This is a genomic window from Pseudohalocynthiibacter aestuariivivens (genome assembly GCF_018457175.1).
GTDB lineage: Bacteria > Pseudomonadota > Alphaproteobacteria > Rhodobacterales > Rhodobacteraceae > Pseudohalocynthiibacter > Pseudohalocynthiibacter aestuariivivens.
This window is the reverse complement of record NZ_JAGFNU010000006.1, coordinates 111101-166665: the sequence shown is the minus strand read 5'-3', so window position 1 is coordinate 166665 and position 55565 is coordinate 111101. Positions and strand designations below refer to the sequence as shown.

The window sequence follows — 55565 nt, the reverse complement described above, 5'->3', positions numbered from 1 at the left end:
ACTGACTGGGGCAATCCTGCCAAAAGGCGTTGATACGGTGGTGCTGCAGGAAGATGTAACAGTTGTCGGGTCAAACATTACTTTTGAAGGCTCTGTTAAAGCGGGGTCAAATACGCGTAAAGCCGGAGAGGATGTGAAGCAAGGTGACGTTGCAATTATGGCTGGTCATGTTCTGCGGCCGCCCGATCTGGCCCTTTTGTCAGCACTTGGCATTGACGGTGTATCGGTTTTTGAAACCCTGCGCGTTGGGGTAATATCGACAGGGGATGAATTGGTACCTCCGGGGAGCACTGAAGATGTTGCCTCTACCTATGATGCTAATCGACCGATGCTGTTATCACTGGCCGCGCGCTGGGGGTATCAGCCGGTAGATTTGGGTCATGTTGGTGACAATCGCGCGCTACTACGCGACGCACTTGATGCCGCAGCGCAAAAATGTGACGTGATCCTAACCTCCGGTGGGGCTTCTGCAGGGGACGAAGACCACATGTCGGCGTTGCTAATGGAAGCAGGTGGATTGCAGATGTGGCGTATCGCAATGAAACCGGGGCGGCCACTGGCGCTGGGCCTTTGGCAAGGTGTTCCGGTATTTGGGTTGCCCGGAAATCCGGTTGCGGCATTTGTATGTGCTTTGATTTTTGCCCGTCCGGCCTGCGCCGTGCTTTCGGGTGCTGCGTGGCAAGATCCTGTCGGTTTTGACGTTCCGGCCAGCTTTGAAAAGAAGAAAAAAGCGGGGCGGCGAGAATACTTACGCGCAAGGATAACAGACACAGGTCAGGCCGAGGTGTTTGCATCAGAAGGCTCAGGCCGGATTTCAGGTCTGACATGGGCCGACGGATTGGTGGAACTGGAAGATGGCGCACGCCATGTAAAACCCGGTGATCTGGTGCGGTTTATCCCATACGGGGCATTTGGACTGTAGCGGTCAGCGTATGTGCGATGTTGAACGCGATTGTCCCGTTGCCTATATCCAAGAATTCTAAAGACGCAGTTAGGGCTTAGTCAAACGTTCCTGTGACGCGGCCAAGCAACATGAAAGCCCGTGCTGTACGTGTGTTGGACAAGGCGGCAATGTCTTCATCAGACGCGTTGCCTTCGAATTCAACAAAGGTTTTGTCGAACTCGCGCAGAAAGTGGTGCACAGCATCGCGAAAAATCGGATCCTGGCGCATCCGTCCAGCAGTTAGAGCGAGGCTGGAACGGTCACGTACCCCACCCAGGGCCGCTACGGGCCGCCCGCGCTCGCCCCTGGCGAAGCTGCGCCAAATTTCCGGGCGTGCACGGTCTGGCCTTAGATCATCCATGTAGATACCATCCTGACTGAGCAGGGTCAGTACATCCTGAGAGGCCTGAACAAGCTTTGCTGTCTGGCGATCACGCAATGCGCGCCGCAAAGCATCAAACCCTTCATGGTCTTCCGGGGTCTCGGGAAAATGCAGCGCACGAATGAAGTCAGGAATCGAAATCGGTGGATCAAGTGCTTCAGCGGGCGTACCCAGCGCAAGCGACGATTGGCCTTCGGAACCAGAAGCTTCGGCAGTTGCCGCGATTGCAGGTTTCTTTGCAGAGCCTTTGCTCGCGTCACGCTCCCTGCTCGATGTGAACGTGACCAGCGCGCTTTCCGTCATTTTCTGGGCTGCAGCGATTTCATCAAGCTTCTTTTCGAAAGAGGGCTTTACCCCCATCCCGGCCGACTGGAACTGTTCGACATAGGTATGTCGCATTGCGTCAATAGCAGCTTGCAGGCGTTCGCTTTCGTTTCTCATGACACGCGCACTGCGCGCTGCGATCGCGCCAATCCAAATCACAGCAATCGGCAAAAAGATCGACATCAGGGTCATCACAAACTTTAAAGAGTCAAAACCCGAAGCGTCATTTCCGTCGCCCGAGAACACGTAAAACCCGGTGACAGCCGCAATCCACAGCGCGCTTAAGACAATAGCAATCAACTCAGCCGAAGTGATACCATCCTCGCCGGCTGAATTGAAAATACCGAGATTTATCGGTTTATCTTTTTTTGGCTCTGCCATTGGTTGGCCCTGACTCCGCGTCAGACGAAAAGGATGTTCAATACTTCATAGCTGCGTTCCCCACCGGGGGTTCTTACCTCTACACTGTCACCTTCCTCTTTCCCAATCAATGCACGGGCAAGCGGAGATTTGATGTTGAGCTTGCCGTTCTCAATATCGGCTTCTGGTTCGCCAACGATCTGGTAAGTCTTTTCAATATCATTGTCCTCATCAACCAGCGTAACGGTTGCGCCAAATTTGATTGCACCGCTCAAGGTCTTCGGGTCGATAACTTCAGCAAGCGAAATAACAGCTTCAAGCTCTTTTACGCGGCCTTCGATAAAGCTCTGCTTCTCACGGGCAGCATGATACTCGGCGTTCTCGGAAAGATCGCCGTGTTCTCGTGCTTCAGCGATAGCTTTAATGACAGCGGGGCGTTCCACTGTTTTCAGGTTTTTCAATTCTTCATCAAGCGCAGTGAACCCTGCGCGTGTCATAGGTATTTTTTCCATAAGTGCCCTGAAATGCTTGTTGGGGAATAGGCAACACAGTGCTGTTAATTCAATCCCTCAGCGGAAAGTCAATAGGATGAGAGTTCAATTCTAGCTAGACAACGGTAAATCACAAACAAAAAGCCAGATCCAAATGAGAATTTTCTTTCGGTTCATTTTGGCTGGCACTGCGCGATTGACGGCTATTTTTCCGTAGCACTGGTGTTTGCATATTGGGTTTTCCTGCGGCGGCGTGCCGGAACAAACCCTTCCCTTCAAACCAGTGTGACCGGGTGAAACGATATGACGTTGGGTTGCGTCGTTAAAAACTTACCTTTCCGTGTGAAATATTGTTTCGTCGACGATTGACGCGTTTCCCTGCCGAAGATATCGAGGTGCGGAGTTTTATTCAGGTAGGATGAGTGCGCGCTTGCGCTGCAGAAGGAAGAAAACATGGCCGAGATTGAACGCGAGTCGATGGAATATGACGTTGTGATCGTCGGGGCTGGCCCTGCGGGCCTGTCGGCAGCGATCCGTTTGAAACAGCTTGATGCTGATCTTCAGGTTGTGGTGTTGGAAAAAGGCTCTGAAGTGGGGGCGCATATTCTGTCTGGTGCGGTGCTCGACCCGTCAGGCATTGATGCACTTATTCCCGACTGGAAGAAAAAGGGCGCGCCGATAACAGTGCCTGTGAAAAAGGATAATTTTTACCTCCTTGGCGAAGCTGGCCAGGTTCGTATTCCGAATTTCCCAATGCCACCGCTGATGAACAACCACGGCAATTACATCGTTTCAATGGGTAACGTCTGTCGCTGGATGGCGGAACAAGCTGAAGAGATGGGAGTGGAGATTTTCCCGGGCATGGCGTGTTCCGAGTTGGTATACGGTGAAAACGGCGAAGTCAAAGGTGTGGTTGCCGGCGAATTTGGCAAAGAAGCCGATGGCTCCCATGGTGCGAACTATGAACCGGGAATGGAACTTTACGGCAAATATGTCTTCCTGTCAGAGGGTGTTCGCGGCTCACTTTCAAAAGAGGTGATCGTCAAATACGACCTAAGTAAGAACTCCGACGTTCAGAAGTTCGGCATCGGAATGAAAGAGATTTGGGAAATCGACCCTGCGAAACATAAGGAAGGTACTGTAACTCATACTATGGGTTGGCCGCTTGGCAGCAATGCTGGCGGGGGTTCGTTCATTTATCATCTCGACAACAATCAGGTCTATGTCGGGTTTGTTGTACACCTGAACTATAAGAACCCCTACATTTTCCCATACATGGAATTTCAGCGCTTCAAACATCACCCGATGGTTGCTGAGCTTTTGAAAGGCGGCAAACGCGTTGCCTATGGTGCGCGTGCGATTTCTGAGGGGGGCTGGCAGTCGGTTCCAAAAACATGTTTCCCGGGTGGTGCTCTTTTGGGGTGTTCTGCGGGGTTAGTGAACGTGCCGCGCATCAAGGGCAACCACAATGCAATGCTGTCTGGAAAAGCTGCGGCTGAGGCGGCCTATGCCGCAATCAGCGATGGGCGTTCCGGTGATGAACTCACAGCTTATGAAGCCGATCTGAAATCAGGCCCGGTTGCCAAAGATCTCAAGCGCGTTCGCAACGTGAAACCGCTTTGGTCGAAACTGGGGCTCACAGCGTCGCTGGTTTTGGGTGGCTTTGATATGTGGGTTGCCAATATTACCGGTCTCAACCCTCTGGGTTCGATGAAGCACGGCAAGAACGACGCGCAGGCAACCGAAGAAGCCGCAAAGCACAAGCCAATCGACTATCCCAAACCAGATGGGACTCTGTCGTTTGACCGGCTGACCAATGTCAGCTTTTCAATGACCAACCACGAAGAAAGCCAGCCTGCACACTTGCACCTCGCAGACGCATCAATCCCAATCGCTATTAATCTCGCAAAATATGCAGAGCCTGCGCAGCGGTACTGCCCAGCTGGTGTTTATGAGGTTGTCGAGGAAGAAGGTAAAGAGCCGCGCTTCCTGATCAACTTTCAGAACTGCGTTCATTGCAAGACATGCGACATCAAAGACCCAAGTCAAAATATAACATGGGTGACGCCGCAAGGCGGGGACGGACCGAACTACCCGAATATGTAAATAAACCCGGAAAAAACCTTTGTTAGCGGGGTGGTCAATTGGCCGCCCCGCATTGCTTATACGCGATAGAATGACTACCTTTTCGGCGAGGTATAAATTCGAGGCACCCCTTCATATGATCAGGCATCTAAAAATACTTGCAGTTTCAACGCTCGCGCTCGCCCCTTCCGGGCCGGTATTTTCCGAAGGATTGGCCGGGGCTTATCTGGCCGCAAGGCAAGCAAGCATCGAATCGGATTATGAAGCGGCAGCCCGCTATTTCACAATGGCGCTTGCGCAAGACCCCTCAAACCCGGTTCTTTTGGACAGCGCTGTTGCGACGTATTTGGGGCTTGGCGAGCTTGAGTCCGCTTTGCCTATTGCCAGAAAAATGCGGGCCGACGGGTTGGAAAGTCAGGCTGGGTTTATGGTGCTGATCGCCAATAATATTGCCGCTGGTGATTTTGACGCTGTTTTAAACGACTACAAGGACGGTCACAGAATTGGCCCCTTGGTCGATGGTCTGGTTCAGTCATGGGCTTTGGTTGGAAAAGGTCAGATGACAGAGGCCCTGACGGGTTTTGATGACGTAACGCAAATTCGCGGTACTCGCGCTTTTGGCCTTTACCACAAGGCATTGGCGCTTGCACTGGTCGGAGACTATGAAGGCGCTGACAAAATTTTGTCTGGCGAAGCAAATGGACCGCTCCGCGCAACGCGCAGTGGCGTGATTGCGCATATCGAAATCCTGAGCCAGTTAGAGCGCAACAGCGATGCATTAGAACTTTTGGATCTCATATTTGAAGGCAATACAGAGCCCGGGATCGCCGAGATGCGTGCAGCACTTGAAACGGGTGAAACATTGCCATTTACGCAAGTTTCCAGCGCACAGGACGGGATTACTGAAGTATTCTTTACAGTCGCCAGCGTCCTTAGTAGCGAAGCGTCACCAGCCTATACATTGCTTTATTCGCGCATTGCTGGGTTTTTAAGCCCTGATCATGAAGAGGCGCTTTTGCTGACTGCCAGTATACTGGAAAGACTTGAACGCTATGAACTGGCAACGGAGGTCTACGATCAGGTCCCTCGTGACAGCTTTGTCTATCACATAGCTGAGCTTGGCCGTTCAGAGGCGCTTCGCAATTCTGGCAAGCCCGACGCGGCGATCGAAGTGCTGATGCAGTTGGCTGAAAGCCATAATAAATTGCCAATCGTTCACTCGACCCTCGGCGATACGTTGCGCGGGTTGCAGCGTTATGCTGAAGCGACAGAAGCGTATGATCGTGCAATCGCTCTGTTTGAGGAACCGGAAAGAGATCAGTGGATCGCGTTTTATTCGCGTGGAATAACGCGTGAACGCGAAAACCGATGGGATGAATCGGAAGCGGATTTCAGGAAAGCATTAGAACTTAATCCTGGCCAACCACATGTTCTGAACTATCTTGGATATTCTTTAGTCGAACAACAAATCAAGCTGGATGAGGCACTTGCGATGATCGAAGAAGCGGTGGCCGCGCGCCCTGACGACGGTTACATCGTCGATTCATTGGCCTGGGCATTGTTTCGGCTAGGGCGCTACGAGGAAGCGATTGTTCATATGGAGCGCGCTGCGGAACTGGCGCCGGTTGATCCAATCGTTAGCGATCATCTGGGTGATGTCCTATGGGCCGTCGGCAGAACCCGCGAGTCAGAATTCCAATGGCGCCGGGCTATGTCGTTCGATCCTGAAGAAAAAGATGCTGCACGTATATTGCGCAAGCTTGAAATTGGGCTAGACGCAGTATTGCTGGAAGAGGGATCGGAAGCGCTGTTTGTTGCAAATGGCGATTAGGGAATTTGCCCCCGCTAAGATCAATCTGACGCTTCATGTTACCGGGCAGCAGAGTGATGGTTACCACCTGATTGATAGCCTGGTCGCGTTCGCCGATATCGGTGATTGGGTCGCTGTCGATAAAGCGCCTGAGATGCATTTTACTGTTAGAGGGCCGCGCGCCATGGGTGTTCCGACTGATGACAGCAACCTAGTTTTACGCGCAGCAGATTTGATGCTTTCAGGTCAGAGTGCATCGATCACGCTGGAAAAACATTTGCCTGCAGCATCGGGTATTGGTGGAGGTTCGGCGGATGCCGCGGCCATGCTGCGCGCGATTCACAAGCTTTACAAACAACCCTTGCCATCTGCTCCGGACATTCTTTCGCTTGGTGCGGATGTACCGATTTGTCTTGAAAGTAAAACTGCTCGGATGCAGGGGATCGGTGAAGTTCTGACGCCCATACCCGCGCTTCCGCCTGTCTGGGTTGTATTGGTCAATCCAGGCGTGGAAATTTCGACTCCGCGGTCGTTTAAGGCCTTGGCCTCAAAAGAAAACCCATCGATGCCCGAAATTATTCCTGTGTTCAAAAACCTGGGCGAAATGACGGCCTGGCTCTTGGACCAGCGCAATGACCTTCAGCCCGGCGCAATCGCTATGGAGCCTGTGATCGGCGATGTTCTGGCGGCTCTGGCCACGACTAAAAAGCTTGTTCTGACACGCATGTCAGGTTCTGGTGCAACGTGTTTTGGGCTGTACGCAACAGAGGAAGACGCCTCGATAGCCACGCGATCCATTTCAGTCAGGCATCCTGAATGGTGGGTCGCCACCGGAACGTTAGGATCCGGCGTCAATTAACCCGTTCAACAACGTAGTCAGCGATGTCTGTCAGCATATGACGGATTGGCGCGTCCGGTAGTACGCAAAGCGCATCCTTGGCTTTTGCGGCCCATGACAAAGCCTCGATCCGCGTCTCTTCCATGGCATTGTGCTTTTTAAGCAGGACCAGCGCATGGTCTAGATCACCGCCGCCCTGCGCACCCTTTTCAATTGCCCGGACCCAAAAAGCGTGTTCTTCTTCATTGGCTTTTGCGACGGCTTTAATGACAGGTAGCGTGAGTTTTCGTTCGCGAAAATCATCGCCAACGTTCTTGCCAGTCGCGCCCGAACCCCAATAGTCGAGCAGATCATCAACGATTTGAAAGCTTATTCCGAGCGCATCACCATAAGTGGACAGCGCAGCAACCTGAGCCTCGGGTGCATTGGCGATAACACCGCCAACTTTTGTGGCAGCAGAAAACAACGCAGCGGTTTTACCACGCACAACCTGCATATAAATATCTTCCGTCGTCGCAAGATCCTGTGCGGCGGTAAGTTGCAATACTTCACCTTCGGCGATAGTGGCCGATGCATTTGCCAGAATATCAAGAACCTTCAGTGAGCCGGTTTCAACCATCAACTGAAACGAGCGTGAAAACAGGTAGTCTCCAACCAAAACGCTGGATTTATTATCCCACAGAAGGTTTGCCGTGGGTCGCCCGCGCCGTTGACCTGATTCATCGACAACGTCATCGTGCAGCAAGGTCGCCGTGTGGATAAACTCCACAGTGGCAGCAAGATGCACATGGTACGGGCCATCGTAATTGCATAGTCGGGCTGCGGCTAGTGTCAGCATCGGGCGTAACCTTTTACCCCCGGCCTCAACAAGATGTGCTGTTACCTGAGGGATACGCGGCGCGTGCTTTGACGCCATACGCTCGCGAATAAGCACGTTAACTGCAGCTAAATCATCGGCCAGATGTTCGCTCAGGCGTTCATGTGGTTTTATGCTTTCTTCAACCAGCCCCATCACATCCCCGTCACATAGCTCGACGAATCGTACGCCATGCCCTTATCTCATCATTATGAAAGAGCTTCTCAGAACAAACGACCCGACGATTATTGCATATGCCAAAGCGCTCCTTCAAGGCGAGGGTATAGACTGCTTTGAAATGGACGTAAATATGAGCGTGCTGGAAGGATCAATTGGAATCTTTCCACGAAGGTTGATGGTACGTCAATCCGATCTGTTCATTGCGCGATCCGTTATGAGTGACAATGAAATACCGCTTGGGTCCTGAAAAGATGAGATTTGATCCCAATACGCTAACGTCCGACCATTTCTTAGGAGGGGCGTTGGACATACTGCAACCAGCAAAGGGGTATCGCGCGGGTGTTGATCCGGTTTTGCTTGCCGCTTCGGTTCCAGCAATTCCCGGGCAGTCGGTTCTTGAACTTGGGTGTGGCGCAGGTGTTGCAAGTCTTTGTTTAGGACACAGGGTCAAAGGGTTATCCCTGAGTGGGATTGAATTACAGCCCGAATATAGTGAACTGGCCGTACAAAATGCCGCGCGCAACAATCTGGAAATGGCTGTTTATAATGGCGATTTGCGGGTGCTGCCCAAAGAACTGCTTAACCAAAGCTTTGATCATATCATCGCCAACCCCCCTTATTTTGATCGCGCACATGGTACAGCCGCACCAGATGCGGGGCGTGATATCGCCTTGGCGGGTGCAACGTTAATGAAAGATTGGGTTCAGGCGGCTGCCAAAAGACTTAAACCCAAAGGCTACGCAACTTTTATACAAGATATTCGCCGCCTTCCTGAGTTACTTGAGGCAGTGAGCGCAAGGCTTGGAAGTATCGAAATACTGCCGCTTGCAGCGCGTTTAGGGCGCGACTCGCATTTATTCTTGTTGCGTGCGCGCAAGGGTGGTCGCGCCGCTTTTCGGCTTTATTCTCCGCGTGTTATGCATCAGGGGGTAGCGCATGCTGGTGATCGGGAAAGCTACACGGATCAGATTCGGTCAGTGTTGCGCGACGGTGTGGCTCTCAAGTTTGGTGGGCGCTAGGGTTACTAAGGTATTTCGCATTTTACCGGGAAAAAATCCGCCGCATGCTGCGGTGAAGCGTGACACGACTCAAAATCTGTGTTCGACTGTATGTGATGGTAAATCTTATATGACGGAGGACAAGAATGACAATGAGTTCACATGTACAGGAACTCCGCAAGAAGCATCAAACATTATCTGAGGAAGTAGAGGCCGCGCAACGCAGCCCGGGCGCTGATGAATTTCAGATCGCTAAAATGAAAAAACGAAAACTCAAATTAAAAGAAGAAATTACACGTTTAACCGACGCCTAGTTGGAATCGGAGGCTGCAGCGCTGGCGCGTGCCGCCAGAGCTGCGCCACCAGCAATCAGGGCTGCAGCCAGCAAAAGAGGCCAGTTGGCCGTTGCGACCCCGGCAAGAATCAACGCAATTGTAGACAAAAGTGGTGCTGCGTAAGAGGCAACACCCAGAAGCTGGATGTCACCTTGTTTTACGCCAATATCCCAAACATAAAACGCAAGGCCGACAGGCCCCAGCCCCAGTGCGATACAAGATAACCAGCCGATTGCTGACGTGGGCCATTGCGTTTCTTCCATGAAAAGATGCGCGCCAAAGGCAAGCACAGCTGTTAGCGCGCAAAAAACGGCAACGCTTGCGGTAGGTGTGTCGCCTAAGCGTCGCGACAAAACGGAATAGCTTGCCCATGTCAATGCACAGAGAAATGCCAGCGCATAGCCTGGTAACGCGCTGGTCTGAAAGCCTACGCCACCTTTTGCAACGATGAGCGCTGCACCTGCAAAGCCGATTAGCCCGCCTATCACATGCCCTTTACGCAGATGTTCGCCCGGCAATAAACCAGACATCAGAACGATGAGCAGGGGCCACAAATAGGCAATCAAACCAGCTTCAGCAGCCGGTGCGATGCGTAAAGCCGTGAAATAAAAAAAGTGATAACCAAACAGCCCAAACGTGCCGAAGGCATAAACCTTCCACGAAACATGTCTGAGTTGTTTCAGACCGCCGGTCCGTGCCGCCCAAATCAAACCGATCCCGGCACCGATCGCAAAGCATATGGCGCTAAGCTGCAACGGTGGAACCGGTGCAGATCCAACGGTGAAAAGTGCAAGCAAAGCCCACAGTAGGACTGCGACAAAACCGATGCCTGTTGCTTTACTGCGGGTCATCCAGATAGCTCATCAGCGTTGATGAAATCGTGTCTGTCGCGGAAAGTTTTCATTACACTAATTTCCGAATGAAGCTATTGTTTGAACGCAGCAATATTTAGGCGTGTCTCTGTGCCACTTAGGCACACGAATCTGTATTTGTAGGGTAAGTCAATTGCAATCTTAAATGGGGCGGCGAGCTGCCCATCTCGCAGGGCTTTTTCCGCAAGCGAATAGTGCCCCAATACAACACCGCTGCCGGAGATCGCAGCATCATGTGCGTGATCTGCGTGGGAGAGTCGAGGACCAACCTTTGGCGATGTTCCTATGTCTGCGGCTTTGGCAAAGCTCATATGCCGTGCAGCAGCCTCAAAGGCACGAAGGGCAGTAAACGATCCTGCATACAGTTAAGTAAAACTAAACCGAAGCGACTAAAAGCCTTGTTTGTAAATAGCCTTCAGAACGTCGATCTGAATTCCAGTTCAGTTTTTCAAATGTAGATAGGTAATAAAATGATTGAAGGCACAACATCAAGAAAGACACGAAATGCATTTGAAGCAGCGCATCAAGCACGCGCAGATGCGCTAAAGGCCATATTGTCAGGATTGTTTCGCCGAACCAGCAAGCGCCGTTCCGGAGCGGCAGTCTAACCAAGTTTGGCTGCGGTGTTACAAAAAAGGCCACCCCAAAGGGTGGCCTTTTGATATTGAATTAGGCTTTCTTAAACGAAGAACTGAGCCCCGTTCGCAGAAATTGTGGAACCATTGATGAATTCCGACTCGTCAGATGCGAGGAATGTCACGCATCGTGCGATTTCTGCAGGCTCGCCAAGGCGACCTGCAGGAATTTGAGAAATGATAGACTCGCGAACCTTTTCAGGAACTGCCATAACCATTTCGGTTGCGATGTAGCCTGGGCAAACCGCGTTCGCCGTGATGCCAAAACGCGCGCCTTCTTGGGCCAGTGATTTGGTGATACCAAGATCGCCAGCCTTGGAGGCAGCGTAGTTCACCTGTGCGAACTGGCCTTTCTGACCGTTGATCGAACTAATTGTGATGATACGTCCAAACTTACGTTCGCGCATGCCCGGCCAGATCGGGTGAGTCATATTGAAAACACCTGACAGGTTGGTGTCGATGACCTGATGCCATTGCTCAGGTGTCATTTTGTGAAATGGTGCGTCGCGGGTAATGCCGGCGTTATTGACCAGAATATCAACTGGACCAAGATCGGCTTCAACCTTCGCAATACCTTCCACGCATGAATCGTAGTCTGCGACCGACCATTTATAAGTTGGAATTCCGGTTTCTTCAGTAAATTTGGATGCGGCTTCATCGTTGCCTGCGTAGTTTGCGGCGACGGTGTATCCTGCGTTCTTTAAAGCAACAGAAATCGCCGCTCCAATACCGCGCGACCCTCCGGTGACAAGTGCAACTCTGGCCATAATTCCTCCGACTAGTGTGTAATCAAGTTACAAATTTGTGACAGGGTGCGCAATTTTATTGCGCACCCATCACGTTGTTTAGTCGCGTTCAACGCAGAGAGCAACACCCATACCGCCACCAATACAAAGTGTCGCAAGGCCACGCTTCGCATCACGGCGCTGCATTTCAAAAAGCAAGGTGTTTAGAATCCGGCAACCAGAGGCACCAATGGGGTGACCAATGGCGATTGCACCACCGTTCACGTTAACAATCGAAGGATCCCAGCCCATGTCATTGTTCACAGCACAGGCTTGCGCTGCGAAGGCTTCATTGGCTTCGACGAGGTCGAGATCACCAACAGACCAGCCAGCTTTTTCCAATGCCTTGCGCGATGCATAGATCGGGCCAGCGCCCATAACAGACGGGTCGAGGCCGACTGTTGCATAGGACGCAATACGGGCGAGGGGCTGAATACCGCGTTTTTCAGCATTCGCTGCGCTCATCAGCAACGTCGCGGCGGCACCATCATTCAAACCTGATGCGTTGGCTGCAGTGACGGAGCCATCCTTGGTAAAGGCAGGGCGCAATTTTTGCATTGCTTCCATTGTCGCGCCATGGCGAATGTATTCGTCAGCATCGACAACGATGTCACCTTTGCGTGTTTTGACGGTGAATGCGGTGATTTCATCGGCAAATTTGCCGGCCTTTTGTGCGGTTTCGGCTTTGTTTTGGCTGGCCACTGCAAATTCGTCCTGCGTGTCGCGGCTGATCTGCCATTGGTTGGCAACGTTCTCGGCTGTTTGGCCCATGTGGTAGCCATTGAACGCGTCCCAAAGACCGTCACGGATCATCGAGTCGATGTATTTCACGTCGCCCATTTTGTGGCCCGCACGAAGATGCGCAACATGCGGTGACAAAGTCATGCTTTCCTGACCACCTGCAGCAACGATTTCCGCGTCGCCCAGTTGGATATGCTGGGCACCAAGTGCAACCGCACGAAGACCAGACCCACAGACCTGATTAATGCTCCACGCTGCAGATTCGATTGGAAGACCTGCATTGATATGTGCCTGGCGCGCAGGGTTCTGACCCTGACCTGCTGTCAGAACTTGCCCCAAAATGGTTTCTGATACTTCGGCTTTTTCGATGCCTGCCCGCTCAACCACAGCTTCAAGAACGGCTGCACCAAGATCATGTGCTGGAGTATTGGCAAAAGAACCGCCAAAGCTGCCAACAGCAGTACGGGCGGCGGAGGCAATAACAACGTTGGTCATGTAAGATTTCCTCTTTCGGTTTTGGAATTGGGCAAGGACGGCACACAACGCTTGGTCGTGCATTCGAAGCCCAGCTAGCTTATTCCCGCAGAGTCTTAGGGGGTCTGCCCTGAAAGAGCAACGGACAGGGTGTCTCACACTTTCGCGAATATCATTCTCGCGCTCAAGCGCGCTTCAATTCAGGGCCGGAAGGCCGCTTTACAAAGGGTGCGCCAAAGTAATAGCCCTGCAGGCAATCAATACCCATTTCGGTTAAAAAGATCGCATCCTCTACGTTTTCTACGGCTTCTGCGACTGTAAACATATCAAAGTGTTGGGCAATTGACATCAAGGCGCGTGTTAGAACCTGATTATCGGCTTCCTTGCTGATGCCACGGACGAACTGACCGTCGATTTTGATGACATCGAAATAGAAATCTTTGAGGTAGCGAAATGCAGTATACCCTGCGCCAAAATCATCAAGCGCAAATGCGATCCCCTTTTTTTGAAGGTCCGCCATAAAGCTTGTTACAAGTTCGGGCATCAACATCGCGGAAGATTCGGTGATCTCGAGAATCAGCCGTTCGCCAATTGTTGGTTCGAGCGCGAGACCATGGTTCAGGGTCTGCATCCACCGTTGATACCCTATGGAGCGCGCTGACATGTTGATCGACAATCGCAAGCCAGCGTCATTTGCAAGGGTATTTAAACCCAGCTCAAGCGCCAGGCAGTCTATAATCCGACCCATTTCATTGTTTTCAATAACGTCGATAAAATCGCGCGCTGGTATGATGCGCCCATTCCCATCCATTATTCTGATAAGCCCTTCATAGAAGGCGATCTGATTGGGATTTCGGGCCTGAACGATAGGCTGAAAGGCCAGCATCACCTGTTTTCTGTTCAAAGCATCGCGCACCATTTTAAGGGTGTCACGATCGCGGCTTTCAATGGCGACAGACAGTGGGCTGGAAATGCTGTCGGCAATTTCGACGCCGAGCGTCGAGAGGTCAGATAGCATTGGTTTTCTCCATCATTGGGCGAAAATACTTTGCTTTCTCCAACCCTAACAACAGATGAACAATCGTATTTTATTCGAAATTGAGCTAACCATGATTCAATTTGTTAAACTGCTGTGGTGACTGCAAAAAATGAATGAAGCTTGTAGCTGGGTCGGTGACTCTGAAATTTATAGGACCTACCACGACACAGAATGGGGTGTGCCAGAGTATGACAGCCGCGCCCTTTGGGAAAAACTGATTCTTGATGGTTTCCAGGCAGGATTGAGCTGGATCACCATTCTGAAAAAGCGTGAAAATTTTAGGGCAGCTTTTAAAGGTTTCGACCCCAATGTGATCGCAAAATGGGGAGAGGATGATGTGCTCCGCTTGTTAGCGGATTCTGGGATTGTGCGTCACCGTGGAAAAATAGAAGCGACTATCGGCAATGCGCGTGCCTGGCAGGTTATTGAGGCGCGGGAAGGGTTTGATCAGTTTCTTTGGCGCTATGTCGGCGGTGCACCATTGCAAAACCAATTTAAAACCCAAGCGGAAGTGCCAACCGAAACAGCGCTTTCCAGGCAAGTTTCCAAAGATCTGAAGGCAGCGGGTTTTCGGTTTTGTGGACCCACAATTGTCTATGCCTTCATGGAGGCTGTCGGCATGGTGAATGATCACCTTATTGGATGCCCTTGCCACGAAAAGATCGCAGATTTCCACCGCCAGACTGTCGAATGGCGTACCAGTGCGCGTTACTTTGTGCCGTAGAGGGCCCGAGCATCGGCGTAAGACAAGAGCTTGCGGTTGTTTTCATCCCACAACTGAAGTTTTACGCAAGCAAGGCTTTGAACCAATGTCATGCGCTGTGTTTCTGCCAGAATGGGATAGTCACGCAGAACCTCGGTCAGCCGATAAAAGGGGATGCGGCTGTACAGGTGATGCACATGGTGGACACCAATATTCGCGGTCAGCCAGCGCAGTACAACGGGAAGATCATAGTGTGAACTTCCATGAAGCGCGGCATCGTGTAGCTGCCAGTCTTCGTCGTCATCCCATTGGGTCTCTTCAAACTGGTGCTGCACATAAAACAGCCAGACCCCCATCGTTGCGGCGATGACAACTGTTGGTAAGTAGACCAGAAGCAAAGGCATGAAACCGCCAAAATAAATTGCCAGCCCCAACATAACTGCAATTGCAGCGTTGGTGCACATGGCGCTCGTCCAGTATTTTTGTCCCGCTTTCATCAGGCCAAAAGGCAAGCGATTCTGAAGGAAAAACAGATAAATCGGCCCAAGTCCGAACAGCACGATCGGATGACGATAAATGCGGTAGTGCAACTGACCCAGTTTTGACATGCTCTGGAATTCACGCACTGTCATCGTATGCACATCGCCGATGCCACGCTTATCAAGATTGCCAGAACTTGAATGATGAACCGAATGGGTGCGTCGCCACACATCATAAGGGGTTAAGGTAAGCACCCCAAGAACGCGGCCAACCCAGTCATTTGCATACCGGTTTTTGAAGAATGCGCTATGCCCGCAGTCATGCTGGATCGCAAAAAGCCGCACCAAAAACGCGCCATTCAATGCCGCGATTCCAAGGGCGAGCCAGTAACTGACCGAGAGAGCCCACCAAGCAACTGCCCAGAGTAGCACAAATGGTACAACGCTGACGGCAAGCTCAAAGATGCTGCGCACTTTACTTGGGTTGCGGTATTTCGCGAGAATTTGAATCCAGTCGCGTGCATTTTCCACGGTGCTGGGGGTTTGGTCGTCAATTGAAACGTTGTTCATACTGCTTTGGATCTCACTGGCCTTTTGTAATGTCGGATAAACTACCGGGGCGAATTAGCAAGTAAATTAGACCGATTTCGCTAAATTGGCGTGTTTCTAGGCGCAGAAGCCTGGCGAATGGTTGCTTTCAAAGTGTCAGCATGGCGAATGTATGCGTGCATTAAACGGCCATTATTCTTCCACAAGAAGAGCAGCGAATATCGCTTTGGCACTGTCACTGTCCCATTCAGCGTCACCAATCAAACGGGCAATCTCCTGACCTTCGGGGTTTAGAATCATTGTCACAGGCAGGCTGAGCACTGCCAGATCAGCGGCCAGTTCACGGCTTGGGTCTAGCAAGATTGGCAGTTCTGCGATGTTTTCTTGCTCAAAGAAACGCTTAATTGCCGGCATTGGGTTGCGGGAGGTTGCGACCGGCACAACCTCAAACTTGTCACTGCCCATTTCGGCCTGAAGCCGGTCTAGCGATGGCATTTCTTTGCGGCAGGGGGTGCACCATGTCGCCCAGAAGTTAAGCACGACGTATTTGCCCTGATAGTCGGCAAGCGTATGTTTGCCTCCGTCCGGGTCGAAAAATGCTACATTTGATCCGTCACGCGGCACTTCGTGAAAGTTCAGTTTCTGCATCAACCCTTCGCGCAACGCTTCCAGTTCTGCTATGTCAGTGGCCGCTGCAGTCGTTGCAGTAAGCGCAAGCCCGGCGTATAGGACCATTGAACGTAAATACCGCATTTTCCCTCCAGGGGTTCTGACATGACCAACACAAGTTCTAACGCGATGTGGGGCGGCCGTTTTGCTGCCGGACCCGACGCGATCATGGAAGCGATAAACGCCTCTATCGGGTTTGACAAACGAATGGCTGCCCAGGATATCGCAGGCTCTTGCGCCCACGCTGCCATGTTGGCTGCACAGGGTATCATTACAGATAGTGATGAACAGGCGATACGGGAAGGCCTGCTCACAGTCTTGTCAGAAATTGAGCGTGGCGATTTTACGTTTTCGACGGCGCTTGAAGATATCCACATGAATGTGGAATCCCGTCTGAAAGACCTGATCGGAGAGCCGGCTGGGCGATTGCACACCGGGCGCAGCCGGAATGATCAGGTCGCCGTCGATTTCAGGCTTTGGGTGCGTGATCAGGTTGATGCAGTGATCGAGGGCTTAACCGCGCTTTGCAAGGCGCTGCTTGATCAGGCTGAAGCAGGGGCGGATTGGGTGATGCCCGGCTTTACCCATCTGCAAGTTGCGCAGCCGGTGACCTGGGGCCACCATATGATGGCTTACGTCGAAATGTTTGGCCGCGATATGTCGCGGTTCCGGGATGCGCGGGTTCGTATGAATGAAAGCCCATTGGGTGCGGCCGCGCTGGCCGGCACATCCTTTCCGATTGACCGGCACATGACGGCAGAGGCGCTGGGCTTTGACCGCCCGGCTGCGAACTCGCTTGATGCAGTGGCTGATCGGGATTTTGCGCTCGAATTCCTTTCATCATCAACAATCTGCGCTATGCACCTGAGCCGCTTTGCAGAGGAACTTGTTATCTGGTCGTCTTCCCAGTTCAGATTTGTTGCGCTGAGCGACCGGTTCTCGACCGGCTCATCAATCATGCCGCAGAAAAAGAACCCCGACGCGGCAGAGCTGATCCGCGCCAAGATTGGCCGGATCATGGGGGCTATGGTTGGTCTGTTCACTGTTATGAAGGGGCTGCCGCTGACCTATTCAAAGGACATGCAAGAAGACAAAGAACAAGTATTCGATGCGGCTGACAATCTGATGCTGGCCCTTGCGGCAATGACGGGAATGGTCAGCGATATGACCGCCAACCGCGAGGCGCTGGAAATTGCCGCTGCCAGCGGGTTCTCGACTGCGACGGATCTTGCTGATTGGTTGGTGCGCGCACTGAACATGCCGTTCCGAGATGCGCATCATGTAACTGGAACGCTCGTCGCTTTGGCAGAAAGCAGAGGATGTGACCTGCCGAACCTGACACTTGACGATATGCGATCCGTTCATGACGCGATTACAAAGGACGTGTTCGAAGTGCTTGGTGTGCAGAATTCCGTGGCGAGCCGAGTTAGCTATGGGGGTACGGCACCTGATCAGGTTCGTGTGCAGGTCAAACGCTGGAAGGAGATTTTGGGATGATCCGGGGTATTCTTGTTGCTGCGCTATTGGCCCTTGCTGCCTGCGGCGTTGATGGCCCACCTGTGCCACCAACACAAAATGCGGTTGCCTACTGATGTGTAGACAACGGCCGATCAATCTGACCCGCACTGTCAATGGCGCAATTGTTCCGATGTGTTTCTTTGTCATCTGCCGCTTGCCGTTTTACCTGTTTTTACGCACAAGGCCGATCGTCTGATGGATCACTTTCTTTACCGTGACGGCGTACTTTACGCAGAAGATGTTCGTGTAGCTGACATAGCTACGCAGGTTGGAACCCCTTTTTATTGCTATTCGACGGCGACACTGGCTCGTCACTACAAGCTGTTTGATGACGCGCTTGAGGGGACGGATCATCTTGTTTGCTTCGCGATGAAATCGAACTCCAATCAGGCGGTGATAAAGGTGCTTGGAGATCTCGGCGCCGGGATGGATGTAGTGTCGGGGGGTGAATATCTGCGCGCACGCGCTGCGGGAATCCCTGGCTCGCGGATCGTGTTTTCCGGTGTTGGAAAAACGCGTGAAGAAATGAAAATGGCGCTGGAAGGCGGCATTCGACAATTTAATGTCGAGAGCGAACCAGAAATGTTCGCGCTGAACGAGGTTGCCCTCTCTTTGGGTGTCATTGCGCCTATTGCGGTTCGGGTGAATCCGGACGTCGATGCAAAAACACATGCAAAAATTGCGACTGGTAAATCGGAGAACAAGTTCGGCATTCCAATTTCGCGCGCTGTGCAGGTCTATGCAATGGCCGCCGGAATGCAGGGACTCGATGCCATTGGCATCGACGTTCATATCGGCAGTCAGTTGACCGAGCTTGAGCCTTTTGAGACAGCATATCAAAAGGTTGCGGAACTGACCAAAACCTTGCGCGCCGAAGGCCATGATATCCGGCGTCTTGATCTGGGTGGCGGGCTTGGGATTCCCTACGAGCGTTCCAATTCGGCCCCCCCGTTGCCGGTTGAGTATGGTGCCTTGATCAAACGGACACTGGGTGATTTGGGATGTGAGATCGAAATTGAACCCGGCAGGTTGATTTCCGGTAATGCGGGTATTTTGGTCAGCAAAGTGATTTATCTGAAAGAGGGTGAAGACCGGAAGTTTCTAATACTTGACGCCGCAATGAATGATTTGATCCGCCCGTCCATGTATGATGCATACCACGATATCATCCCGGTGGCTGAACCGGTTCCGGGTTTGGAAACAACACGTTATGACATTGTTGGCCCGGTTTGTGAATCTGGGGATACCTTTGCAAAAGGGCGTCACCTTCCTCCGATAACAGAGGGTGACCTTGTCGCATTCCGGTCTGCTGGCGCATATGGCGCTGTCATGTCTTCTGAGTACAACAGCCGTCCCTTGATTCCTGAGGTTCTGGTGAAAGGTGATCAATTCGCGGTTATACGCGCACGTCCGAGCTTTGAAGAAATGATAAATCGCGATAACATCCCCGCATGGCTTTGACGCGCATATCGCGCATCTGCCGCTGAAAGGGATGATGAGCCAGTTTAAAATCTCGCCGACGAAGGCAACACTGAACAAATTGCGCTGGCCATTGCGGCTCACGCGTTTGGGTATGGTCGCGGAGCGTGTTACGCGCGCTTTCTGGCCTGTCTGGACGGTGTGTCTGGCTGTCTTGGCCGCCTTGATGCTTGGCCTGCACGACAGATTGTCGAGCGAAGTTTTCTGGGGCATAGCTGTGGTTTCCGGTCTTGCTATGATTTGGTTTGTTTGGAGCGGCATACGCCAGTTTTACTGGCCTTCGGCAATCGAAGCATCAGCAAGGTTAGATGCGACATTACCCGGGCAACCTTTGGCGGCTTTGGCAGACCATCAGGCAATCGGCGCAAACGATGAAGCGTCGCGTGCAGTATGGAAGGCCCATCTGTCGCGAATGCGCGAGGCAACACGGGCGGCGCACGCCGTTCAGCCAGACCTGCGCGTTTCCCGCAATGACCCGTTCGGCCTGCGATACATGGCGGTTCTCGCTTTTATCGTTGCCGTCAGCTTCGGGTCTATCTGGCGTATTGCGAGCGTTACAGAACTCGCGGTCGGGGGTCAGGCATTGGCAACTGGCCCAAGTTGGGAAGGCTGGGTCGAGCCACCGACATATACCGGCAAACCAAGCCTCTATTTGAATGACATCGCAGAGGGGCCGCTTTTGCTGCCAAAGGGCAGCTTGATAACTGTGCACCTTTATGGCGAAGTGGGGTCGCTCGCCGTGTCGGAAACGGTTTCCGGTCGTAACGAAGTACAATCCGACAACACTGAACTGGCAGAGGTTTTCACAGTTGAAACTGGTGGTACGTTATCAGTTGAAGGGTCGGGCGGGCGCAGTTGGCAAGTAAGCGTGATCGCGGATAAGCCACCTTCCATTGAGTTTGATGGTGACATGGATGTCGCCGCCAGTGGCGAAATGCGGCAGCCCTTTGCTGTAACTGACGACTATGGTGTTGTTGGGGGTCAGGCAGAAATAACGCTCGATCTCGGGGCTGTTGATCGTCGCTATGGTTTGGCTATTGATCCGGACCCGCGCGAGGCGATCGTTCTTGATCTGCCGATGACCATATCAGGTGATCGTGGTGAATTTAGTGAAACACTGGTCGAAAACCTGTCTTTGCATCCGTGGTCAGGTCTACCGGTCAGGATTGTGCTGCGCGCAGAAGATGCACTGGGACAAAACGGAAAGTCCGAGCCACTGGAAATTGCCCTTCCGGGGCGGCGGTTTTTTGACCCGCTCGCGCGTTCGGTGATTGAAGGACGGCGCGATCTTCTTTGGGCAACTGAAAACGCCCCGCGTGTTGCGCAGGTTTTGCGCGCGGTGACCCACCGACCAGAAGATTTCGTCCGCTCCACGTCAGCCTATCTGATGCTTCGGGTTGCGATCAGACGTCTTGAGGCTGGGGTTGATGCAGGCTTGTCAGATGAATCGAAAGAGGAAATCGCGACTGCGCTTTGGGATATTGCTGTTCTTCTGGAAGATGGAAATCTTTCAGACGCATTGGAAAGAATGCATCGCGCGCAGGACCGGCTAAGCCAGGCAATGCGTGAAGGTGCAAGCGACGCGGAGATTGCCGGACTCATGCAGGAACTGCGCGAGGCGACACAGGATTACCTGCGCCAGTTGGCGCAAAACCCACGTGAAGGTGGTGATCAGCAACAGGCCGACAGCCGGAACATGCAGCAACTGACCGAGCAGGACCTTCAGGATATGATGGACCGCATTCAGGAATTGATGGAACAGGGCCGCATGGAGGAGGCGCAGGAACTGCTCGATCAACTGGCCGAAATGATGGAGAACATGCAAGTGACCGAAGGTGCGCCAAACGGCGAACCTGGCGGTGAAGGCGAGCAGGCCATGCAAGGGCTGGAAGAAACTCTGCGCGGTCAGCAGGGCCTTTCGGATGATGCTTTCCGTGATCTTCAGGAACAGTTTAATCCCGGCGCACAGGCAGGGCAAAGCGACGAGAACGAAGGTCGCAATGGCGGAGAAGGCCGTGGCCAAAGCCATGAGGGTCAAGGGGGGCAGGGCTCTGGTGACGGCGAGTTGCAGGGAGATGGCCAAAGCGGTGGGCAAGAACGAAGCCTTGCGGAACGCCAGCGCGAATTGCGCGAGTCGCTGCGCCAGCAACAAAACGGGCTGCCCGGTGCTGGTACGCCTGAAGGAGACGCCGCAAGAGGTGCACTTGATCAAGCAGGACGCGCGATGGATGGAGCAGAAGAAGCACTGCGTAACAATGATCTTGCCGAAGCACTCGACAATCAGGCCGAAGCGATGGAAGCCCTGCGTGAAGGCATGCGACAGCTAGGCGAGGCTTTGGCACAGCAGAACAGTGAAAATCAGGGTCAGCAGGGGCAAGTCTCTGGTGAAGGTCAAGCGCGCGATCCACTGGGGCGTAATGCTGGCGCGCGCGGCAATCCCGGAACGAACGAAGGTATGTTGCAAGGCGCGGATGTTTATAGGCGCGCAAGAGAATTGTTGAACGAGTTGCGCGACCGGGCGGCAGATCAGACGCGCCCGAAACCAGAGATAGAATATCTCAAACGTTTGCTGGACAGATTTTGAGTTTCTATTGAATGCGCCCGGAGATTCAGGCGGGACACATTTCTTGAACCGGTATCAAACTTACCAACAAAACGATGTTTTTATTCTGTCGCGCCGGAAATGAGCGTTACAGCGCGGCCAAGCGCATTGTCCATCCAAAGACGCAGACCGTTCACCCAGTCAACATAGGCGATCAAAGCAGGTTTTGCCTGAGGAACAGCTTCTGCAATTTGCGGCGCGACGGCATAAAGACCAATTCCAAGAGCAAACAAAGCCAGGATGAGTCCGAAACCAAGCCTGAAACCTTTGCTGCGCTGGTGAACTTCTATTTCTTCTTCAGTTTCACCGTCTTCATCACGTTCAGATGCCGATCGCAGAGTCGAATTTATTTCTTCGATATCTGGAAGTAAATCGCTACGGTTGCCCGGTTCCTCTGGTTCGGGTTCTTCACCCCGCAGGCGCGCAGTGCGTTCTTTTATCGCTGCGGCTTGCAACTCAGTCGTGTCATTGCTTTCTTGCAGCCCCAGATCGGGCTGAGTTTCTATCGTTGCGCTACCTTCGGCCCGCCGATTGCGTGTTTCCAGGTCGGCTTCTTCGCGCAGAACATCCAAAACCGCTTCGTCTAAAGTCCGCCGGTGAATCTCCTCGGGTGTTTCTTCGCCTTCCGCTGTCTCGTCGTCGTCACTGGTTTTATCCGGGGTTTCTTCGGTTTCCTGCGACTCTTCCAGTTTGTCATCTTCCGCTGCGTGAACATCCTCACTCTCAACGTCAGAGTGTGCCTCTTCCGTCTCCGACGTTTCCACGTGATCCTGATCTGTCAGTTCATCGTCTGCGTCTAGATCGACATTTGAGTTGTTCTGAAACCACGTTTGGCCGCAGTTGGAACATTGTACGTCACGCCCTTCTTCGGGGATAACGCTATCGTCCACCTCGTATTGCGCATCGCAATTCGGACAAATTAGCCGCATATTTCTCGGTCCCTACTACGGTTTTATCGCTTCAATTTGTCTAATGATAAACGTATTAACAGGGCGACGGCAAAGATCAAAGCGTTTGAGCCACCATGATATTGCATCATTTCGTAAACTTGGCAAAAACTGTGTCAAAGATATAACGGATTGGGCCGAGGAGCACAGAGTGATTGAGCTACACAATGTCGCCTACAGCTATGGCGGGGGCGAACTTTTTAACGATATCTCGCTCAAATTGGCACCCGGATCGTTTCATTTTCTTACGGGGCCATCCGGTGTCGGCAAGTCTACGTTCCTGAAACTTTGCTATATGGAGCTTGCGGCGACATCCGGTCAGGTCCGGGTTTTCGGGGCAGACGCAAGCCAAATGACCCGTGATGATATTGCGCGGAACCGGCGCCGTATCGGTGTCGTCCATCAGGATTGTAAGTTTCTTGACCACTTACCGCTTGCTGCCAACGTCGCACTGCCCCTGACGGTTGCAGGGCGTGACGCGTCGGCGGAAGCAGCGAACCTGACAGAATTGTTGAACTGGGTTGGGCTTAGCCAACACACAGATGCACTGCCACCGCAGCTATCGGGTGGAGAACGCCAGCGCGCCGCACTGGCACGCGCCGTGATCATGTCGCCAGATGTTATTCTGGCGGACGAACCAACCGGTAATGTTGACTGGGAAATGTCGCAACGCTTGCTTTCGCTTCTCGTGGAACTGAATCGCATGGGCAAAACGATCATGGTTGCAACGCATGACCTCGCGCTTATCCGCGCTGCCAAGGCGCAGGTTGGCGCCCGCGTACTGCGCATCCAGAACCAGAGCGTTCAGTTGGCGGGGGCAGATCTGTGAACCAAGCAATTGTTGCCCTAAGAGCGTTGTTTGTTGGTGATGTACACGCTGATCGCGTGGTGCCGCCGACCGGGTACACTGCCTGGCTGACCTTGTTTGTTTCAGGTGCGATGGCCTTCCTCGCCGTGTTTTCGCTTGCGCTTTCGCTTGCAACAGGACGATTGGCGGATCGGTGGTCATCAGAACTGGCTCGCAGTTCAACCTTGCGAATTTCCGCACCTTCTGGGCAGATGGCAGCGCAGACGCAAGCCGCGCTTGAAGTTCTGCGCACGACACCCGGTGTTGCCAGCGCCCGGGCTTTGGATGAAGCGGAGCAACGCGCGCTGCTGGAACCCTGGTTTGGGCCCGACTTGCCTGTCGATAGCCTGCCGATTCCGCAGTTGATTGAGGTAATTGAAGACAGTGATGGTTTTGATGCAGAGGGGCTACGTCAACGATTGGCAGGCGAAGCGCCGGGTGCAGTATTGGACGACCACACGCGTTGGCGCACGCCTCTTGTCAAAGCGGCAGACAGGTTGCGGCTTCTTGGTGTGATTTCGATCATTCTAATTGCTGCAACCACAGCTGCTATGATTACACTTGCCGCGAATGCAGCGCTTGCGGCGAATCTTCAGGTTATTCGTGTGCTTCGTCTGGTCGGGGCAAGAGATGTCTATATTGCGCGTGCTTTTGTTCGCCGCTTTACCCTCAGGGCGCTTGTTGGCGCGGGTGTTGGCACTGTTTTGGCGATGATTGCCGTGGCGATCTTACCTGATGCACAAGCTGCTGGCGGTTTTTTAACCGGGCTTGGCTTTCAGGGCGTGCATTGGCTATTGCCGCTCTTGATCCCGCCACTTGCTGCAATTGTCTCGTTCTGGGCGACAAGAACGGCTGCACTTAGAACGTTGGGGGGAATGACCTGATGCGTCACGCTATTCAATGGGTTCGTTCACTTATTTTCATTATTCAGATGTACATCGCGCTTGGGATTGTTGGCTTTGGTTTCATGCCACTTGCTGCGGTGAACCGGAAATGGGCGTTTCGTGCAATTCATATCTATTGCAACTACGTGCGCTGGAGCGCGTCCTGGATTGTCGGTCTCAAATCTGAAATCCGCGGTGAGGTGCCAACAGACGGCGTCATTGTCGCATCCAAGCACCAGTCCTTTTTCGACATTCTGCTGATCTCCAGTGTGGTGCCGCGGTTGCGTTTTATCATGAAAAAAGAACTGCGCTGGGTACCGGTGATTGGCCAATACGCATATTGGACCGATACGATTCCGGTTGACAGGGGCAAACGCGGAAAGGCCATCAAGCAGATGGTTGCTGACGTGAACAAGGGCACAAAAGAACCAAGCCAGTTGGTGATTTTCCCACAAGGAACCCGTGTCGCGGCTGGGGTCAAGAAGCCGTACAAGGTTGGAACGGCGGTTCTTTATGATCAAACGGGTCAAGAGGTCGTGCCAGCGGCTACAAATGTAGGGATGTTCTGGAAGCGACACGGTATTATGCGTTACCCGGGCGTCGCAGTGCTTGAATTCTTACCGCGCATTCCGCCGGGCAAACCTGAAAGAGAGTTTCTTGCCGAACTGGAAGTAGCGATTGAAACGGCAACCGAGGCATTGGAGGCCGAAGCCGGTTTCGTGAAAAAGGACTAGCCGATGGAAATGATAGACAGTATCGCCGCACTTGAAGCGATCTATGGAACCCCCGGCGAAGCGTCCATTCTTAAAGTCGCGCGTCAAATGACCCCGACATATCGAAAATGGATCATGGCCAGCCGGTTCTGTGTATTTTCAACCGTCGGGCCAGACGGTACCGACGGTTCACCACGCGGTGATGCTGGTCCAGTGGTTCAGGAACTTGATGTTCATACGCTTGCCATGCCGGACTGGCGCGGAAACAACCGGATGGATTCCCTGCGCAATATTGTAAGGGACGGACGTGTTTCACTGATGTTTATGGTTGCGGGGTCTGAAAATGTCGTGCGTGTGAATGGCACAGCGCAACTTACAGCCGATCCCGACATGCTCGGTCGGTTTGAAAAGGTTGGTAAGCAGCCACGATCGGTCATTTTGATTGATATTGCAGAGATTTACTCGCAATGCGCCCGGGCGGTAATACGTGCGGGGATCTGGCGTGATGGCGACCAGTCCGAAGGTTTGCCAACAGTGGGTGATATGCTTCGCGAAATGACCTCGGATGAATTTGACGGCGCGCGCTATGATGCCGATTGGGCAGGGCGCGCCGTCAAAACTATGTGGTAACGGTTACGGTAACACACTTTGTATAGTATTCCGAACTGGCAACAGTGTATTTGCGGCCAGTCATCTCTGATATCAGTTTAACCTTCTAAGCGGCCACTTTCCGCGCGACGCTTGGCAATGCGCCCATCAGATCCTCCAGAATGTCATCGACATTTTCAAGACCGACAGACAAGCGGATCAGCCCCTCTCCAATATCATGCTCGGCGCGTTCCTCCGGTGTATAGGTTGAATGGGTCATGCTGGCAGGATGCTGAATTAATGTTTCCGCGTCGCCAAGACTAACAGCGCGCTGGATCATCTGAAGCCGGTTCATTGTTTCAATGCCGGTACGCATTCCACCATGAACTTCAAAGGCGATCATTCCACCAAAATCTGCCATTTGCTTTTTCGCCAGGCCGTGTTGTTCAAAGCTTTCAAGTCCAGGGAAATAGACCTTTTCAACTGCACTATGCGCTTCCAGCTCCCGCGCAACGATCATTGCGCTTTCGCAATGGCGCGCCATCCGCAGTTCCAGCGTTTTCAGGCCCCGGGTAATGAGCATAGCGTTGAAAGGTGACATGATAGAGCCCGTCATATCCTTCATGCCTTCCATGCGAACACGCGTTACGTCTTCTGCATTGCCGACAACCATGCCAGCGATCAGGTCACCATGTCCGCCCAGATACTTTGTTGCCGAATGCACAACCAGATCAGTGCCCAGTTCAATCGGACGGGTCAACAAAGGCGTGGCATAGGTGTTGTCGACGACTACCTTTGCGCCACCCGCTTTAGCAATTTCCGAGATCGCGGCAATATCAACGAGCCGCATATTCGGGTTAGCGGGTGTTTCAAAGTAGACAATCTTGGTTTTCGCATTCATTGCGCGGGACAGGTTTTCAGGAATTGTCATATCGACATGCGTGATCGTAATGCCGAATTTCCGAAGGCCGTGGTTCATAAATGAGAAAGTGCAGCCATAAAGCGTTTTATCAACAATCACCTCGTCGCCCGGCTCTAGAAAAGTCCAGAGAACTGAAGTGATTGATCCCATACCGGATGAGTTCGCGAGCGCCGCTTCACCGCCTTCAAGATTCGCGATGCGTTGCTCTAACAAGTCAAGTGTTGGGTTTGAGATGCGAGAGTAGATATGGCCGGGCCGCTCTCCGGCGAACATTTCGCCCCCTTGTTCAGCCGTGGCAAACGAAAAAGTAGATGTCAGGTGCAGAGGCGGGGTCAATGCACCGTGTTCATCCTGAGGATCATACCCGTGATGGATTGCACGGGTAGCAAAGCCAGTGCTGGACGATTTTGAAGCTTGGGTCATTTCTGCGTCTCCGGTACTTTGAGTTACCTCTATGATATGCTAAGTAAGAGCGCATTTAGTTGCTAATATTGCCAAGTAATGAAATATAAATGGCAGTTATTGCTAAGAAGGTCGAAGATATGGATGCTAAAGACCAACAAATTATTCGCGAGCTTCAACTTGATGGGCGGCTTACAAATAATGAACTTGCTGAACGGGTGAATCTATCGCCATCACCGTGTTTGCGCCGCTTGCGAAACCTTGAGAAATCCGGAGTTATCCAGGGATATACGGCGTTGGTTGATCAGGCGGCCTATGGTTTGCCTATTACTGTCTTCATTCGTATTCGGCTGGAGCACCACAATAAAGAGGCCGTTCAGGTGTTTGAGCAGCACATAAACCGGATCGACGAAGTCCTTGATTGCTATCTGATGACTGGAGACAGCGACTATCTGCTGCGCGTGATCGTTGAAAGCCTAGCGTCTTACGAAGACTTTATTCGTGAGAAAATTCACCGAATCCCTTCGATTGCGTCGATCGATACGAGCTTTGCGTACGGGACCGTAAAACAGAACCGCGCCTTTGCTTCTGTCATTTGAGAACAACAGATCAGTAGCTAAACAAAGGCTGCATGGTGAGGTATGGGTCAGACTAAGTTTTTTTGAACATTAAAATTTTTCTATTGAGCAAGGAAAAGTATGGGTTTCCTAGTGTTTGCACGAAAAACCGCTGCATCTGAACGTCGTTTGCTCTAGAGTTTCTAAAGATAGGGTCGGATGTTTTTCCACTTTCGCACTCCCCTAGAGCGGGTGTTTAGAAACAATACAACATAATATGGCCTTAAAATTTCCATAAAAAATACAATCCCCATCAACTAGTCTGATCTCTCAAGTCAGTAAGACAGCTGCGGAGAAATTTGATGAAAATACTTGCCGTTGATGATGATGTATTCATCCTCGAACTACTTCCAGTTGTTTTGGCAAACTCTGGGTATCACGACGTGTCAGTTCGCGCGTCCCCTATCCGCGCTCTTTCGCTTTTAGAGCGGGAAGAACCCAAGTTCGACTGTCTTTTCCTTGATATCGCAATGCCGGGTATGGACGGTATCGAGCTATGCCGCAGAATTCGCGCTTTGCCGGGTTATAAAGAAACACCAATCATTATGTTGACCGTGATGTCTGACATCTCGCATATCGACCGGGCGTTCGAGGCAGGTGCAACTGACTATGTTACAAAACCGTTCGACGTGACAGAGATTGGTGCCCGGGTGCATATCGCGGAAAAACTGATCGCTTCTCAGAATGGCGTCAAAGAGCGTCAGGCGGCCAAAACCTCCCCTGTGAGCAAAAGCGAACCCGTTGTCGCAACAGCATTCCTTGATCCGCAGCGCATCGAAGATGTTGAAGGTGCGGTCGAATATGAAGCGCTTTCAAACTATCTGGGTCAGCTTTCAAGAGCTGGGTTGGACAGTTCAAATATCTTCGCGATCAAGATTGATCAGGCGGAAGAGATCCACTCAAAGACAAGCCCGCTGGAGTATTCTTTTGCCTTGTCAGAGGTCGCTGACGTGATCGCTGAAATCCTTCGGGAAAAAGGGTTTTTCCTGATGACTTACGCGGGAAGCGGACATTTTCTATGCGTTTCTCATAGCAACTACTTTGACTCCGATCCGGATGCGGTATTGACGCTTCAATACGCGATTGATGAGCGTGAGTTAGCTTACGACAATGGTTCACCTATGGACATCAATGTTTCGGTTGGGAAATCGCTGAAGCCTCGTGTGAGCGCCTCCAAGGGAACGCACCGGATTTTCCGCGTGGCAATTGCGCGGTCGGAAGACACCTACAATGCAAAACAAGGGCTACTCAGCCGACCGAACATTCGGCGTGTCCCATAATAAACTGCCAAAGGGATGGTTGGTGTCAGCAGCCAACCATCCCAACCTAACAAACGAAAACCGCGGCCCCGTTCAGGAATGGCTGCGGTTTTTTTTATGAGCTCGCTTGAATTTCAGAATAACACGTCGCAATCCGACCCTGGATCAGACGGTCTGTCAGCGGCTCACAGCGCGTTGCTTAGCGCTGGCGCGAGGTTTGCAGAGGCGATAAGCGCAGCAAGGTGTGAATCGCGATTTTTTAGGAATTCAAGCAGTTGATTATTGTAATCCGACGATACAGCTTCGACAATTGAAGGTCTTTTTGTCAGCATTGCACGCCAGTGGGCCACTTTGGGTTTGCCCTCAAAAACTGAGTGGTCAAGGATTTGGTCAAAGACATCGAAGTACCGAAAGACTGGGCCGAAAACTGCGTCAACGAGACTAAAATCAGCACCGTTAAAGTAGGGCCCCTCGCCAATCTCCGTCTCTAAGCGGGTGAATTTTTCAGAGAGCGCAATCGATTTCTTGCTGAGGTTCTCAGAGTTATCCGCGTTATAGAACCCCGCAATATCGTTCAGAATAGCAGATCCAAACTCAACCCAAGCCCGGTCACGCGCACGTGTCAGAGGATTATTGGGATGAAGTGGGTTTGGTTGCGTATCTTCAAGATATTCCAGAATAACTGCGGATTCGAAGATTGGAGTATTCTCTGCCACCAATACAGGTGTTTTTCCAAGCGGCGAAATTTTTAGGAACCAGTCAGGTTTGTTCGAGAGGTCGATATACGTACGGTCAAACAAAACGCCTTTTTCTGCAAGTGAAATGGCTGCGCGTTGTACATAAGGGCACAGGTGGTGGCTGATCAGGTGAAGTGTCATTTGGTGATCCTTTAATATAGATGCAATCGCATCTATATGGGTGGATATATTTTAGAGTCAACCTTGATGCATTTGCATCTATATGTCATGAACCCGATATGGCTAAACAAATCAAAGATGAAACTATCGATCTGTGGAAAAGCCTTATGCGCGCAAGCGAACGTGCGCTCGCGTTTATCGAGGCCGAGTTGGCAACGCAGAGTTTGCCACCACTAAACTGGTATGACGCCCTGCTCGAAATCGAAAAGGCAGGAAAAGAAGGCATACGGCCATACGCGCTGAAGGATCAGTTATTGTTGCCGCAATACGGGACCTCGCGTTTATTGAACAAAATTGAAAACGCGGGGTTAATTTCCAGGATTGCCTGTGACTCAGACGGCAGGGGGCACGCTGTAAGAATTACGAAAGACGGAAGGGAAACCCGCCGAAAGATGTGGCCCGTTTATGAAGAGTGTTTGAAAAAACTGCTGGAAGACAGGTTTAGCGCGTCGGAAATAGAAAGTGTTGCTTCACGCCTTGATCAGATCAGCCCACCCGACAGGAAATGAAACCTTTTTCCAGGTTATGCAGCGAGCCCCTTTGATCCGAGATCCAGATATTTCTTTCGTCTGTCCTTGACCAGCGCATCAGGCTTTTTCTTTAAAAGTTCTGCCAGCGTTGTTTCCAGTGCACGACCTACTGCTTCTATTGCAGCGGTACGGTCGCGTTGTGCGCCACCAACAGGTTCTTTGATGACTGTATCTGCTACGCCCAGTTTAAGCAGATCTTGCGCAGTCAGACGCAATGCTTCGGCCGCTTCGCGCATTTTCTCCGCGTCCTTCCAAAGGATAGAGGCACATCCTTCAGGGCTGATCACCGAATAGATTGAATGTTCGAGCATCAAAATTTTGTTGCCCGTCGCGAATGCTACTGCACCGCCAGACCCGCCCTCGCCGATGATAACCGAAATTAACGGCACTTTGACCTGCAAACATTTTTCGGTTGAGCGTGCGATCGCCTCTGACTGGCCGCGCTCTTCTGCGCCTTTGCCGGGGTATGCACCCGGGGTGTCTACAAGTGTGATGATCGGAAGGCCAAATTTATCGGCCATTTCCATAAGCCGGATCGCTTTACGATACCCCTCTGGCCGTGCCATCCCGAAATTGCGCTCGATACGAGTTTTCGTATCGTTGCCCTTTTCGTGGCCAATGACCATCACCGCGGTATCGCCAAGCCGTGCAAGCCCACCCATGACTGCGTGGTCATCCGCAAAATTACGGTCTCCGGCGAGTGGCGTGTATTCTTTAAACAGCGCATTTATGTAATCTTTGCAATGCGGACGGTCAGGGTGGCGCGCGACCTGACATTTGCGCCATGGTGAAAGGTTTTTGTAGAGGTCGACCAGCATGGTCGCCGCCTTTTTATCCAACCCGGCGGCTTCTTGTTCGACGTCCATCTCTTCATTCGCACGCGCAAGGGCGCGCAGTTCTTCGGCTTTGCCTTCAATTTCGGCAAGCGGCTTTTCGAATTCGAGATAGTGGGTCATAATCTACTCCGGAAACCTGATCTGTCCGTATATGGCAATACCCGCTGCGCAATGCAACTCAGCAAGATTATGACGCGCAGATAAGCCTATGGCGAGTGGGATTTTCCTGCGTTTCCAAGTTCGATCAATCAAAAAAATTAATTAATGCGAATTGCGTATCAGTTTTAAGCAAAGGCTTGAAGGGCAATTCCAGGCGAAGTCAGAACCGGCATCTTTAGCTGGCTCAATAAAGAAGACGCGCCAGCCATCGATGCTTGCGCAAGCACGACGGTGTTTGTGTCAGGATGGTCAACAACATATGCGTTCACGGCCCCGGCAATGCAGGCCAGAAACGCCTCGTTTTCACCAGCTTCAAACAAGGGCCAAAACTGCTCAAGGAACATTGGTATGATCGTTGCGTCTGAATCAGTCGCTTCAATTTCCTGTTCCAAAAGCTCAGTGCTGGGGGTCCGCGTGCTTTCCAGACAAAATACCATCAGAATTTTTCCACCACGCCGCGCCGCTGCACTCATCATGGGCCGGTCTATTCGGATAGCACCAAGCTCTTCTGCGACCGGGCCCAAAGTTGTGCAGGTGCAAACAACAGGGCCGTCTGCAGTTTGCACCAACTCAGAAATCTCTGCATGCAAAGCAGAATCCATGCCATTTTCACGCGCGCGCGTCAGCCAGTCTTCGTGGATGTGCTGTACAAGTTCCAAATTTGGCGCAATTTGCTCTGCCAGTTTTGAAAAGGTTGCGTGATGCACCGTTGCTGTGTGCAAAAGCGTCAGTGGTTTTTCCATCGCGCCTATCCCGAATTCCTATGTGTCTTAATCGTTAATCATTTCTGACTGCCGGACAATCACTTCGGCCTGTTTAATGCTCGCGATATCAACCAAACGACCTTTGTAGACAGTTGCGCCTTCGCCGTTCGCCTTTGCGGTTTCCATTGCAGCAAGGATTTCACGTGCCTCGGTAACCTGTTCCTCTGAGGGTGTGAAGACCTCGTTCGCGATTGCAATCTGCTTTGGGTGGATCGCCCATTTGCCAACCATACCCAAAGTGGCCGAGCGTCGGGCTTGTGCGCGAAAGCCTTCATCATCGCTGAAATCGCCAAAGGGGCCGTCGACAGGCAAAACTCCGTGTGTGCGACATGCCGCAACAATTGCAGCCTGCGCCCAGTGCCACGGGTCGGACCAGTGTTTTTCGCCTTCACGGTACATGTAATAGTTTTCTTGCGTGCCGCCGATTCCGGTTGTCTGCATGCCCATCGACGCAGCAAAATCCGCAGCACCCAATGACATCGCCTGAAGTCGCGGGCTTGATGCAGCGATTTCTTCCACATGCGCGATACCAGCAGCACTTTCGATAATCACTTCAAAACTGATCGGCTTTGCGCGCCCCTTTGCGGCCTCGATGGCGCTGACCAGGGCATCAACCGCATAGATATCTGCTGTACACCCCACCTTCGGAATCATGATTTGATCCAACCGGTCGCCCGCCTGTTCCATCAGATCAACGACATCTTTGTACCAGTAGGGTGTATCGAGACCATTGATCCGGACGCTCAGGGTTTTGGTTCCCCAATCAACACCACTGATAGCTTCGATAACATTCTCACGCGCACTATCTTTGTCGGAAGGGGCGACAGAGTCTTCCAGATCAAGGTTGATAACATCTGCGGCGCTAGCGGCCATCTTTTCAAAGATCGCGGGGCGCGAGCCCGGGCCAAACAATTGGCAACGGTTCGGACGGGCTGGAGCAGCGGGTTGAATGCGAAAGCTCATAGAATTGGCCTCTCGGTAATGATGTTACGTTATGGATTGCTGGAGGGATAGAATATTGCGTCATGCTGCGCAAGCAGCATTGCTTGCAACTGCAGCAATTCAAGCTAAGCGACTATAAAGAGCTACTCGCGATAGTTTGTTTAGAATCAAATTTGGTGAGAGGAGAAAAATGAAGTATTGTGAATAAAAGAGTATATATTATTCTAAGAAATTCTAATTCTCACGAATAAACGTGCATCAATAAGTAATATTGCCACGTATCTTGCGAAATATTCCCTGCCAAAATTGTGAATAATAGAGACTGATTTTTCTGGGGGCTGACATGATCGAAACACCATACCTTCTTTTTCTCGGCGATGCGCCGGACCAACTCGCAGCAAAAGTTGCGCAGGGTATCAAGGATTGGCGCCCTGAAAACGCCGTTGGTCAGTTTCGGTTACCCGGATGTGGCGCCGACGTTGGGCTTAAGGATCTCAGCCTTGCAGAAGCGCAAGCCGCTGGCGCCAAAACACTGGTCATTGGTGTCGCCAACCGCGGCGGCTATATCTCAGCAGCATGGAAAGCTGTGCTGATTGAGGCGCTCGAGATGGGGTTTGACCTTGCTTCTGGTTTGCACAACCTGTTGCGCGACGAAGGTGATCTTGTCGCCGCTGCGCAAACTCACGGCGGCACCGTGCACGACGTGCGGGTTCCGACGGTCTGGTACCCAATCGCGAATGGTGAAAAGCGTACGGGAAAGCGCTGCCTGGCGGTTGGGACGGACTGTTCCGTTGGCAAAATGTACACTGCTCTGGCGATGGATGCCGAGATGCAGAAACGGGGAATGAATACCTCGTTTCGCGCGACGGGTCAGACTGGTATCCTGATCACAGGCCAAGGTGTGCCACTTGATGCAGTGATCGCCGATTTTATGGCGGGTGCTGTTGAATATCTTACGCCCAACAATGACGACGATCATTGGGATCACATTGAAGGGCAGGGGTCACTTTTTCACGTTTCCTATTCTGGTGTCACGATGGCGTTGCTCCACGGTGGGCAGCCAGACGCGTTGATCCTTGCGCATGAGCCGACACGCAACCACATGCGTGGTCTGCCGGGATATGATTTGCCCTCGCTGGAAGAGCTGCGTGATACTGCTTTGCCTTTGGCACGGGTTTCAAACCCGGCCTGTCAGGTTGTCGGTGTTTCTGTGAACACGCAACACCTGAGCGATGATGAAGCACTTAGCTATCTGGCAGAGGTTGAGGCACGCATGGGCATTCCTGCGGTTGACCCGTTCCGTCAGGGGGCGGCGCGTCTGGTGGATGCACTCGCCACGCTCTGAAACCTCTCTACGTTTCCTTGCAAAAACATTCCACTCGGGTGAAGAGTGCCTACAAGGAAACGCCAGATGCCGGGAGGCAACATATGGAACTCTTAATCACCCCGGATGTGTTCAAGCTGGCGCAGGTTTTCACGATTTCGCGGGGGTCACGGACCGAAGCGAAAGTGCTGACCGTACGCGCGACAGAAGGCGAAAAAACTGGCTGGGGGGAATGTGTTCCTTATGCGCGGTACGGCGAAATGCTCGAGTCTGTGGCGGATCAGATCGCAAGTTTGCCATCAGATTTGGATCGGGTGTCGCTTGCTGGTCTTCTTCCCGCAGGTGCCGCGCGCAATGCTGTTGACTGCGCACTTTGGGATCTGGAGGCAAAACATGCAGGCAAGCGTGTATGGCAGTTGGCGGGTCTTGCGAAACCTGGGCCGGAGATTACGGCCTATACCTTGTCGCTCGACACCCCGGAAAAAATGCGTGCGCAGGCAGCCAAGAATGCACACCGTCCATTGCTGAAAATCAAACTCGGCACGCCCGACGACATGGGGCGGCTTGAAGCCGTGCGAGCAGGCGCACAGAAATCCCGCATCATTGTTGATGCGAACGAAGGCTGGACAGCTGAGGTTTATGCGGACCTCGCGCCCCACCTGCTGCGGCTTGGTGTTGAGCTTGTGGAGCAGCCGCTTCCTGCGGGTGCGGACGACATGCTTTCAGAAATCGAGCGGCCTTTGCCCGTCTGTGCAGACGAAAGCTGCCACGACCGGGCGAGCCTGCCTGATTTGAAGGGTAAGTATGACGTAGTGAACATCAAGCTCGACAAAACTGGCGGGTTGACCGAGGCGCTTGCCTTGCGCGACGAGGCGTTGAAGCAAGGCTACGACGTTATGGTTGGTTGTATGGTTGGATCTTCACTTGCAATGGCCCCTGCGACGCTTGTTGCGCAGGGTGCATTGGTAACAGACCTTGACGGGCCGCTTCTGTTAGCCGAAGACCGCGATAACGCATTGCAGTTTGACGACGCCGGGGTACACCCACCTGTGGCCGAACTTTGGGGTTGAGGAGAGATAAGATGAGCCGGACAGTTTATGTAAACGGATCTTTCGTGCCGGAAGAGGCCGCCAAGGTTTCAGTCTTTGACCGCGGATTTCTGTTTGCTGATGGTGTATACGAAGTAACCAGCGTTCTGGGCGGTAAACTGATTGATTTTGCAGGTCACGCCAAACGGCTGGAGCGGTCTCTGAACGAGCTTGATATGGCAGCACCCTGCACCATGGATGAATTGCTTAAAATTCACCGTGAACTGGTGCGTCTGAACGAAGTTGACGAAGGCCTCGTCTATTTGCAGGTGACGCGCGGAGCCGCAGACCGGGATTTTGTTTTCCCCGAAGGTGTTGCCCCAACGCTTGTGCTGTTCACCCAGTCAAAAACGTTGATCGACAGTCCGGCCGCGAAAAAAGGTGCCAAGATCATTTCGATTGAAGATATCCGCTGGGGGCGCCGCGACATCAAAACCGTGCAGTTGCTGTACCCGTCTATGGGTAAGATGATGGCAAAGGCTGCAGGTGCGGATGACGCCTGGCTGGTCGAAGATGGTTTCGTGACCGAAGGCACAAGCAACAACGCCTATATCGTCAAGAATGGCCGGATTATCACCCGTCAGCTTTCAACTGACATTCTGCACGGGATCACCCGCGCTGCCGTTCTGCGTTTCGCGCGCGAGGCCCAGATGGAAGTCGAAGAACGCCCTTTCACCATTGAAGAGGCGATGGACGCGGATGAAGCCTTTACAACATCTGCTTCTGCTTTTGTTATGCCGGTGGTTTCCGTTGATGGGGCAGAGCTTGGCGATGGAACGCCGGGTCCAGTTGCAAAACGCCTGCGCGAAATTTATCTCGATGAAAGTCAGAAGGTCGCGGTCTGATATATTTCTGGCTTATCGGAGATATGAAGCCGTTAGGCACCCTGTAGACGGTTCAAATTCCCAGTTATGCCAACTGGTTTGCGTTGCTGCGCCTGGCCTTTCGAGCTCCGCACACACTCTGAAAGCTGTTGGTGAGATAGGTTCATATCGATAGGGCACATCAGTAAAAGGATCTGAAAGGCGGACATCTCTGCTACAGCTTTCGATTTGTCCGAGTTCTTCGGGAAGCGTATTCTGATTTGAATCGGCAACGCATTCAACGAATGAAGCTAACTCTCTGAGGTCGGTTATCCGTGCTTCGTCACGTTTTTCCATGCGCCCCGCGGTCGGGCCCCCAACGACAACCAGTCCCACGATGACGGCTACAACTACAATCAGCGCGATCAGGATCTGGGGGAGGTACTCAGAGCGCATCTTTTTTCTCGTTGGTTTCCTTGCTGAAATAGAAAAATATGATACCTGCAACGACAGCAACAACAATTGACTTCGCAATGAAGCGCAAGGTTAGATCACCGCTCAACAAGGCAAAGATCGCGTACATCAGATCACCCAGCAAAGAGATTGATGCGATAAACAGCGTGATGTATCCAAACCATTTCCTGACGCCAGACCGGCTTTTACCAGGGTCAACGCGGGTTTCGCGCGTTGCACGAGTATTCAGGATAAGAAAAAGCGGCGCAAAGACGATAAGCGAGGCGATCGACCAACGCATTTGTCCAAGCGCGTAGCTGGCGGGCCGGATATCTGAGGGATCGGGAAGCCAGCGGTCAATCAGGTTGAAGGATAAAGTGGTTAAATGCCACGCGGTCATACCCAAAGCAGCAAACATCAGGCCGTAGAAAAATGCTTCTTGCGCCGAAACGTACGCGCGAGGTCGCGGCACTGGCGGCGAAAAATCACTGTCCACCCAGGCATTTAAAGAGTCAGATATCTCGTTCGGGGCCCACCCCGCTTTTGCCAGTGCCTCAGAAATTTCATCACGCGATCTGCCAGCGGCAAGGGCGTCATGTACAAAAACGGCTATTTGATCAGCTGGGCGCATGTTGGTCAGCCTTAAAGCAAGTGATGGTTTTTCTAAATGTAAGATAGCCAAAAGAGGCATGATCGCGCAATGACAGGTAATTAGTTAGCTTGGTACTTACTACAGTTTCACTTTCTCGCTGAAATAACATGCCCCGAAGTCGGAAAAACCGCTTCGCCAGATTGGACCACATATTTCGAAAGCGTCCGGTCTGAGTGTTCAAGAACTTCTTTAATCCTGGCTTCTCCAAGATGAATATCGAATAGAGGTAGCCAACCGCGAAGTTCGGCTTCGACCATGCTCTGCGAACTTGGGAAACGGGCGGACTCGACCTTCGTTTCGACAATGATATCGCTGAAACCCGCACGTTCAAGCAAAGTCATAACGTCGCCATGGTTTCCCAATGTGAATGGCAGATGCACAGCGTCTGCCGCAGCTACGCCAACATGTTCTCGCAGGACGGAAATGATCTCTTCATACGTGGGGTTCTCCTCGATCGTGTTCCACACCGAAATCGCGAGTTTGCCGCCGGGCTTGAGGATCCGAAACATCTCGTGAACTGCCGCTTCCCGGTCCTCAAAAAACATCATCCCGAACTGTGACATGGTGCAGTCGAAAGATGCGTCTTCCAGCGCTAGCGCTTCGGCATGACCGAGCACCCAATCGATGTTGGCTTCCAATTCCTTAGCCGCTGCAATCATACCCGGTGCCGCGTCAACACCGACGACACTGCCAGCGACGCCAACGCGAGACAGGGCATCCCGTGCGAGCACGCCGGTACCACAGGCAATATCAAGAACGTGGTCACCTTCGTGCACCCCTACCGCTTCAAGGAGATGTTTGGTCCAAGGTGCAAACAGAGCGGGCACGAAAAGTCTTTCATAGCCTCGCCCCGCCTCGAGCAGTTCAGTGGGAACAGGATCACTCATCGGTCAGGCACTTCTATTTCTCATTTCCTTTGATGATCCTGCCACTGGCGACAGATTCTGGCAACGCCGTTCGCATATAACGGCAACTAAAGGCCCAACGCTGACCGGGCACAAAGGTTTTCATTTTTGGAACAGTTGCAGGCTCTGGTCTCAGCACCATCAGTTTTTTTGTGTCCATCCAACGAGCAGATATTTGAAGCCTTACCGCTCTCCCACATTTTCTCGGAAGGCGACTTCGAACTCGGCCTGTTTTTCAGGGCTGGCTTCGGCTTGGTATTTTTCTTTCCACTCGGCAGAGGGCATTCCGAGAAACGCCTCGCGGCCTTCTTCCTTGCTCATCTCAATGCCGCGTTCGTTGGCAGCTTCCTGATACCATCTTGAAAGGCAATTCCGGCAGAACCCTGAAAGGTTCATCATATCGATGTTCTGGACGTCTGTCCGTTCTCTTAGATGATCCCGCAGACGACGAAACGCGGCAGCTTCCAGTTCGGTTCGTGTGGCTTTGTCCATCATAGATTCCTTGCTCTGTTTACAGGACGCGTTTCGCGTAGGTTTCGCGGTCAATGTCTTTGATGTCGACTGTCAGACTTCCGACATCAGGCAATGTGGCGACGAGCGCTTTTAAAATCAAGTTTGTTAGGCGCGCCTTTGATTCCGTGTCACGCCCTGACAGAAGGCGAACGGTGGCATGGGCAAAGCTTTGCGGCTCCTGGCCAATATACACATAGGGGCAAGGCAGTGCCCGCACCTTGACTGCGCCAGTGTCCGGGAAAATTCCATTGTCACACGCCACTTTGAAAAGTTTTTCACATAGCGCCTGCATGTCATGCGATTGATCGAGTGTAGCGGAATATTCAACAACAATATGCGGCATCGTTTCTTTCTATAGGCCGGTCTCGGCAAGAACTTCCTGAAGGATTGGTGCCAGCCTTTCCGCCCAAGCCACCTGTTGTTCGTCGGTCCGGATTAGGTCGTTACGGATTTCGATCAAAACGTTCGGGTGGCCATTGTCGATTGCGTGCCGATCAATCGCATCACCGGGCAGGTGCCCGCCATAGGGCTCATTTGCACCAATGCAAAGATCAGTTTCTTTGCTCAGACGGTCCAGCAATGGCAGCGCAAGACGTGTGTCATCAGCATAGAGAAGCCCGACGTGCCATGGACGTGGCGAGCGCCCGCTCAGCTGAGGTGTAAAGCTGTGGATTGAAAGGATCACCGGTGTCTCACGGGACGCAATCAATTTGGTCAACGCGTCGTGATACGGGCGGTAATAGGCGTTGAGACGACGCTCGATTTCCTCTCCGTCTGCATGGCGGTTGGCTGGAACAATTGTCCCGTCGTAAAGCTTCATCAAAAGCGTCGGGTCGTCTTCGCCCCGATTCGGGTCAATCACGAGGCGCGAAAAGTTGCTTAGAATTGCAGGCGCATTCAGCAGCTCTGCTAGGGCCCATGTAACACCAGCGGCCCCAACATCATACGCAATGTGGCGCGCCATATCTTCGGAGGGCAGGCCAAGATCACCTCCGCCGACTTCTGCTGGTACGGTGTTGGTTGCATGGTCACAAGTGACGACCCAGCGCGCGGGGCGGTCTGCGCCGATGATGTGAAACGGGTGGTAGTTGGCTGGTTGGTGATACGTCATGATTCTGTTAAAAATTTCGGCTCATTCTCTTTACGCAATGCGTTTGAAAAGCGCCAGTTGTCACGTTGCTGATTTTGCGCCATATAAGGTGCCGGCTCACCAGACATGACACACTAATACAAGGAACGGGGCAATATGAGGCGCCTTCGAAATGTTAAGATCGTGGCTACACTGGGCCCGGCATCGAATGACTACGAGACAATAAGGGCACTGTTTGAGGCAGGTGCCGATGTATTCCGCCTGAATATGAGCCACGGGGACCACGAAGAAATTCGGGCACGTCACGCCATAATTCGGCAAATTGAAAAAGACTTGGGTAGACCCATTGCAATTCTGGCTGACCTTCAGGGGCCAAAACTACGCTGCGGTGTTTTCGCAAACGAGGAAGAAGAGCTTGAGGTGGGGCAGACGTTCCGTCTTGATCTTGACGACAAACCAGGCGATGCGAACCGCGTTCAGCTTCCGCACAAGGAAATCTTTGACGCGCTTGAACCAGGTGCAAGCCTTTTGGTCAACGACGGTAAGATTCGCTTGAAGGTAGATACCTGCGGTGCAGATTTCGCAAACTGCAGCGTAGTCGTTGGCGGGACAATTTCAAACAGAAAGGGCGTGAATGTCCCTGATGTGGTGTTGCCGCTGGCTGCGTTGTCGAAAAAGGACCGCGCAGATCTGGAGTTTGTCTGCGATTTGGGCGTCGATTGGCTGGCGTTGTCTTTTGTGCAACGTCCTGAAGATGTCGAGGAAGCGCGAGAACTGGCTAAAGGCAGGGCTGCGATCTTGTCGAAGATTGAAAAACCTTCCGCGGTCACTGCATTTACAGAAATTTTAGCAGCCTCTGACGGGATTATGGTTGCGCGGGGCGATCTGGGCGTAGAATTGCCGGTCCAAAATGTACCGCCTATTCAGAAACGTCTGGTTCGGGCGTGCCGAGCAGCGGCAAAACCCGTTATCGTGGCAACACAAATGTTGGAAAGCATGATCGAAAGTCCGGTGCCTACACGGGCAGAGGTTTCTGACGTTGCAACCGCAATCTATGAAGGCACAGATGCGATTATGCTGTCAGCTGAATCGGCGGCGGGGAGTTACCCGGTCGAGGCGGTGATGACGATGAATAACGTCGCCATAGAGGTAGAGTGTGATCCGACGTATCGCGAAGTGATTGAGGCAAGTCGCAAGGCAGACCGTAAAACAATTGCGGATGGCATTGTTGCTGCGGCGCGTGAAATTGCAGAAACGACCGATATCAAGGCGATCTGCTGTTTCACGCAATCGGGTACAACTGCGTTGCTTGTCGCGCGTGAACGGCCTCGCGTGCCGATCATTGCTTTAACGCCGTTGGAACGTACAGCCCGGCGTCTGTGTTTGAGCTGGGGAACCAACTGCGTTCGAACCGGAGAAGTTGACAGATTTAAATCTGCAGTTGTAAGTGCTGCTCGCGCTGCACGCAAAGGTGGCTATGCGACTGAAAAAGACCAGATTGTTGTCACTGCAGGGGTGCCATTCAACATACCGGGAACAACAAATATCCTGCGTGTCGCACCTTGCGAGGAAAGGTTGATTTTTCGTACCGATCCGGAATAGTGTTTCCATGATTGAGCCTTAGGGGGCGCGACGTGGACTCTGATCTGTTTCTTGTATTTGGCCTTGTTCTGGCCGGGCTTGCTTTTCCATCGCTTATTAATGCGTTTTCTGAAAGTCGCGCACCAAAAGCAGCGTTTTTCTTGTTCGCGGTCAGCGGCGTGATGATTGCTATTGCGATTTTTCAGAAACCCAGCGGCTACAGCTTCCAGGATATCCCGGCAGCTTTTGTTCGGGTCTTTTCGATGATGGTGAACTAGCGATTTTTCACTTGTAACTAAGGCTATTGGCGCATATACGGCGCTCTCTGACTGCGCGACCGGCCAAGTTGGCATGCCGAGTCGCGTCTGAACCGCTTAAAGAGGAGACGGAAATGCCGAAGATGAAGACAAAGTCGAGCGCTAAGAAGCGCTTTAAAGTGACAGCTTCCGGAATGGTCAAAGCTGGTCAGGCAGGCAAACGCCACGGCATGATCAAACGGACAAACAAGTTTCTCCGTAATTCACGCGGGACAACCACCCTGTCCGCACCTGACGCGAAAATCGTCAAGTCCTACATGCCATACGATCGCTAAGGAGAAGCCGATATGTCACGCGTTAAAGGTGGTACCGTAACCCACGCCCGTCACAAGAAAATCATCAAAGCCGCTAAAGGTTATTATGGTGCCCGTAGCACAAACTACCGCACCGCAACCCAGGCTGTTGATAAAGCAAATCAATATGCAACCCGCGACCGCAAGAACCGCAAGCGCAATTTCCGTGCTTTGTGGATCCAGCGGATCAACGCAGCCGTGCGCAGCCATGATGAAGCACTGACTTATTCTCGCTTCATCAACGGTCTTTCGCTGGCCGGGATCGAAGTCGACCGTAAGGTTCTGGCTGATCTCGCCGTGCACGAGCCTGAAGCGTTTACAGCCATCGTCGATAAGGCGAAGGCCGCGCTCGCGTAAGAACCCCGTTCTTTCGGGACATGATTTAGCCGCGAGCCCGTGATCGGGACTCGCGGCTTTTCTTTTTAAACACCTTCGCTTGCCTGCAGCCAGTCTTCCTCTCAAATCTCACAGAGAAACAGCAACGGCTTGAACTCCGGCAATCTTGTGGTAGCACGTGCGAAACAAACTGGAGGATCGGATGGACGATCTGAGGCAAAAGTATCTGGATGCAATCGCCGGGGCGGCAGATGAGGCGTCGCTGGAAGATTTGCGCGTGCAAGCCGTGGGTAAAAAGGGCGAAGTTGCGCTGAAAATGCGCGAGCTTGGCAAGATGACTCCGGAAGAACGGCTTGTCGTCGGACCAAAGCTGAACGCACTGAAGGACGAGATCAACTCAGCACTAGCAGCGAAAAAAGCAGGGCTTGCCGATAAGGCGCTTGATGAACGGCTTCGCACAGAATGGCTTGATGTTACACTGCCTGGTCGCGGCAGACGTGAAGGCACCATTCATCCGGTGTCCCAAGTCACCGAAGAAGTTGCTGCGATTTTCGCCGATATGGGATTTACCGTTGCCGAAGGCCCGCAGATTGAAAATGACTGGTACAATTTTGATGCGCTGAACATCCCGCCGCATCACCCAGCGCGGCAGGAATTTGATACGTTTTACATGCACCGCGCTGCCGATGATGACCGTCCGCCACATGTGTTGCGGACCCACACAAGCCCGGTTCAGATCCGTGAGATGGAAAAGACGGGTGCGCCCATCCGGGTGATCGCACCGGGGCGGGTGTACCGTTCGGATTATGACCAGACCCATACACCGATGTTCCATCAGATCGAGGGTATGGCAATTGGCAAAGACATCTCTATGGCAAACCTCAAATGGGTACTGGAGGAATTCTTTGCAGCGTTCTTTGAAATTGACGGTATCAAAACCCGCTTTCGCGCGTCGCATTTTCCGTTCACGGAACCTTCGGCCGAAGTGGACATTCAGTGTTCCTGGGTTGATGGGCAGTTGCGTATCGGTGAAGGCGACGACTGGATGGAAGTGCTTGGTTCCGGCATGATGCACCCCAAGGTGCTGCAAGCTGGTGGCGTTGACCCGGACAAATGGCAAGGCTTTGCCTTTGGAATGGGGATCGACCGGATCGCGATGCTGAAATACGGCATTCCGGACCTTCGCGCGTTCTTTGACAGTGATCTGCGCTGGTTGCGCCACTACGGGTTCAGCGCGCTTGATATGCCAACGCTGCACGGTGGCCTTAGCCGCTAAGAATGCTTGACTCATAACTCTGAACCGCTGACGCTCTGTCCGAAACATCGACAGGGGGTCAAGCATGGATCAGCGCGTTGCAGCATCAGAATTTCAATTGCGGAGCCGGTGTGAAGGCGGCGGCACATCCAAGCTGAACGCCTGGGGTGCGGATTCTGACTATGGGGTTTTGCGCTCGGTCCTTCTCGGCCCAATCGAAAACTATAAATGGCTGGAAACAAGCTCTGTCTCCAAAAAATCGTTGCGGCGCGGGGTGGAATTCAACCTGGACACTGCCAAGGCACAGTTTGCGGAAATGGTGTCTGCTTATCAGTCCGCCGGGGTAGAGGTGCATTCCCACGCAGGTGATCCGCATCTGCCCTATCAGGTCTACGCGCGCGACAGTTCTATCATGACGCCCTACGGCGCGATCATCACCAACATGGCGCAGTGGTGGCGGCGCGGCGAAAACTTTCGCGCGATCGAAACCTATCAGCGCCTTGGCATCCCGATTTACGACTACATAACCGCAGGCACCTTCGAGGGTGGCGATTTCAACGTGATTGAACCCGGTTGCGTGCTGATCGGCTGGGAAGGGAATGAAGGCCGCAGTCAGGAACAGGCTGCACTGCAATTGCAAGGCTGGTTCGAGGCGGAAGGCTGGGAAGTGAAACTGGCCGACATCGACCCCTTTTATGTGCACATCGACATTATGGTGGTGATGCTGGCGCCTAAACTGGCTGCCGTATGTCTGGACTGCACCGACCCCGAGATCGTGAAATGGCTGCGCGCAAAGAATATAGAGATCATCCCGGTACCGTTTCAGGAAACCATGGAGCTTGGCTGTAACGTCGTCGCACTGGGTGACGACAGGGTTCTTTTACCCGAGGGTTCCAAAACGCTGAAGGCCGCGCTGAAGGCGCATGGTTTTGCGGTTTATGACCCTGATCTGTCGATGATCACCCAAGGCGGCGGCGGTGTTCATTGCATGTGCCAAAGCCTGATCCGTGATCCGGGCTAAGCGGGCCTTTTCGTTCCCGGTAATATCCGTTAAACGCACGGGGAACTTTGGACAGGTTGAACGCCTGCCATGATAAATATTGCTCGAAGAGCATGCGGAGACCGATTTATGAAATTCACACTCTCCTGGCTGAAAACACACCTCGATACCGAGGTGCGCCTTGATGACATCGTTTATGCCCTCACTGATCTTGGTCTTGAGGTGGAAGAGGTAATGAACCCTGCGAATACGCTGGGCGCGTTTACCCTTGGCTATGTGAAATCGGCAGAGAAACACCCCGATGCTGACCGGCTGCGCGTGTGTCAGGTGGAAACCGATGAAGGTGTGAAACAGATCATCTGTGGTGCACCAAACGCGCGCGAAGGTATTACCGTTGTTGTCGCCAAACCCGGCACCTACGTGCCCGGCATCGACACCACCATTCAGATCGGCAAAATCCGCGGCATCGAAAGCCACGGCATGATGGCGTCAGAGCGTGAAATGGAACTGTCTGACGAGCACGATGGGATTATCGAGCTGTCAGGCGGCACCGTTGGTCAGAAATTTGTCGACTACCTTGCAGAAACTGATCCGGCCAAAGTGGACCCCGTGATTGATATTGCGATTACACCAAACCGTCAGGATGCGCTGGGTGTGCGTGGTATTGCGCGTGATCTGGCAGCGCGTGGTCTTGGTACATTGAAGCCCGCACCAACAGCCAATGTGGCAGGCACATTCGACAGCCCGATCACTGTCAGCATTGACGATGATACCCGCACAGACGGTTGCGAGGTTTTCATGGGTCGCCTGATTAAAGGCGTGAAAAATGGCCCAAGCCCCGAATGGCTGCAAAAATGGCTGCGGGCGATTGGGCTGCGGCCAATCTCGGCGCTTGTTGATATTACAAACTTTTTCACCGTGGATCAGAACCGCCCTCTGCACGTTTTTGATGCGGACAAAGTGCAGGGCAACCTTCGGGTGCATCGCGCGAAAGGCGGCGAAACCCTGACAGCATTGGATGAGAAGGACTATACCTTGTCTGAAGGTATGGTCGTGATTTCGGATGACAATGGTATCGAAAGCATTGCCGGTATCATGGGTGGATTGCACACCGGTTGCACCACTGAAACCCAAAATGTGTTTCTTGAAGCTGCTGTCTGGGACACGATCCAGATCGCAAAAACTGGACGGGTGCTCAAAATCAATTCCGATGCGCGGTATCGGAACGAACGCGGGATCGACCCCGCGTTTAACGCTCTGGCGATTGAGCTTGCGACGCAGATGATACTCGATTTTTGCGGTGGCGAAGCCTCAAACGTTGTGGTTGCAGGTGAGGTGCCCGATACCTCGCGGGCTTACAAGCTTGATACGGATCGCGTGCAATCGCTTGTTGGTATGGAGATTGCTGCCGATACGCAGCGCGAGACACTCACAGCACTTGGCTTCAGGCTTGATGGTGACATGGCGCATGTGCCGAGTTGGCGGCCTGATGTACAGGGCTCCGCCGATCTGGTGGAAGAGGTGGCGCGCGTCGCCTCGCTGACCAAACTGGAAGGACGGCCAATGGCGCGGGCTTCGGTTGGGGTGCCCAAAGCCATTCTGACCCCGATGCAAAACCGCGAAAGCATGGCGCGGCGAACGTCTGCGGCGCTCGGCTACAATGAATGCGTGACCTATAGCTTCATCGATCAGGAAAGTGCCGCATTGTTTGGCGGTGGTGACACTGCAACGATGCTGGACAACCCGATTTCCAGCGAGATGAGCCATATGCGTCCCGCACTTTTACCCGGATTGCTGCAAGCGGCTGCACGTAATCAGGCACGTGGGTTCATGGACCTTGCGTTGTTTGAAGTAGGGCCAGCGTTTCATGGTGGTGAGCCCGGGGAGCAGCATCTTTTAGCAACAGGTATTTTGGTTGGCCACACAAACGCGAAAGACGTGCACGGCAGCCGCCGCCCCGTCGATATTTATGATGCGAAAGCGGACGCCGAAGCGGTGCTTTCAGCGATCGGCGCACCCGCAAAAGTACAGATATTGCGCGGTGTGCAGGATTTCTGGCATCCGGAGCGTAGTGGCAAGATTTGTCTGGGACCTAAAAAGGTGCTGGCGGTCTTTGGTGAAATTCACCCTAAAGTACTGGCTGCGATGGATGTAAAAGGCCCTGCTGTCGGCTTCACCGTGTTCCTCGAAGAACCACCCTTCCCTAAAAACAAATCTGCGACCCGTTCAGCATTGGCCATCAGCGACCTTCAGGCAGTAGAGCGTGACTTTGCCTTTGTCGTTGACAAGGATGTTGAAGCGCTGGCGCTGGTGAATGCCGCCGCTGGCACCGATAAGGTGTTGATTGAAAGCGTTCGGTTGTTTGACGAATTCACAGGCGAAAAGGCCGAGGCGCAGCTGGGAGAAGGCAAGAAATCGCTCGCGATAACGGTGCGGTTGCAACCCAAAGACAAAACCCTTGCCGAGAAAGATATCGAGGCGGTTGGACTGAGGATCGTTGAGAAAGTCGCCAAGGCAACGGGCGGTGTTTTGCGCGGATAGGCTTTGTGCCTCCGGCGGGGATATTTTTAGGAAAAAGAAAGGGGTAACCCCCTTTTAGGGAGAACGCGAGATGCTGAAGGTTTATCTGTCAGGTGAAATTCATACCGATTGGCGCGAGCAGATCATTGAGGGGGCGGCAAAGCTGGATGTTAGTTTTGACAGCCCGGTGACCGATCATGAATCATCTGATGATTGTGGTGTTGCGATTCTGGGGGCCGAGCCAAACAAGTTCTGGTATGATAACAAAGGCGCAAAAGTGAATGCGATCCGTACCCGCAAAGGAATTACGGATGCAGACGTGGTAGTTGTGCGGTTTGGTGAAAAATACAAACAGTGGAACGCAGCCTTTGACGCAGGATACGCCGCCGCACTGGGCAAATCGCTGATTGTTCTGCATGGGCCGGATCACAGCCATGCGCTTAAAGAGGTTGACGCGGCTGCCCTGGCTGTTGCCGAGGAGCCGCGTCAGGTTGTTGAAATACTGCGTTACGTTTTGACCGGCAGCTTGCCGGGCTGAACCTTATCTACGCAGCAGTCGTTATGATTTCTTCACGCGGGGGCTGAACAAACCCGGCCTGAACGGCAGGCCGTTCCAAAAAGCGATCAAGGTATGCAGGTATGTTTTTGAGAGTGTCCCAACCTACCGCTTCACCAGCTTCGTAAAAATCACGCACGGTACGCAGCCAGGGTGCAATGGCAATATCGGCAATGGAGTAGGTGCCGGAAATCCAGCGTCTACCTTCGAGTTGCCGGTCAATCACGCCAATAATGCGTTTGGATTCGTCAATGTAACGTTTTGCCGGGCGAGGATCATCGATTTCCGACCCTGCGAATTTGGTAAAATATCCCATTTGGCCAAACATTGGCCCAACGCCGCCCATTTGAAACATTAGCCATTGCAGAACCTGATAGCGCCCAGCTGTGTCAGCCGGAAGAAGCTTGCCCGATTTCTCTGCAAGGTAAATCAGGATCGCGCCACTTTCGAACAAGCCAATTGGTGCGCCGTCTGGGCCATTCGGATCTACAATAGCCGGGATCTTGTTGTTTGGGTTGAGTGACAGGAATTCAGGGCTTTTCACATCGGCATCTGAAAGCGTGATCCGGTGAGCCTCGTATGGCAGGCCTATCTCTTCGAGCATGATTGATGCTTTTACCCCGTTCGGGGTGGGGAACGAATAAAGCTGCAATATTTCGGGATTTTCGGCGGGCCAACGCTTTGTAATTGGGAAGTTGCCAAGCGCGTTCATGTTAAATCTCCTTAATTCACTTAGGGGGAGATGTAGGTATGAATTCCCCGAGACCTACTCGAATTTACTAGCGATATGTGCATAGTTGCCGTGCGCAGGCGAACAGAACCAGAAGACCGGCGCACCGAACAGGACAAGGGATGCAAATATGTTAAATGAGTTCAAAGATTTTATCGCCAAGGGCAACGTCATGGACATGGCCGTTGGAATCATTATCGGTGCGGCGTTCACCGCAATTGTCGGGTCGCTGGTGGCTGACCTGATTAACCCGATCATCAGTTTGTTTACAGGTGGTATCGACTTTTCCAGTATGGGTGTAAAACTGGGCGAAGGCGAAGATGGCGCTGTATTTGCTTATGGCAATTTCATTATGGCCATCATCAATTTTCTGATTATCGCATTTGTTGTCTTCATGCTCGTCAAAGCAGTAAACAGCGCAAAGAAGAAAGAAGAAGAGGCACCAGTGGCTGATCCGGGCCCCAGCGAGCTGGATGTCCTTATGGAAATCCGCGACTCGCTCAAAAAGTAAGCCTCCGATGAAAAACGGCCAGCAGAATAAGCTGGCCGTTTTTCATTATTTATCTGTTTTAAAGAACAGAACTGGCGTCCACTGTCTCAAGGCCAAGTGCCTCTCCGACGGCTGCATAGGTGAGTTTGCCAGCATGCACGTTCAGACCGTTCAGCAGGTGCTTGTCGTCTGCACAGGCTTTCTTCCAGCCTTTGGTCGCAAGAGCCAGCATGAATGGCAACGTGGCGTTCCCAAGGGCAATGGTTGACGTACGGGCCACTGCGCCAGGCATATTTGCAACGCAATAGTGCATGATGCCATCAACATCATAAATCGGATCCTGATGCGTTGTTGCGTGCGATGTCTCAAAGCAACCACCCTGATCAATTGCCACGTCGACAATTGCAGCACCCGGCTTCATTTCAGACAACTGCGCACGTGAAATCAGTTTTGGTGCAGCCGCACCATGAACGAGCACGGCCCCAATAACCAAGTCAGCCTGACGAACAAGTTCGATCGTGCTTCCTGCGGAGGAATACTGGTTCTTGAACAAGCCGCCAAAGACATCATCAAGATAGCGCAAGCGAGGCAGAGACCGATCAAGCACAGTCACATCCGCGCCCATACCGGCAGCGACCTTTGCTGCATGTGTGCCAACGACACCACCACCAATAACGACAACGCGTGCCGGACCAACACCAGGTACGCCACCCATCAAAACACCACGCCCACCATTGGCCTTTTGCAGCGTCCACGCCCCAACTTGTGGCGCGAGCCGCCCGGCAACTTCGGACATCGGGGCAAGCAGCGGCAGACCACCCCGGTCATCCGTCACTGTTTCATATGCGATACAAGTCGCGCCGCTTTCGAGAAGGTCTTTGGTTTGCGCGGGGTCAGGGGCGAGGTGCAGATATGTGAAGAGCAACTGCCCTTCGCGTAGCATTTTACGCTCTACAGGCTGAGGTTCCTTGACCTTTACGATCATGTCTGCGGTGGCAAACACTTCCTCTGCGGTGCCAAGAATACTGGCGCCAACAGCGACATAATCTTCGTCGCTAAAACCTGAACCGACACCGGCACTTGTTTCAATGACAACGCTGTGGCCGCGGCCTACGGCCTCTTGTGCTGCATTTGGTGTGATGCCAACACGGAATTCCTGTGGTTTGATCTCTTTTGGGCAACCGATTTTCATGGGGTTCTCCTCCCTGTCTAACTGCTTGCCATATTGTCGAGGTTTCAGCGCAATTGTTTGGGAAAAACAATGATGCAAATCATTATTTTTCGATGTATCATCTAAAATATTATACTTTTTTGAAAGAAAAATGCGCGTTATGAGCTTGGACAGCATAGATCGTCGTATTCTGATTCAGTTACAAAAGACCGGACGTATGTCAAATTCTGAACTGGCGGAGCGGGTCAATCTTTCGGCTTCTGCGTGCCACCGCCGTGTGCAGCGGTTAGAGACGGATGGCTACATAAAAGACTATGTTGCACTTCTTGACCCGCGCAAACTGGGTCGGCCGACCACCGTTTTTGTGGAAATTACGCTTTCGGGGCAGGCAGATGAAGTTCTTGACGCATTTGAACGTCAGGTTGCCAAAATACCCGATGTTCTGGAATGTCACCTTATGGCAGGCACCGCTGATTATTTGTTGAAAGTAGTCGCGCTCGACACTGAAGATTTTGCTCAGATTCACCGCCGCTATCTCGCGCGCCTTCCCGGGGTTGCGCAGATGCAGTCTAGCTTTGCGTTGCGCACGGTTTGCAAGACAACGGCTTTGCCAGTCTGACCAAACCTTTTTCCTTAAATATCCCCGCCGGAGGCTCCGGCGCTTGCAACACGTGTTGCCTTAGGGATACAAAAAACCCCCGGGGCGAGGCCGCGGGGGTCATTAAGTGGCAACCGAAGCTACCCAGGTTCACAAAAAAGCGGACGCTTAGAGCATTCCCTCGCGCTGTGCTTTTTTCCGAGCCAGCTTGCGAGCACGCCGAATTGCTTCGGCTTTCTCACGTGCTTTTTTCTCGGACGGTTTTTCGTAAGCTGTACGGAGTTTCATCTCGCGAAAGACACCCTCGCGTTGCAGCTTTTTCTTCAGGGCACGAAGCGCCTGATCGACATTGTTGTCGCGAACACTGACCTGCATGTGGTTTTCACCACCTTTCTAAGTTTGAGTTTGCAAAAATTGCAGGAAGCCGCCGTATAGCAAAGCGGTGCAGACTTGTCTACTACTGGAACAGACCCAAGATTGAGACTGAAAATGCAAAACAAAAATCCAATAATTGACGACTTGCTCGCCGCTGCTTTGCCCCATGTTGCCTTTGATGGGTGGAGCGATGCAACCTTCAAGGCCGCAGCGGATGATGTGGGTGTGGATATCTCGCTTGCGCGTTCACTGTGTCCAAGGGGGGCTGTCGATCTTGCGATCGCCTTTCACAAAGCGGGTGACGCGGCAATGGTGGAGCGTCTGGGTACAGAAGATCTTACTGACCTGCGATTTCGGGATAAAATCGCCGCTGCGGTGCGTTTCAGACTGGAAGCTATCGATGACAAAGACCTTGTAAGGCGCGGTTCCGCATTGTTTTCACTACCGCAGTATGCGGCGGATGGTGCGAAACTGATTTGGGGGACTGCAGATGCGATATGGATGAAGCTCGGTGACAGTTCAGACGATGTGAACTGGTATACGAAACGCGCAACGCTTTCCGCGGTATACGGCTCGACCGTTCTGTTCTGGCTTGGGGATGAAACACAAGGTCACACTGCGACTTGGGCGTTTTTGGATCGTCGGATCGAAGATGTAATGCAGTTTGAAAAATTTAAAGCCACTATGCAGAAAAACCCGTTGATCAGCCGGATGTTTGAAGCGACTTTAGGTCGGGTTCGCGCACCTGCTGCGCGCCCGATGCAAGATGTACCCGGCCAATGGGCTGATGATGTGAAAGAGACTCCATGACGCTTCCTGACACAATGCGCGCCGTAGAAATCACTACGCCCGGCGGCCCCGACGTTCTGAAACTGACAAACCGTCCCACTCCTGTGCCGAAATATGGTGAGATATTGATTCGCCTTAATTATGCTGGCGTGAACCGCCCGGATGCGTTGCAGCGGGCCGGAAGTTATGCGCCGCCGCCGACAGCAAGCGATCTGCCGGGTTTGGAAGGTGCAGGCCATGTTGCAGCGATTGGTGAAGGTGTCAGCGAATGGGCCGTGGGCGACGAAGTTTGCGCCCTGTTGCCCGGTGGCGGGTACGCCGAGTATGTGAAAACACCAGCAACCCATGCGCTTCCCGTGCCAGAGGGTATGGGTATGAAAGAGGCGGCCTGCCTGCCGGAAACATTTTTCACCGTCTGGTCCAACGTTTTTATGCGCGGCGGATTGTGTGCTGGGGAACGCTTTCTCGTCCATGGCGGGTCTTCCGGTATCGGCACGACAGCGATTCAGCTCGCGAGTGCCTTCGGTGCTCGGGTTTTTACAACAGCCGGGTCAGAAGAAAAATGTGAAGCCTGCCGCACTCTCGGCGCGGAGCAGACCGTAAATTATAAAGAAAACGATTTTGTCGAAGTTCTGCGTGCAGAAGGCGGGGCGAACCTTATCCTTGATATGGTGGGCGGGGACTACATCCCACGCAATGTAAAGGCGCTGGCGGACGAAGGACGTTTGGTTCAGATCGCGTTCCTGACGGGACCGAAGGTTGCCCTTAATTTCGCGCAGATTATGATGCGGCGTCTTGTTTTGACTGGCTCGACCCTCAGACCTCAGTCCGACCTTGCGAAAACACGGATCGCAGAAGAACTGCGAAATCAGGTTTGGCCATTGCTTGCATCGGGCCGTGTAGCGCCAGTCATGGATTCCGAGTTTCCACTCGCAGAGGCCGCCAAGGCACATGCGCGGATAGAAAGTTCTGGCCATATCGGAAAGCTCGTTCTGAAAATCTCCTGATCGGAATTGTCGGAAAACGGGCCTGCATGTCGGGTTTTCACCTGACTTTGGCTTGTGGATCGGGTTTTAACGCTGTGCGGACATGAAAAGGAAACGCATATGGCGTTGATGATGGGGATAGACACCGGCGGCACCTACACAGACGCGGTTCTGCTCCGTGACGAGCGTGACGTGTTGGCCAAGGCCAAGTCGCTGACCACACGTCATGATCTGGCGGAAGGCGTCGGCGCGGCAATCGAACGCGTGATGGATGAAAGCGGTGCAAAGCCCGGTGACATCGCTATGGTTTCGCTTTCCACGACGCTTGCGACCAATGCGCTTGTTGAAGGGCAGGGTGGCCGTGTGGCGCTGGTTTTTATTGGATTCGACGAAAAAGATCTGGAGCGTCAGGGCCTTTCCGAGTCGCTGAAGGGTGATCCCGTCGTGCGCCTTGCCGGGGGCCATAATCATGCAGGTGGCGAAGTCTGCCTACTGGAAATTGAAACGCTGCGAGATTGGCTGAAACAGCACGGCACTCAGATTTCCGGGTTTGCTGTGGCAAGCGCCTTTGCAACCCGAAACCCGGCGCATGAACTAGCGGCGCAGGCTTTGATCAAGGATGTGACTGGCAAGCCAGTCTCCTGCTCGCATCATCTTTCTTCAAAACTAAATGGCCCAAAGCGGGCAATGACGGCCGTGCTGAATGCCCGGTTGATTGGCATGATCGACCATTTGATTTCTGCGACGGAAAATTTACTCGCCACACGGAGGGTCGATGCCCCGCTTATGGTTGTTCGTGGCGACGGTGCATTGATTTCTGCTGACATGGCGCGCGAGCGGCCAATTGAAACTATTTTGTCAGGCCCAGCCGCATCGATTGTTGGTGCAAGTTGGTTGACAGGAGAGCCGAATGCGCTGGTGTCTGATATTGGCGGTACCACGACAGACGTAGCGCTGTTGCGTGATGGCAAACCCATGATTGACCCCGCAGGGGCGCGTGTTGGGGCCTTCCGCACGATGGTTGAGGCGGTGGCCATGCGCACAAGTGGTCTTGGCGGTGATTCAGAATTGCATCTCCACAATAAGGGTTTGAAAGGTCGCCTCTTTCTTGGGCCGCAAAGGGTTGTTCCTGTTTCCCTTACGGCGCAAAACTGGCCAGACCTTGTCCACGACACCTTGGATCGACAATTGTCTTCTGAGGTGAATATGGAAACCGACGGACGCTTTGTGGTGCCTATCTTGCGCGCTGATCGTTCACTGGCCGGGTTATCTGAACGTGAAGCGGCGCTTTTGGCGAGGATCGGGGAAGAAGCGCGCGCACTTTCAGGTTTAATGCAAAATCGTATGGAGAATGCAGCCCTGAAGCGTTTGGTGGAACGTGGTCTAGTGATGATCTCGGCAGCCACGCCTTCTGACGCGAGCCACGTTTTGGGGCGTATGGATATCTGGGACAAAAGCGCAGCTGAAAAAGCGTTGCATCTGTTTGGTCGCAAGCGGACCAACACGGGAGACAGGCTTGCATCTGTTTCAACAGAACTTGCACAGGCGATTGTGGATCAGTTGACCGAGCAGACGTCAGTCTTGCTGCTTGAGACCGCATTTGCAGAAGATCCCGCTTTCAAGGGCGACCCGGCTGATTTGGCAGTGCATGAATTGCTAAAGCAAGGCCTGATTCTGCACAGTGGACTTGTCGCGACCGATGTGCGGTTAAACATTCCGGTCATAGGTTTGGGGGCGTCTGCCCATGCTTACTATCCCGCAGTTGGTGACAGGCTTCGCGCCCCAATGATTTTGCCTGAGCATGCGGAAATCGCGAACGCGCTGGGTGCGGTCGTAAGCCAGATCAGCATTCGCGAAACCGCGACAATAACATCCCCTTCAAAGGGTCAGTTCAGGGTGCATCAGACTGACGGTATAAAGGATTTCTCAAGCGAAACTGAAGCAATGCACTACGCGGAAGATCATTTAACCAAGCTTGCTAAACAAGGGGCAAAGACTGCTGGTGCAGAAGATTTGCATATTAGCATAGACCGCGACATTCGGCGCACTGGTGAAAGTGGTGCTGATGATTTTCTGGATGCAGACGTGACAGTTACTGTATCCGGACGGCCGAGAATCGCCGAAGGGTAGCTGATTTGGGATGGAAGGCTAGCCCATTGAAACAAGTGTCAAAATTCCTAAATTTGACTCTTTAAACCTGTGTTAGACAGAGGCGTTGTAAATTCGAGAGCATACACATTTAAAAAACTTGCAGACCAGTTGGTTG

Annotated in this window: 58 protein-coding genes (1 of these 58 cut by a window edge); 35 read left to right on the top strand and 23 right to left on the bottom strand. The window is 52.7% G+C overall.

Annotated elements, in window-relative coordinates:
* Window positions 1–922, top strand: partial view of a bifunctional molybdopterin-guanine dinucleotide biosynthesis adaptor protein MobB/molybdopterin molybdotransferase MoeA gene (locus J4E70_RS11090; RefSeq protein WP_213889381.1) — the 3' portion only. It extends 854 nt beyond the left edge of the window; only the last 922 of its 1776 coding nucleotides appear in the window; its start codon lies off the left edge, out of view; its stop codon occupies window positions 920–922.
* Between the two features lie 76 nt (window positions 923–998).
* Here the strand turns inward: J4E70_RS11090 and J4E70_RS11085 are convergent, their stop codons facing one another.
* Window positions 999–2030 (bottom strand): hypothetical protein, encoded by a 1032-nt coding sequence (locus tag J4E70_RS11085; RefSeq protein WP_213889380.1) that lies wholly within the window; start codon window positions 2028–2030, stop codon window positions 999–1001.
* A gap of 20 nt (window positions 2031–2050) precedes the next feature.
* On the bottom strand, window positions 2051–2521 hold the full coding sequence (greA, locus tag J4E70_RS11080; protein WP_213889379.1) for a transcription elongation factor GreA: 471 nt from the start codon (window positions 2519–2521) through the stop codon (window positions 2051–2053).
* 432 nt (window positions 2522–2953) lie between these two features.
* Here greA and J4E70_RS11075 point away from each other — a divergent pair, with 432 nt between their 5' ends.
* From J4E70_RS11075 to J4E70_RS11065, 3 genes are all read left to right on the top strand, one after another.
* Window positions 2954–4606 (top strand): electron transfer flavoprotein-ubiquinone oxidoreductase, encoded by a 1653-nt coding sequence (locus J4E70_RS11075; RefSeq protein WP_213889378.1) that lies wholly within the window; start codon window positions 2954–2956, stop codon window positions 4604–4606.
* A 70-nt stretch (window positions 4607–4676) separates the two neighbouring features.
* Window positions 4677–6416: a tetratricopeptide repeat protein gene (locus J4E70_RS11070; protein ID WP_246531706.1), complete on the top strand. Its 1740-nt coding sequence runs from the start codon at window positions 4677–4679 to the stop codon at window positions 6414–6416.
* Window positions 6406–7254, top strand: coding sequence for a 4-(cytidine 5'-diphospho)-2-C-methyl-D-erythritol kinase (locus tag J4E70_RS11065; protein ID WP_213889377.1), 849 nt, complete (start codon window positions 6406–6408; stop codon window positions 7252–7254). Before J4E70_RS11070 ends, J4E70_RS11065 begins: the two co-directional genes overlap by 11 nt.
* On the opposite strand, the gene J4E70_RS11060 is transcribed toward J4E70_RS11065, so the two are convergent.
* A complete protein-coding gene (locus J4E70_RS11060) occupies window positions 7247–8245 on the bottom strand; it encodes a polyprenyl synthetase family protein (protein WP_213889376.1) in 999 nt (332 codons plus the stop codon). The genes J4E70_RS11065 and J4E70_RS11060 overlap by 8 nt on opposite strands.
* Before the next feature lie 55 nt (window positions 8246–8300).
* On the opposite strand from J4E70_RS11060, the gene J4E70_RS11055 reads away from it, so the two are divergent.
* The 3 genes from J4E70_RS11055 (at window position 8301) to J4E70_RS11045 (ending at window position 9581) form a co-directional block, all read left to right on the top strand.
* On the top strand, window positions 8301–8516 hold the full coding sequence (locus J4E70_RS11055; protein WP_213889372.1) for a putative signal transducing protein: 216 nt from the start codon (window positions 8301–8303) through the stop codon (window positions 8514–8516).
* Window positions 8517–8520: 4 nt separating this feature from the next.
* Complete coding sequence (locus J4E70_RS11050) at window positions 8521–9288, top strand: tRNA1(Val) (adenine(37)-N6)-methyltransferase (RefSeq protein ID WP_213889452.1); 768 nt, start codon at window positions 8521–8523, stop codon at window positions 9286–9288.
* Window positions 9289–9413: 125 nt separating this feature from the next.
* Window positions 9414–9581, top strand: a complete 168-nt coding sequence (locus tag J4E70_RS11045) for a YdcH family protein (protein ID WP_213889370.1) — start codon at window positions 9414–9416, stop codon at window positions 9579–9581.
* Here the strand turns inward: J4E70_RS11045 and yddG are convergent.
* The 4 genes from yddG to J4E70_RS11025 form a co-directional block, all read right to left on the bottom strand.
* On the bottom strand, window positions 9578–10453 hold the full coding sequence (gene yddG / locus J4E70_RS11040; protein WP_213889369.1) for an aromatic amino acid exporter YddG: 876 nt from the start codon (window positions 10451–10453) through the stop codon (window positions 9578–9580). The genes J4E70_RS11045 and yddG overlap by 4 nt on opposite strands.
* 700 nt (window positions 10454–11153) lie before the next feature.
* Window positions 11154–11876, bottom strand: coding sequence for an acetoacetyl-CoA reductase (phbB, locus tag J4E70_RS11035; protein ID WP_213889367.1), 723 nt, complete (start codon window positions 11874–11876; stop codon window positions 11154–11156).
* Window positions 11877–11954: 78 nt separating this feature from the next.
* Entirely contained in the window at window positions 11955–13130 is a 1176-nt protein-coding gene (locus J4E70_RS11030; RefSeq protein ID WP_213889365.1) for an acetyl-CoA C-acetyltransferase, read from the bottom strand.
* A gap of 163 nt (window positions 13131–13293) precedes the next feature.
* The gene (locus J4E70_RS11025; RefSeq protein WP_213889364.1) at window positions 13294–14127 is read right to left on the bottom strand and encodes an EAL domain-containing protein; all 834 of its coding nucleotides are present in this window, start codon (window positions 14125–14127) and stop codon (window positions 13294–13296) included.
* Between the two features lie 130 nt (window positions 14128–14257).
* Between J4E70_RS11025 and J4E70_RS11020 the strand changes: the two genes are divergently transcribed.
* Window positions 14258–14872 carry a DNA-3-methyladenine glycosylase I gene (locus J4E70_RS11020; protein WP_213889359.1) on the top strand — a complete coding sequence of 205 codons (615 nt, stop codon included), beginning with the start codon at window positions 14258–14260 and terminating at the stop codon, window positions 14870–14872.
* Here J4E70_RS11020 and J4E70_RS11015 read toward each other — a convergent pair.
* Window positions 14857–15900, bottom strand: coding sequence for a fatty acid desaturase (locus J4E70_RS11015; RefSeq protein WP_213889357.1), 1044 nt, complete (start codon window positions 15898–15900; stop codon window positions 14857–14859). The genes J4E70_RS11020 and J4E70_RS11015 overlap by 16 nt on opposite strands.
* Before the next feature lie 171 nt (window positions 15901–16071).
* Window positions 16072–16632, bottom strand: a complete 561-nt coding sequence (locus tag J4E70_RS11010; protein WP_213889355.1) for a TlpA disulfide reductase family protein — start codon at window positions 16630–16632, stop codon at window positions 16072–16074.
* Between the two features lie 21 nt (window positions 16633–16653).
* Here J4E70_RS11010 and argH point away from each other — a divergent pair, with 21 nt between their 5' ends.
* The 4 genes from argH to J4E70_RS10995 all read left to right on the top strand — a co-directional run bounded on the left by argH (window position 16654) and on the right by J4E70_RS10995 (window position 22129).
* On the top strand, window positions 16654–18045 hold the full coding sequence (gene argH, locus J4E70_RS11005; protein ID WP_213889353.1) for an argininosuccinate lyase: 1392 nt from the start codon (window positions 16654–16656) through the stop codon (window positions 18043–18045).
* Window positions 18042–18140 carry a lipoprotein gene (locus J4E70_RS19610; protein WP_343229458.1) on the top strand — a complete coding sequence of 33 codons (99 nt, stop codon included), beginning with the start codon at window positions 18042–18044 and terminating at the stop codon, window positions 18138–18140. The genes argH and J4E70_RS19610 overlap by 4 nt, the downstream gene beginning before the upstream one ends.
* A gap of 121 nt (window positions 18141–18261) precedes the next feature.
* A complete protein-coding gene (lysA, locus tag J4E70_RS11000) occupies window positions 18262–19527 on the top strand; it encodes a diaminopimelate decarboxylase (RefSeq protein WP_213889352.1) in 1266 nt (421 codons plus the stop codon).
* Between the two features lie 34 nt (window positions 19528–19561).
* Window positions 19562–22129, top strand: coding sequence for a TIGR02302 family protein (locus tag J4E70_RS10995; protein WP_213889351.1), 2568 nt, complete (start codon window positions 19562–19564; stop codon window positions 22127–22129).
* 80 nt (window positions 22130–22209) lie between these two features.
* Here the strand turns inward: J4E70_RS10995 and J4E70_RS10990 are convergent, their stop codons facing one another.
* Complete coding sequence (locus J4E70_RS10990; RefSeq protein WP_213889350.1) at window positions 22210–23076, bottom strand: zinc-ribbon domain-containing protein; 867 nt, start codon at window positions 23074–23076, stop codon at window positions 22210–22212.
* A 169-nt stretch (window positions 23077–23245) separates the two neighbouring features.
* Here J4E70_RS10990 and J4E70_RS10985 point away from each other — a divergent pair, with 169 nt between their 5' ends.
* From J4E70_RS10985 to J4E70_RS10970, 4 genes are read left to right on the top strand one after another with little or no spacing between them, the layout of a single operon-like run.
* The gene (locus J4E70_RS10985) at window positions 23246–23923 is read left to right on the top strand and encodes a cell division ATP-binding protein FtsE (RefSeq protein WP_213889349.1); all 678 of its coding nucleotides are present in this window, start codon (window positions 23246–23248) and stop codon (window positions 23921–23923) included.
* Window positions 23920–24825, top strand: coding sequence for a cell division protein FtsX (locus tag J4E70_RS10980; RefSeq protein ID WP_247077468.1), 906 nt, complete (start codon window positions 23920–23922; stop codon window positions 24823–24825). The genes J4E70_RS10985 and J4E70_RS10980 overlap by 4 nt, the downstream gene beginning before the upstream one ends.
* Window positions 24825–25559: a lysophospholipid acyltransferase family protein gene (locus J4E70_RS10975; protein WP_213889348.1), complete on the top strand. Its 735-nt coding sequence runs from the start codon at window positions 24825–24827 to the stop codon at window positions 25557–25559. Before J4E70_RS10980 ends, J4E70_RS10975 begins: the two co-directional genes overlap by 1 nt.
* Window positions 25560–25562: 3 nt before the next feature.
* Window positions 25563–26168 (top strand): pyridoxamine 5'-phosphate oxidase family protein, encoded by a 606-nt coding sequence (locus tag J4E70_RS10970; RefSeq protein WP_213889347.1) that lies wholly within the window; start codon window positions 25563–25565, stop codon window positions 26166–26168.
* Window positions 26169–26253: 85 nt separating this feature from the next.
* Here the strand turns inward: J4E70_RS10970 and J4E70_RS10965 are convergent, their stop codons facing one another.
* The gene (locus J4E70_RS10965; protein ID WP_213889346.1) at window positions 26254–27471 is read right to left on the bottom strand and encodes a methionine gamma-lyase; all 1218 of its coding nucleotides are present in this window, start codon (window positions 27469–27471) and stop codon (window positions 26254–26256) included.
* A 119-nt stretch (window positions 27472–27590) separates the two neighbouring features.
* Here J4E70_RS10965 and J4E70_RS10960 point away from each other — a divergent pair, with 119 nt between their 5' ends.
* Window positions 27591–28049 carry an Lrp/AsnC family transcriptional regulator gene (locus J4E70_RS10960; protein WP_213889450.1) on the top strand — a complete coding sequence of 153 codons (459 nt, stop codon included), beginning with the start codon at window positions 27591–27593 and terminating at the stop codon, window positions 28047–28049.
* Between the two features lie 320 nt (window positions 28050–28369).
* Entirely contained in the window at window positions 28370–29347 is a 978-nt protein-coding gene (locus tag J4E70_RS10955) for a response regulator (RefSeq protein WP_213889345.1), read from the top strand.
* A gap of 164 nt (window positions 29348–29511) precedes the next feature.
* On the opposite strand, the gene J4E70_RS10950 is transcribed toward J4E70_RS10955, so the two are convergent.
* Window positions 29512–30204, bottom strand: a complete 693-nt coding sequence (locus J4E70_RS10950) for a glutathione S-transferase family protein (protein WP_213889344.1) — start codon at window positions 30202–30204, stop codon at window positions 29512–29514.
* 98 nt (window positions 30205–30302) lie between these two features.
* Between J4E70_RS10950 and J4E70_RS10945 the strand changes: the two genes are divergently transcribed.
* Window positions 30303–30752: a MarR family winged helix-turn-helix transcriptional regulator gene (locus tag J4E70_RS10945; RefSeq protein ID WP_213889342.1), complete on the top strand. Its 450-nt coding sequence runs from the start codon at window positions 30303–30305 to the stop codon at window positions 30750–30752.
* A gap of 14 nt (window positions 30753–30766) precedes the next feature.
* Here the strand turns inward: J4E70_RS10945 and J4E70_RS10940 are convergent, their stop codons facing one another.
* The 3 genes from J4E70_RS10940 to J4E70_RS10930 form a co-directional block, all read right to left on the bottom strand.
* Complete coding sequence (locus J4E70_RS10940) at window positions 30767–31729, bottom strand: acetyl-CoA carboxylase carboxyltransferase subunit alpha (protein WP_213889340.1); 963 nt, start codon at window positions 31727–31729, stop codon at window positions 30767–30769.
* Window positions 31730–31893: 164 nt separating this feature from the next.
* Window positions 31894–32511 (bottom strand): lysophospholipid acyltransferase family protein, encoded by a 618-nt coding sequence (locus tag J4E70_RS10935; protein ID WP_213889339.1) that lies wholly within the window; start codon window positions 32509–32511, stop codon window positions 31894–31896.
* Window positions 32512–32538: 27 nt separating this feature from the next.
* Window positions 32539–33495 carry an L-malyl-CoA/beta-methylmalyl-CoA lyase gene (locus J4E70_RS10930; protein WP_213889337.1) on the bottom strand — a complete coding sequence of 319 codons (957 nt, stop codon included), beginning with the start codon at window positions 33493–33495 and terminating at the stop codon, window positions 32539–32541.
* A gap of 322 nt (window positions 33496–33817) precedes the next feature.
* Between J4E70_RS10930 and dgcN the strand changes: the two genes are divergently transcribed.
* The 3 genes from dgcN to J4E70_RS10915 all read left to right on the top strand — a co-directional run bounded on the left by dgcN (window position 33818) and on the right by J4E70_RS10915 (window position 36731).
* Window positions 33818–34819: an N-acetyltransferase DgcN gene (dgcN, locus tag J4E70_RS10925; RefSeq protein WP_213889335.1), complete on the top strand. Its 1002-nt coding sequence runs from the start codon at window positions 33818–33820 to the stop codon at window positions 34817–34819.
* A gap of 83 nt (window positions 34820–34902) precedes the next feature.
* Complete coding sequence (gene dgcA, locus J4E70_RS10920; RefSeq protein ID WP_213889334.1) at window positions 34903–35868, top strand: N-acetyl-D-Glu racemase DgcA; 966 nt, start codon at window positions 34903–34905, stop codon at window positions 35866–35868.
* 11 nt (window positions 35869–35879) lie between these two features.
* Window positions 35880–36731: a D-amino-acid transaminase gene (locus J4E70_RS10915; protein WP_213889333.1), complete on the top strand. Its 852-nt coding sequence runs from the start codon at window positions 35880–35882 to the stop codon at window positions 36729–36731.
* Window positions 36732–37134: 403 nt separating this feature from the next.
* Here the strand turns inward: J4E70_RS10915 and J4E70_RS10910 are convergent, their stop codons facing one another.
* The 5 genes from J4E70_RS10910 to J4E70_RS10890 all read right to left on the bottom strand — a co-directional run bounded on the left by J4E70_RS10910 (window position 37135) and on the right by J4E70_RS10890 (window position 40323).
* A complete protein-coding gene (locus J4E70_RS10910) occupies window positions 37135–37773 on the bottom strand; it encodes a DUF5671 domain-containing protein (RefSeq protein ID WP_213889330.1) in 639 nt (212 codons plus the stop codon).
* A gap of 107 nt (window positions 37774–37880) precedes the next feature.
* Window positions 37881–38681, bottom strand: a complete 801-nt coding sequence (locus J4E70_RS10905) for a class I SAM-dependent methyltransferase (RefSeq protein WP_213889328.1) — start codon at window positions 38679–38681, stop codon at window positions 37881–37883.
* Between the two features lie 201 nt (window positions 38682–38882).
* On the bottom strand, window positions 38883–39191 hold the full coding sequence (locus J4E70_RS10900) for a DUF1244 domain-containing protein (protein WP_213889326.1): 309 nt from the start codon (window positions 39189–39191) through the stop codon (window positions 38883–38885).
* A 19-nt stretch (window positions 39192–39210) separates the two neighbouring features.
* Entirely contained in the window at window positions 39211–39555 is a 345-nt protein-coding gene (locus J4E70_RS10895) for a 5-carboxymethyl-2-hydroxymuconate Delta-isomerase (protein ID WP_213889324.1), read from the bottom strand.
* Window positions 39556–39564: 9 nt separating this feature from the next.
* Window positions 39565–40323 (bottom strand): N-formylglutamate amidohydrolase, encoded by a 759-nt coding sequence (locus J4E70_RS10890; RefSeq protein WP_213889322.1) that lies wholly within the window; start codon window positions 40321–40323, stop codon window positions 39565–39567.
* A gap of 135 nt (window positions 40324–40458) precedes the next feature.
* Between J4E70_RS10890 and pyk the strand changes: the two genes are divergently transcribed.
* The 8 genes from pyk to J4E70_RS10850 all read left to right on the top strand — a co-directional run bounded on the left by pyk (window position 40459) and on the right by J4E70_RS10850 (window position 48142).
* Window positions 40459–41904 (top strand): pyruvate kinase, encoded by a 1446-nt coding sequence (gene pyk / locus J4E70_RS10885; protein ID WP_213889321.1) that lies wholly within the window; start codon window positions 40459–40461, stop codon window positions 41902–41904.
* A 32-nt stretch (window positions 41905–41936) separates the two neighbouring features.
* Window positions 41937–42161, top strand: a complete 225-nt coding sequence (locus tag J4E70_RS10880) for a hypothetical protein (protein WP_213889319.1) — start codon at window positions 41937–41939, stop codon at window positions 42159–42161.
* A gap of 113 nt (window positions 42162–42274) precedes the next feature.
* On the top strand, window positions 42275–42475 hold the full coding sequence (rpmI, locus tag J4E70_RS10875) for a 50S ribosomal protein L35 (RefSeq protein ID WP_213889314.1): 201 nt from the start codon (window positions 42275–42277) through the stop codon (window positions 42473–42475).
* A gap of 12 nt (window positions 42476–42487) precedes the next feature.
* Window positions 42488–42850, top strand: coding sequence for a 50S ribosomal protein L20 (gene rplT / locus J4E70_RS10870; RefSeq protein ID WP_213889312.1), 363 nt, complete (start codon window positions 42488–42490; stop codon window positions 42848–42850).
* A gap of 181 nt (window positions 42851–43031) precedes the next feature.
* Window positions 43032–44105, top strand: coding sequence for a phenylalanine--tRNA ligase subunit alpha (gene pheS / locus J4E70_RS10865; RefSeq protein WP_213889310.1), 1074 nt, complete (start codon window positions 43032–43034; stop codon window positions 44103–44105).
* A 64-nt stretch (window positions 44106–44169) separates the two neighbouring features.
* Entirely contained in the window at window positions 44170–45105 is a 936-nt protein-coding gene (locus J4E70_RS10860; protein WP_213889306.1) for a dimethylarginine dimethylaminohydrolase family protein, read from the top strand.
* Window positions 45106–45213: 108 nt separating this feature from the next.
* Window positions 45214–47625, top strand: a complete 2412-nt coding sequence (gene pheT, locus J4E70_RS10855) for a phenylalanine--tRNA ligase subunit beta (RefSeq protein WP_213889302.1) — start codon at window positions 45214–45216, stop codon at window positions 47623–47625.
* A 70-nt stretch (window positions 47626–47695) separates the two neighbouring features.
* Window positions 47696–48142, top strand: a complete 447-nt coding sequence (locus J4E70_RS10850; RefSeq protein ID WP_213889300.1) for a YtoQ family protein — start codon at window positions 47696–47698, stop codon at window positions 48140–48142.
* A gap of 7 nt (window positions 48143–48149) precedes the next feature.
* Here J4E70_RS10850 and J4E70_RS10845 read toward each other — a convergent pair whose 3' ends face one another.
* Window positions 48150–48872 (bottom strand): glutathione S-transferase N-terminal domain-containing protein, encoded by a 723-nt coding sequence (locus tag J4E70_RS10845; RefSeq protein ID WP_213889299.1) that lies wholly within the window; start codon window positions 48870–48872, stop codon window positions 48150–48152.
* 148 nt (window positions 48873–49020) lie between these two features.
* Between J4E70_RS10845 and mscL the strand changes: the two genes are divergently transcribed.
* Window positions 49021–49401 (top strand): large-conductance mechanosensitive channel protein MscL, encoded by a 381-nt coding sequence (gene mscL, locus J4E70_RS10840; RefSeq protein WP_213889296.1) that lies wholly within the window; start codon window positions 49021–49023, stop codon window positions 49399–49401.
* A gap of 58 nt (window positions 49402–49459) precedes the next feature.
* Here mscL and ald read toward each other — a convergent pair whose 3' ends face one another.
* Window positions 49460–50572 carry an alanine dehydrogenase gene (ald, locus tag J4E70_RS10835; RefSeq protein ID WP_213889294.1) on the bottom strand — a complete coding sequence of 371 codons (1113 nt, stop codon included), beginning with the start codon at window positions 50570–50572 and terminating at the stop codon, window positions 49460–49462.
* 139 nt (window positions 50573–50711) lie between these two features.
* Here ald and J4E70_RS10830 point away from each other — a divergent pair, with 139 nt between their 5' ends.
* Window positions 50712–51170: an Lrp/AsnC family transcriptional regulator gene (locus J4E70_RS10830; protein ID WP_213889292.1), complete on the top strand. Its 459-nt coding sequence runs from the start codon at window positions 50712–50714 to the stop codon at window positions 51168–51170.
* Window positions 51171–51317: 147 nt separating this feature from the next.
* Here J4E70_RS10830 and rpsU read toward each other — a convergent pair whose 3' ends face one another.
* Window positions 51318–51524: a 30S ribosomal protein S21 gene (gene rpsU / locus J4E70_RS10825; protein WP_213889290.1), complete on the bottom strand. Its 207-nt coding sequence runs from the start codon at window positions 51522–51524 to the stop codon at window positions 51318–51320.
* Window positions 51525–51638: 114 nt separating this feature from the next.
* Here rpsU and J4E70_RS10820 point away from each other — a divergent pair, with 114 nt between their 5' ends.
* From J4E70_RS10820 to J4E70_RS10810, 3 genes are all read left to right on the top strand, one after another.
* On the top strand, window positions 51639–52334 hold the full coding sequence (locus J4E70_RS10820; RefSeq protein ID WP_213889288.1) for a COQ9 family protein: 696 nt from the start codon (window positions 51639–51641) through the stop codon (window positions 52332–52334).
* On the top strand, window positions 52331–53320 hold the full coding sequence (locus J4E70_RS10815) for an NAD(P)H-quinone oxidoreductase (RefSeq protein WP_213889286.1): 990 nt from the start codon (window positions 52331–52333) through the stop codon (window positions 53318–53320). The genes J4E70_RS10820 and J4E70_RS10815 overlap by 4 nt, the downstream gene beginning before the upstream one ends.
* A gap of 99 nt (window positions 53321–53419) precedes the next feature.
* Window positions 53420–55429, top strand: coding sequence for a hydantoinase/oxoprolinase N-terminal domain-containing protein (locus tag J4E70_RS10810; RefSeq protein ID WP_213889285.1), 2010 nt, complete (start codon window positions 53420–53422; stop codon window positions 55427–55429).
* Window positions 55430–55565 lie beyond the last annotated feature (136 nt).

Coding starts and splice junctions, on each gene's coding strand:
- J4E70_RS11085 (WP_213889380.1), bottom strand. CDS start 2,030: ATGGCAGAGCCAAAAAAAGATAAACCGATAAATCTCGGTATTTTCAAT.
- greA (WP_213889379.1), bottom strand. CDS start 2,521: ATGGAAAAAATACCTATGACACGCGCAGGGTTCACTGCGCTTGATGAA.
- J4E70_RS11075 (WP_213889378.1), top strand. CDS start 2,954: ATGGCCGAGATTGAACGCGAGTCGATGGAATATGACGTTGTGATCGTC.
- J4E70_RS11070 (WP_246531706.1), top strand. CDS start 4,677: ATGACTACCTTTTCGGCGAGGTATAAATTCGAGGCACCCCTTCATATG.
- J4E70_RS11065 (WP_213889377.1), top strand. CDS start 6,406: ATGGCGATTAGGGAATTTGCCCCCGCTAAGATCAATCTGACGCTTCAT.
- J4E70_RS11060 (WP_213889376.1), bottom strand. CDS start 8,245: ATGGGGCTGGTTGAAGAAAGCATAAAACCACATGAACGCCTGAGCGAA.
- J4E70_RS11055 (WP_213889372.1), top strand. CDS start 8,301: ATGAAAGAGCTTCTCAGAACAAACGACCCGACGATTATTGCATATGCC.
- J4E70_RS11050 (WP_213889452.1), top strand. CDS start 8,521: ATGAGATTTGATCCCAATACGCTAACGTCCGACCATTTCTTAGGAGGG.
- J4E70_RS11045 (WP_213889370.1), top strand. CDS start 9,414: ATGACAATGAGTTCACATGTACAGGAACTCCGCAAGAAGCATCAAACA.
- yddG (WP_213889369.1), bottom strand. CDS start 10,453: ATGACCCGCAGTAAAGCAACAGGCATCGGTTTTGTCGCAGTCCTACTG.
- phbB (WP_213889367.1), bottom strand. CDS start 11,876: ATGGCCAGAGTTGCACTTGTCACCGGAGGGTCGCGCGGTATTGGAGCG.
- J4E70_RS11030 (WP_213889365.1), bottom strand. CDS start 13,130: ATGACCAACGTTGTTATTGCCTCCGCCGCCCGTACTGCTGTTGGCAGC.
- J4E70_RS11025 (WP_213889364.1), bottom strand. CDS start 14,127: ATGCTATCTGACCTCTCGACGCTCGGCGTCGAAATTGCCGACAGCATT.
- J4E70_RS11020 (WP_213889359.1), top strand. CDS start 14,258: ATGAATGAAGCTTGTAGCTGGGTCGGTGACTCTGAAATTTATAGGACC.
- J4E70_RS11015 (WP_213889357.1), bottom strand. CDS start 15,900: ATGAACAACGTTTCAATTGACGACCAAACCCCCAGCACCGTGGAAAAT.
- J4E70_RS11010 (WP_213889355.1), bottom strand. CDS start 16,632: ATGCGGTATTTACGTTCAATGGTCCTATACGCCGGGCTTGCGCTTACT.
- argH (WP_213889353.1), top strand. CDS start 16,654: ATGACCAACACAAGTTCTAACGCGATGTGGGGCGGCCGTTTTGCTGCC.
- J4E70_RS19610 (WP_343229458.1), top strand. CDS start 18,042: ATGATCCGGGGTATTCTTGTTGCTGCGCTATTGGCCCTTGCTGCCTGC.
- lysA (WP_213889352.1), top strand. CDS start 18,262: ATGGATCACTTTCTTTACCGTGACGGCGTACTTTACGCAGAAGATGTT.
- J4E70_RS10995 (WP_213889351.1), top strand. CDS start 19,562: ATGAGCCAGTTTAAAATCTCGCCGACGAAGGCAACACTGAACAAATTG.
- J4E70_RS10990 (WP_213889350.1), bottom strand. CDS start 23,076: ATGCGGCTAATTTGTCCGAATTGCGATGCGCAATACGAGGTGGACGAT.
- J4E70_RS10975 (WP_213889348.1), top strand. CDS start 24,825: ATGCGTCACGCTATTCAATGGGTTCGTTCACTTATTTTCATTATTCAG.
- J4E70_RS10970 (WP_213889347.1), top strand. CDS start 25,563: ATGGAAATGATAGACAGTATCGCCGCACTTGAAGCGATCTATGGAACC.
- J4E70_RS10965 (WP_213889346.1), bottom strand. CDS start 27,471: ATGACCCAAGCTTCAAAATCGTCCAGCACTGGCTTTGCTACCCGTGCA.
- J4E70_RS10960 (WP_213889450.1), top strand. CDS start 27,591: ATGGATGCTAAAGACCAACAAATTATTCGCGAGCTTCAACTTGATGGG.
- J4E70_RS10955 (WP_213889345.1), top strand. CDS start 28,370: ATGAAAATACTTGCCGTTGATGATGATGTATTCATCCTCGAACTACTT.
- J4E70_RS10950 (WP_213889344.1), bottom strand. CDS start 30,204: ATGACACTTCACCTGATCAGCCACCACCTGTGCCCTTATGTACAACGC.
- J4E70_RS10945 (WP_213889342.1), top strand. CDS start 30,303: ATGGCTAAACAAATCAAAGATGAAACTATCGATCTGTGGAAAAGCCTT.
- J4E70_RS10940 (WP_213889340.1), bottom strand. CDS start 31,729: ATGACCCACTATCTCGAATTCGAAAAGCCGCTTGCCGAAATTGAAGGC.
- J4E70_RS10935 (WP_213889339.1), bottom strand. CDS start 32,511: ATGGAAAAACCACTGACGCTTTTGCACACAGCAACGGTGCATCACGCA.
- J4E70_RS10930 (WP_213889337.1), bottom strand. CDS start 33,495: ATGAGCTTTCGCATTCAACCCGCTGCTCCAGCCCGTCCGAACCGTTGC.
- dgcN (WP_213889335.1), top strand. CDS start 33,818: ATGATCGAAACACCATACCTTCTTTTTCTCGGCGATGCGCCGGACCAA.
- dgcA (WP_213889334.1), top strand. CDS start 34,903: ATGGAACTCTTAATCACCCCGGATGTGTTCAAGCTGGCGCAGGTTTTC.
- J4E70_RS10915 (WP_213889333.1), top strand. CDS start 35,880: ATGAGCCGGACAGTTTATGTAAACGGATCTTTCGTGCCGGAAGAGGCC.
- J4E70_RS10910 (WP_213889330.1), bottom strand. CDS start 37,773: ATGCGCCCAGCTGATCAAATAGCCGTTTTTGTACATGACGCCCTTGCC.
- J4E70_RS10905 (WP_213889328.1), bottom strand. CDS start 38,681: ATGAGTGATCCTGTTCCCACTGAACTGCTCGAGGCGGGGCGAGGCTAT.
- J4E70_RS10900 (WP_213889326.1), bottom strand. CDS start 39,191: ATGGACAAAGCCACACGAACCGAACTGGAAGCTGCCGCGTTTCGTCGT.
- J4E70_RS10895 (WP_213889324.1), bottom strand. CDS start 39,555: ATGCCGCATATTGTTGTTGAATATTCCGCTACACTCGATCAATCGCAT.
- J4E70_RS10890 (WP_213889322.1), bottom strand. CDS start 40,323: ATGACGTATCACCAACCAGCCAACTACCACCCGTTTCACATCATCGGC.
- pyk (WP_213889321.1), top strand. CDS start 40,459: ATGAGGCGCCTTCGAAATGTTAAGATCGTGGCTACACTGGGCCCGGCA.
- rpmI (WP_213889314.1), top strand. CDS start 42,275: ATGCCGAAGATGAAGACAAAGTCGAGCGCTAAGAAGCGCTTTAAAGTG.
- rplT (WP_213889312.1), top strand. CDS start 42,488: ATGTCACGCGTTAAAGGTGGTACCGTAACCCACGCCCGTCACAAGAAA.
- pheS (WP_213889310.1), top strand. CDS start 43,032: ATGGACGATCTGAGGCAAAAGTATCTGGATGCAATCGCCGGGGCGGCA.
- J4E70_RS10860 (WP_213889306.1), top strand. CDS start 44,170: ATGGATCAGCGCGTTGCAGCATCAGAATTTCAATTGCGGAGCCGGTGT.
- pheT (WP_213889302.1), top strand. CDS start 45,214: ATGAAATTCACACTCTCCTGGCTGAAAACACACCTCGATACCGAGGTG.
- J4E70_RS10850 (WP_213889300.1), top strand. CDS start 47,696: ATGCTGAAGGTTTATCTGTCAGGTGAAATTCATACCGATTGGCGCGAG.
- J4E70_RS10845 (WP_213889299.1), bottom strand. CDS start 48,872: ATGAACGCGCTTGGCAACTTCCCAATTACAAAGCGTTGGCCCGCCGAA.
- mscL (WP_213889296.1), top strand. CDS start 49,021: ATGTTAAATGAGTTCAAAGATTTTATCGCCAAGGGCAACGTCATGGAC.
- ald (WP_213889294.1), bottom strand. CDS start 50,572: ATGAAAATCGGTTGCCCAAAAGAGATCAAACCACAGGAATTCCGTGTT.
- J4E70_RS10830 (WP_213889292.1), top strand. CDS start 50,712: ATGAGCTTGGACAGCATAGATCGTCGTATTCTGATTCAGTTACAAAAG.
- rpsU (WP_213889290.1), bottom strand. CDS start 51,524: ATGCAGGTCAGTGTTCGCGACAACAATGTCGATCAGGCGCTTCGTGCC.
- J4E70_RS10820 (WP_213889288.1), top strand. CDS start 51,639: ATGCAAAACAAAAATCCAATAATTGACGACTTGCTCGCCGCTGCTTTG.
- J4E70_RS10815 (WP_213889286.1), top strand. CDS start 52,331: ATGACGCTTCCTGACACAATGCGCGCCGTAGAAATCACTACGCCCGGC.
- J4E70_RS10810 (WP_213889285.1), top strand. CDS start 53,420: ATGGCGTTGATGATGGGGATAGACACCGGCGGCACCTACACAGACGCG.